Raw genomic sequence first — 56,925 nt, forward strand, 5'->3', positions numbered from 1 at the left:
TCATCTACTGGGCCGCGATCCTCCAGATGACCCGCCGCCACGCTCGTACCCGTACCACGAGCCCAGCCACATAGATCAGAAACAGGCTCTATAGCCGCAACCGGCGTGCCCTTGCTGCTCCTTCGTGCCGTGGTTCGAGCTGAGCCTCCGCGACCACTGGTGAAGATCAGCGTAGGATCTCTGTGTGCTGGGAGTGCTCTTCGCGATCACGCCGGGGCAGGAGCGGTCGTTGCTCGCGGCCGGCGATGGCGGCGCCAGCGACGCGGTTGACGGACTCATCGAGGAGATCGAGGAGTCGTGGGCCGAGGACGGCCTGACCGTCGACACCGACAAGGCATGGGACGCCATCCACCGGTGCCTGACCGACGGCACCCTCGAACCCGACGGTGGCGAGTATCCGTTCAGCCATGCGGTACTCGGCGGACGCCGGCTGCACGAGGAGTACGTTGTGGTCTACCTCACGGTGGACGAGGCCCGGGACGTGGCCGCCGCTCTGCAGTCCGTCGACCGACGCGAGCTGCGCCAGCGGTTCGACGCAATCGACGACCCCGACTATCGCGGCGCCCTCGACGACGCCGACTTCGACTACACCTGGGACAACTTCGTCGAGGTTCGGGCGTTCTACCAGCGGGCTGCAGCCGCGGGGCGTTCCGTGGTCTTCACCGCTATCTGAACTGGGCACTGATCTGCCGCCAAGATGGGCGCCGAGGTGACCGATCCCTTGCGGGAGTCTTCCCGTAGCTGGTCGACGGCAGAGCCGAGTCTCAAGGACCGATCGTGACGATGGCGGTGAGCGACAGTAGGACGTCGATCGTGATCTGTGCGAGCAAGGCACCGAAGAAGAGCTTTGGGCGGTTGACGTACAGGCGAAGCACTCGGGATGGTCCCGGCAGCGTTCTGCCGGCTCGTAGTCGGCGCTTGGCCCACAGCCGCAGGACGACGTTTCCGAGGGCGAACGTCAGGAACAGAACCCCGAGGACCCCGAGCGGAGCCTGCGGTGATGCGTCTGCGGAGTTGCTAAGGCCAATGGGGAGCACAGACCGACGCTCGCATGTCAGCCAGGTCGGTCTTAAGACAATCATGCTGTCGGAAGCGTCAGCGCAACTTTCGTACTGGGTCCTGCCCGCTGCTTGCGGGAGAGGTGTTGCCGTACGCGCGGTCCACACGCTGACGCCCTCCGCGCTATCGGGGGAACCTCACTCCGTGCCCGGAACATGGTCCACGCCGCCTGCCACTCCCGGCCTGGCCACCGCCGCATTGTCGGCGCGGATTCGGGTCAGAGCTGGTCGCGCCTGCCCTGCCCCAGCACGTCGGCAAGTTCGGCCCGGCCGTGAACGCCGAGCTTGGCGAAGATCCGGTTAAGGTGGTTCTCCACCGTGCGTATCGACAGGGCAAGCTGCTCGGCGACCGCCTGGTTCGACAGCTCTCGCGCCACCAGCGCGGCGATCTCCCGCTCCCGTCTGGTCAGGTGCGAACGGTCGCCGACCGAGGCCAGGAGCGGGGTGCGCGCGTTATCGCACCGGCCGGCTGCCACCGCCGCCCGGGCCTTCGCGCGGGCGGCGTCATCCACCTCGCCATGGCGGACGCCGGTGCCCGTCCGGCCGGTCGCCCGGCGGCGAGCCCCCGCCACTGCGGCTGCGGCGGTCGCCTCAGCGGCATAAAGGTGGCATCCCAGCTCGGCCAGCATCGCCGCGACTCGCTCCAGCTCCGCCACGTCGGGCGCGGCCAATGCCCGGACCAGGTCCACCAACGCCACGCCCAGCCCCCAACGCGCCGGTATCGGATCCGCCGGCAGCAGCCGGGCCGCAGTCGTGGGCTCTCCCATCCGGGCCAGATCGCTGGCGAGCAGCACCGCTGGAAGCAGGCCGCCCCGGTGGTCCCAGCGCCGGGCGCTGGCGGCCAGCAGCGCGTGAGCGGCCCCGGGATCGCCCCGCTGCCACCACCGCCAGGCACGCGCCCGGTCCACCTCGAACCGGAACAGCTCGATCTGCGCGAGGGCCGGCCAGATCTCGGCGAGCCGGCCCTCGAACCGGTCGGCCGCCGCCTCATCCCCCTGGTAGGTGGCGGCGAGCAGCCCAGCCGCCAGGCACCGTCCCTCATGGTGGCGTACCCCGAAGTCACGCAGCACCGGAAGCGCCTCGGCCACATAGCGCCGGGCGGTACCGAGCGCGCCGGCAGTGATCTCGGCAAGGGCAAGGCTGGTCAACGCGGAGGCGTGGGCGATCCGGTCGCCCAGGCCGTAGGTGTGGGCCAGCACCTCGTGGCCGGTTTCCCGAGCCTGCGCGATCATCCCGTCGTACGCCCACACGTCGACCGGCAGCGCGCCGGAGGCGTACTCGGCCGGATACATGGCGCACCGGCTCACCGGCGGGGCGACCGCGCCGGCCAGTGCGGTTCGTAGCTGGTCAAGCTGGCCGGAGAGCAGGAGCGCCACCCCTTGGACGGCGGCGACCCGCACCGTCAACTCGGGAGAGTCGGCAACATCCACGTCGGCCACCAGCCTGGCGGCGTGGCGGGGCCGGCCGGCGCAGGCCAACAGGTTGGCCCGATCCACCCGCAGGGTCACCTGTGACACCGGGTCGGTCAGCGCCGCCGCGTCCCGACGCAGGCGCCACATCGCGTCCGCGACCGACCCGTGGCACCAGCCGAGGAACCACGACCGGGCGGTCGCCACGTCCCGGCGGGTGTGGTCGTCACCGGCGTGCGCCGCCAGGTCCTCCAGTACGGTCAGGGCTGCACCGGTGCGCCCCTGCTCGATCAGCACTCGACAGCGCAGCAGTCCGGCGTCGAGGTCGGCGGTCGACTCCCAGGCCGCCTGGGCCAGCCGCTCCCGCAGACGCGGGTCGGCGGGCTGGTCGGCGACCTCCCGGACGGCAGCGGCGATCAGCGCCGGGTCCGCCGGGCCGCCCCCGTCGACCCGCCACACGGCCCACGGCAGCAGGTCGCTCCACCGGCGCACCCCGTACGCTTCGAGGGCGTCGGCGAGTCGGCGGTACCATCGCAAACGGGTGGTGGTGGGGATCCGGCCGCGCAGGACCTCCCCATACAGTGGGTGGGCCAGCTGTGCTTCCCATCGGCGGCCGTCGGCTCGGACGGTGATCAGGCCGCGCTGCTCAAGGGTTTCCACCACGTCACCGCCGAGCACGTCGTGCAGCAGTCGGACGCCGACCGGCTCAGCCAGGGCCAGCACCTCGAGGGCGGTACGCCCGGCGGAGTCGAGCCCAGCCAGCCGGCACCGGACAAGATCGTCGAGTCGACCGGCCGCCGCAGGCAACTCGCGCAACTGCCACAGCTCGTTGTCGCGGGTCAACGCACCGCTGTCGTGGGCGGCCAGCACCAGCTCACGCAGGTAGAGGGGGTTACCGGCGGTGGCCCGCCGCACCTGGTCCAGGGTTCCGCGGGCCACCGGACCGCCTAGCCAGCCGACCAGGACCTGTTCGAGATCCGCCGCGTCCAGCGGGTCGACGTCCATCCGGGCTGCCCGGCCGGAGCGCCACAGGGCACCGATGGTCTCCGGCACCTCGGCCCCGGTGGGCAGCGTGGCCAGCAGCGCCAGCGATCCGGCCCGGACCGCCTGGTGCAGCGCCACCGCCGACACGTTGTCGAGCTGGTGCACGTCGTCGACGAACACGACGGTCCGACCCGACTCGGCGAGCGAGTTCAGCGCGGTGACGACGCCGGCTAGTAGGCCGGCCGGTCCGCCCGAATCCATCGGGGGCAGGGCCGGGACGATGCCGGAGAGGGCGGCCAGCGGGATGTCCCGCCCGGCTGCCACCCCGTACCCGCGCAGGCAACGCCAGCCACGGCCGGCCAACACCCGCAGTGCCTCCTCGGCCAGGCGCGTCTTGCCGACCCCCGGTGGCCCGGTCACGATCGCCGCGCCCGGACGCAAGGTGACCGTGTCGATCAGTCGGGCCAGCTGCGCCTCGCGACCGACGAACGGTGCCACCCTGTCGATCACCGCCGCTGCGTCCGTCACTCACGGTCCCTCCACCGACTCATCCCACAGTGGACTTTACCCACTCGGCTGGTGGTCCTGGGTTGCCGGTACGGCGCGGACATGAGTACCAGGTCCGGCCGAAGTTGAGTGCCCGCTACTCACGAATGTCGACGGTGCGCAGCCGTACGGTGTTGATCACCGACCTGAAGGTCACCGCGGACCTTCATCCATAGCGGCACATTCAAGGAGAGTCGCATGTCACGCACAGCCAGCCAGGGCCCCGTCCGCCGCAGGAGCACCTGGGCAAGCCGGATCGGCGCCGCCGTCGCCTTGGCGCTGGTGGGCGTGGTCGGGGTGGCCACGCCCGCCCAGGCCGCGAGCACCATTCACTACGTCAGCTGGGAGGCCGGCGAGCCGGCGTGGCAGTACCTCAACTGGGGACACTGGGTGGGCCGCACGAACCAGGCATCGGCGGTCCGCAGCGGAAGCTGGGGTGTGCTGATGCAGGAGAGCAGCATGAGCGCCAACTCCCCCGGTGAGGCGCGGCGTACCTTCACGTACAGCACGATGGCGACGACGTGCGCCGCAACGGCCTATGTCCGCAACCTGTCGCCGACCAGCCAGCGGGTGCGGGTCAGGGCCGAACGCGCCAGCAACGGCACCGGCCTCGGCTCGGTGACCCAGACCCTCCCCGCGAACAGCGGATGGACCAAGGTCTCCCTGGCTGCCTTCACCGCGAACACCACCGCAATCGAGATCAGCCTGTACGCCTACCCGTTCACCTCCACCGGGCTCCTCAACAACCCCTACTGGGCCCAGATCGCCTGGGACGACTTCACCATGGGCTGCGTCCGCCTCTGATCCCGCCCGGTACGGTCGCCGATTGAGCGTGATGTCGCAGAGTCATCGGGATGGCTCTGCGACATCACGCACACCACCGGCTACCGTCTCGGTCCAGGTCCAGCGTCGCCTTCGCCCGCTGCGCCAGCAGCGCAGTCCGGGTCCACCCGCTACGACCGACTGAACCCGCGACGATTCCCAGCTCAGGACCGGTACCGCGGCACACGATCCCTGACCAGCTTCCGCGACCTGATCCGCAGCCGACTCCCGGCCACGGCGGGACCGCGTGCTGACGGTCCTGGAGTTAGGAACCCGTGCCCGGTCCCTTCGGATCCACCGGCGGGGACGGGACAGCACTGACCGGGACAGGACTGGGGAGGTCCACCGGCGGGGACGGGACAGGACTGATCGGGACAGGACTGGGGAGGTCCACCGGTGGCCGGTCGGCGGGAGCTGACGGTGGCGGGGCGTCCCGGTTCACCGCCGCCAACGCCAGCGGCGTGCCGACCATGAGGGCGGCGACGACGCCTGCCACCCCGACGGAGACGGTGAGGGTACGACGCTTGCGTGCCCGGTCGATGGCGGAGCCTGCCAGATTCATCGGAACTGCCTCCTCGGCAAGATCGGTAAGGGTGGCCCGGATGAGGTCGTCGATCGGGGTGTTCCTCGCTTCAGCTCCAGCACGAGTTCGGCACCGGGCAGCACCTCACGCAGCCGACTGACCGCCCGGTGGGTCCGGCTGCGGACCGTCCCGACCGAGCAGCCGAGGACCTCGGCCACCTGTCGCTCGGGCAGGTCTTCGTAGTACCGCAGGACCAGCACCGCGCGCTGCGCCACGGAAGGGGCAACAGGGCTGCCCGCATGGCCAGCCGCAGGTCGGCATGGACGCTGCCGTCCGGGTGTTCCCGCTCGACCGGCGAGCCGACCAGCGTCTCCCGTAGCCGTCCCCGGCGCCGCCACCAGCTGACCCGCTCGCGGTACATCACCGCACGCACGTACCCCTCGAGGTCCTCGTGCCGGATCGTCGGCCACTTGACGTACGTCTTGGCCAACGCCGACTGCGCCAGATCCTCGGCGGCATGCTGGCCGCCGGTGAGCAGGTAGGCCGCCCTGATCAGGGCGGCGGTCCGGCTCTGCGCGAACTCACCGAACCTGGCTCTCGCCTTGTCGTCCAACCGCTCAGCTCCGTCCGGTACGCCTCATTCACCACCACAGACGCGCGGAACCGCGCTCCACTATCCATCAGATGCTTTTCATCCTGAGCGGCGGTTGGTTTCGACGTGATGCAGGACGAGGATCACCGTGACCGGACAGTCCGTCTGGGCAATTCGACGGATTGCGGCAAGGATGGGTGCGGTGACCGTCGTCCGTGGCCTTACCTGCGATACGTCCCGAGTCCTCGGGGCCATCGCAGCGCTCCTGACCGGACCGATACCGTCCGCAGGCAGCCCCGCCTTGCTCGAATCCGACCCGCACACCGGCGAATGGCTGGCCACCCGTGCAGCCGGTTTCGTCCTCGTTCCGCTGTGGGAAGGACCGGACCTAATACTCCAGCCCACCTGGTGGAGTTGGAATCTTCGCTGGTAGTGGTCTGTTCTGGCGCGCCCACACCGAATCCTTAGAGACACCCTTCGGAGGTCCGGATGGCGACCTTGCTGGGCAGCATCGACGCCACGCCCACCCCCGACCACTGCATGATCACCATCATCGGCGGCGACTTCGACTCGTTCGGCCACCCCGACACCAACGCCGCGGTGCTCTGCTGGGCCGGCACCGAACAGATCCAGCTGTTCAGCGAAATCAGCGACGGCCACCGCCCACACGTCACCGTCGAGGCGTGGGACGGTCCCGCACCGACGGACACCGGCGAATGGGAAGCCCACGGACACGCTGAATTGCACTCGACCAGCGGCACGCTGGGTATCAGCATCTTCGACGAGAAGATGCTGACCCCGTTCATGCCCATCGGAGCGCCGGGAACCTACAACGTCGACGTGCATGCCACCGGCCGGCGTCGGCTACGCGCCCTGTGCGGACAGGACGCCTGGTACGCCGACGAGCTACCCACCAGCGTCGAACGGTTCCGGGTCCGTGTCTGGCCCCAGGCCTAGCCGCCGCGCGCGGGCCGTGTGACCGGTGCGACCACGTCCCGTCGCAGGGCTCGCATCACCGCCGCATGCTGGACGGTGCCCGCCGGTGGCATGAGCCGCCGGGAGTGCAGGACGATCAACCCCACCCACAGGACGACCACCCCCGTGAACACCGTCGCGAACGTCATCACGAACGGGACGTACACAAGCGGCGGCTTCAGCGACCAGACGGCTGTCACGCCGATGGCCACCACCACCATGACCGGCCCCACGAGCAGGCAGCGGTACCCGACGACCAGCAACCGGTAGGCCCTCATCGCCCGGATTCGCTGCACCACCTGATCGACCTCAGCCACGTCGGCGACCTCCCCGGAACCGACCGTGACTGTACCGACGAGCCAACCTCCAACGATGCCGGCAGGACCAGGGCGCCGCTGCTCACCCACCGGGGGTGCGGTGAGCTGGCAGAAGGCGGCTCGTACGTGCCTTGTAGTGAAGGTGTCTGGGGCCGTGATCAAGGTCGTGGCAGATGACTTAGGGCGGAGGGTCCCCATCCGGTCGGGTCCTTGTCGGGTGGCACCATCGTGAGGGCCTGCCAGAGCAGCAGGATGTCCAACCATCCTGCCTCGGCCGGTGTCAGTGGTCGCACGGCCTGGTAGCCGGCGAGGAACTGGGTGCGGACCTCAGCCGGTACCGGCCCCCAGTTGTGGTAGCGGGTGCCGAGCAAAACCGTCGCGCGGGCCAGTTCGACGAGCCGGTGGTCGTGTCGAGCCTCTTCGAAGTCGAGGACTGCGGTGATTTCGCCGTGGGCGTACAGGATGTTGGCGGAGCGGAAGTCGAAGTGGACGAGTTGTCGCGGCAGCCGGTCGGGTGGCGCGCTGGCGATCTGTCTGCGTAGCGTGTCGCGCGCGGCCGCGGGTAGGTGTTCGGCGTGAGTGTCGAGCCAGTCGGTGACGCGCTGGGTCAAGGGTTGCGATGCGGCGGTGGGCTCGTGGATTCGTTCGGCGCGCGGGTATGCCGCGAGCGCATCCTGCAAGCGGGCCAGGACCGCTCCGGCTGCCCGCACCTGAGCGGGGTCGGCGGTGTCGAGAAGATCGCCTTCGATCACCTGTTGCAGGCTCATCGAGACGCCGTCGACCTCCATCTGAAGGCGGCCGTCGCGCGCGGGAATCGGCGCCGAAACCGGCATGTCCCTGCCGTCCAGCCATCTCGTGAGTCGTGCCATCTCCGCCAGGTGCGAGAAACGCTCGGGCAGCACTGACCACTTCGCGAGCAGCCGACCGGACGGCGTGCCGATCCACGCCAGCGCGTTGCCGGCGCTCATCACGATCCGCTCGCAGGATTTGACGCGTACGCCCCAATACTCGTCCAGCACATCAGCAACCCAGTGACCGGCCGCCCGCGCATCGCTGAAGCCGAACCTCGCCTTCAGCGTGTGGTGCGGATCGTGCGCCTCCCACAGCATCTCCAACACCGGCACCCTCGAGTCGACCATGGGGCGCATCCCATCACAGGACCAGCCGGCCGCGCTCAGCGGGCCTGGTCCGGATCGAGGTCCGGCATGGTGTGGTCAGGCTGCCGCGGGTAACTGACGGTCGGAGCTTGCGTCTTGTCGCGCACGCCGAGGACCTCGTTGACGAAGTCGTCCTTGTTTCGCGCGTAGGCCATGAGGTCGCCGCCGTGAGCTTCCGCGAGGTCGCGCTTGAGTTGCTCGTACCGGGACCGGTAGTCCGCCCGGCATCGGAGCGCATCGCGGAAGGCGACTCGTCGCCGCCAGAGCAGGGAGGCCGGCTCGGTGAGATGAAGCTGGTGGGTACGTTCCCACCAGTTGTCCGTCTCCGGCTTGAAGAAGTAGTGCGCTTCCTCGGGACGGTGCACGCCGTTGCGGTAGCCAAGAGCGGTCACGACCTCGATGGCGGCTGCCGCCGCTGACAGACTGCGCACTGGTGCCATCATGTCGATGATCGGCTTCGCTGCCAGGCCGGGAACCGATGTGGAGCCGATGTGCTCGACCGGCCCGACCAGCCACTGTCCCAGAGCGATTTCGAGGCTGACCCGCTCCTGCTCGAACAGCGCAGCCCACTGCGGGTCGTACGGGCTGAGGGTAACCGGTGCGTGCTTCACGACAACTGCCTCTCGGTGCGAGTACGGACCGTGCGGTGCCTCTCATCGTCGACGCGCTGAACCACCTGGTGTGAACCTGGCCGTCCTTCCTCGGCAGGAGCCCGCCCGGCGAGTACCGTCCGGACTCACCCGTCCGTTGGCGAGGGCTGGACGGGATCGAGCGGTTCCGGGTGCACCTCTGGCCCGAATGACGGCGGCGAGGCGAGACCGGATTCTCGTGATGAAGGCGGGCCGTATCCGGGCTCTCCCAGAACTTCGGCGTCATGCTGATGGTTTCCCCTCGCGACCGTCCAGGAAGCGAATCCCCTGGTAGGCGGGTTGTCGCACGTCAGCGCGGGGAGGGCGGGTCAATGGGTGTCTGCCGTCGCGGGCGGCGCTTTCTCGGCCAACTGAGCGTGGCAGACGGACAGCAGTTGCCGCAGTCGGGTCAGCCGTGTGATGTGCTCGTCGATGACCTCCAACCGGCGGCGGAACATGTCACTCGCCTGTGGCAGCCGGATGCGGTCGGGCACGGTGTGTTCGGGCAGAGTGTCGCCGTCGAGCAGATGAAGGTGGGCGCTGAGCGTGGCGATGTCGTCAACGGTCAGGCCGAGCGACAGCAACTCACGGATGATCTTCACTCGGGCCACGTCGGCGTCGCGGTAGGTCCGTTGCCCGGTGCGGGTGCGTACCGGTGGCGGCAGCAGTCCTCGCTGTTCGTAGAAGCGTAGCGCCCGCGGTGTGGTTCCCGCTGCCGCCGCCGCGTCACCGATACGCATCGTGCCTCCCGACTGTCAGAGCTCTACGAGGACGGCGCCGACATGCCGTCCCTCGACGACATCCTGGAACGCTTGGGCGGCCCGGTCGATTCCATGGATGCGGGTATGCGGAAATCGGATGCCGCCGGTGTGTAGCCAGGCGCCGAACCGCTGCGTCCATTCGGCGAGCGCGTCGGGGTGGTCGGCGGCGTTGAACCCGCGCATGCTGATTCGCTTGAGCACGATGGGCACGAGGTCCAGTTCCAGCGTCGCGGTCGTGCCGGCGCCCTCGGCGGCGAGTTGCGCCGACAGCGCGCCGATCAGCACGATGCGGGCGTGGGGCCGGGCGGCGTGCACCGCCGCCTGAAGTTGTTCGCCGCCGACGGTGTCGAGCGCCACGTCGATGCCGTCCGGAGCGGCGTTGGCGAGCTGCGTGGCGATCGGTTCCGCTCCGCGTACGACGACCGCGTCGTAGCCGAGTTCGGTGGTCAGGACGCGGGCCTTCGCCGGTGAGCCGGTGGTACCGATGACTCTGGCTGCGCCGAGACGACGGGCGATCTGGCCGGCGAGGGAACCGACGGCGCCGGCGGCGCCGGTGATGAGCACCGTGTCGCCGGTACGAACGGCGGCGGTGCGGGTCAGCGCCGCGTACGCGGTCCAGCCCTGCGACAGGTGAGCCAGCGGATCCGGTAGCGAGTCTCCGAGCCGACGGCACCGGTCGACCGGGACGACCGCGTACTCGCGCCAGCCGAGGTCGTGCCCGACCAACTCGCCCGGACGCAGGCCGCTGGAGTCGGGGGCGGCGACGACCTCGCCGATGGCGGCGCCGGGCAGCGGATCGCCGGGTCGCGGACCGGGCAGTCCCGCCGCGGCCGCGCCGATGAGGGTCCGGAGCAGGGCCGCGGAGACCAGGAAGGCACGGTTGCGGACCAGGACCTCGTCGGACGCGCGGGGTGGCACCGGGACCTCAACGATGGTGAAGTCTTCCGGGCGCGGCAGGCCGTCCGGAGTCGTGAGCAACTGAACCTGACGATGGACGGAAGGAAGTGCAAGCACGTAACGCTCCTTGCTCGGTCGGTGGAGCGCGACCGTAAACCCTGACCCATGCGTCAACTGCAAGACTCAACGTCACGCGAATTCCGGCACCACCGGACTGGTACAGCAGGCTGTACTTTCCGGGCCGCGGCACGTCGGAGCCGACCTTGCGTCGCTATCGTCTCTGCCGGGAGGTACGGGATGCCGCGCAGGGACGCCGCTGGCGCTTCGGCCGCTGCGGGACAACTGGGCCCGCAGCTTTGGCGGGTGGCGCGGCGATACCTGCGTCGCCGCCTACGAATGTCTGTCGATGCCATCGAACACCTTCTCGGCGGCCTCGGCACGTCGATCCTGGCGCTGGCGGCCGTACTGCTCCTGGTCCTGGTGGCGCTCGCCAGCGTGGTCGGCATCGGCCTGGCGATGGTCCCGTCGGCGGCGAAGGCGGTCCGGCTCGCCGCCAACCGGGAGCGGGCCCGACTGTCGCGCTGGGACCGCGACCTGCCCCTGCCGCCGGCGGTCCCCACCAGCCTGCGCGACGTCCTGCGCGACCCTTGGGCTCGGCGCGAGTGCGCGTTCGTGGGCATCCACGGCACCGTCGGGTTCGGCCTGGGTGTGCTCGGGCTGTCGCTGCCGATCTCCGCCGTGCAGAACCTGCTGTTCCCGCTCTACTACTGGGTGCTGCCGCCGGAGGCGGGCGGCCCGGGGTTCATCGACTGGCGGATCGACGGGCTCCCCGACGCGCTGCTGGTGGGGCTGATCGGGGTCGGCTGGCTCGCCGCGACCGTGGCGCTCAACCCGCCGTTGGCCGGGCTGCAGGCGCTGCCGGGGCGACGGTTGCTGGCGCCCCCGCGCGACGTCGACATGTCGCTGCGGATCGCCGAGCTGACCGCCACCCGGGCGGCCGCGCTGGACGCGCACGCCGTCGAGCTGCGGCGCATCGAGCGGTCCCTGCACGACGGGGCGCAGAACCGGCTGGTCGCGGTCACCGTGCTGCTGGGTGCCGCGCGGCGGGCGATGCTCCGGGACCCGGCGCGGGCGGTGGAGATCCTGGACCGCGCGCACGACTCGGCCGAACTGGCCCTCGCGGAGCTGCGCAGCGTCGTACGCGGGATTCTGCCGCCGGTGCTCGACGACCGTGGGCTCGCCGCCGCGCTCGACGGTCTGGCCGCCGGCTGCGGGGTACCGTGCACGGTGGAGGTCGACGTTCCGGGCCGATGCGCCGCGTCGGTCGAGGCGACGGCGTATTTCGTGGTCGCGGAGGCGCTGACCAACGTCGCCCGGCACAGTGGTGCCGCCTCGGCGGCAGTCACCGTGCGGCGCAGTGTCGACCGGCTGTACGTGTCGATCGTCGACGACGGCTGGGGCGGTGCCGACGAGGGCCAGGGCTCGGGCATCGGCGGCATCCGGCGGCGGGTGCAGGGCCACGACGGCCGGTTCACTCTGACCAGCCCACCAGGTGGGCCGACGACCCTACTCGTGGAGCTGCCGTGCGGATCGTGATCGCCGAGGACGACGCCCTGCTGCGGGAAGGTCTGTCGCTGCTGCTGCGGGCCGAGGGGCTCGACGTGGTCGCCACCACCGACTCACCGACGACCTTCCTGGCCGCCGTGGACGAGTTCCGGCCGGACGTCGCGATCGTCGACGTCCGGATGCCGCCCACCCACACCGACGAGGGCATCGTGGCCGCCGTCGAGGCGCGGCGTCGTAGACCCGACCTCGCGGTGCTGGTCCTGTCGGCGTACGTCGAGCAGGCGTTCGCCACCGACCTGCTGGCTGGCGGCGCGGGCCGGCTCGGCTACCTGCTGAAGGAGCGGGTCGGCCGGGTCGAGGAGTTCCTCACCGCGCTGCACCGGGTCGCCGACGGCGGTACGGCGATCGACCCCGAGGTGGTCGGCCAGTTGTTCGCCCGCAGCCGTCCCGACAGCACTCTGGGCCGGCTCAGCGCCCGGGAACGTGACGTGCTCGCCCTGATGGCTGAAGGGCTTGGCAACGGGGCGATCGCGCAGCGGCTGTTCGTCACCGACGGGGCCGTGCACAAGCACATCCGCAGCATCTTCGCCAAGCTCGGCCTCGCCCCGGACGACCGCGCCGACCGGCGGGTGACCGCGGTGCTGCGCTACCTCGAGGACGCCCAGCGTCGCAGTCGGTGATGCCAGCGCCGCGCGATCGGTACAGCCTGCTGTACCCCGGTTGGCCAGTACGCTGGATCGTCCGGCAACCCGTCTGACCATAGCGTTCTCCATGTCATCGTCCTCTGACGACATGGAGAGGTTGGTCCAGATGTCCGTCCGCGTTGGACACACCGCCGACCCGGCGGTCCGCGTGATACAGCTCGCCCGTACGTATGGTTCCGGACCGCAGGCCGTCACCGCGCTCGCCGGCGTCGACGCGGAGTTCCACCGCGGCACGTTCACGGCGGTGATGGGGCCGTCCGGTTCCGGCAAGAGCACCCTGCTGCAGACCGCGGCTGGTCTGGACCGGCCCTCCTCCGGGCAGGTGTGGATCGGCGGCCAGGATCTGTCGCGACTGTCGGAGACGAAGCTGACCAAGCTCCGGCGCAGCCGGATCGGCTTCGTCTTCCAGGCCTTCAATCTGATCGGCGCGCTTACCGTCGAGGAGAACATCCACCTGCCGCTGCGGCTGTCCGGGGTACGCCCCGACGCCCACTGGCTGCGTCAGGTGGTCGAGCGGGTCGGGCTCGGCGACCGGTTGCACCACCGCCCGGCCGAGTTGTCCGGCGGGCAGCAGCAGCGGGTGGCGATCGCCCGGGCGCTGGCGATGCGTCCCGAGGTGATCTTCTGTGACGAGCCGACCGGCGCGCTTGACACCCAGACCGCCGCCGACGTGCTGGCCCTGCTGCGGTCGGTGGTCGACGACGCGCAGCAGACGGTGATCATGGTGACCCACGATCCGGTGGCGGCCTCGTACGCCGACCGGGTGATGGTCCTGGCCGACGGTCGGATCGTGCGGGACATGCCCCAGCCGGGCGCGGAGCAGATCGCCGAGCAGTTGGCGTGGCTCGGCCGCCGTCAGCTCGCCACCCAGGAGAGCTGAGCCATGCTGATGCTCGCCCTCCGGATGCTGCGCCACCGCATCGGCAGCGCGGTCGCCACCCTCGTCGCGCTCACCTGCGGCGTCATGATCCTCATGGCGATGGGCGTGATGGTCGAGTCCGGGATGCGGTTCACCCCCGCACCGCAGCGGTACGGCGCCGCCGACATCCTGGTCGCGGATCGCGACATGGCCATCGAGACCACCGAGTTCGGTGAGACGTCCACGGTCACCGTGGACCTGCCCACCGGCGGAAGCCTGCCGGTCACCCTGGCCGAACGCATCGGGCAGCTGCCCGGCGTGGCGGTCGCCGCCGCCGACCGCTCGATCCAGGCGGTCGTGCCGATCCAGGACGCCGCGCGAGGGGCGGTCGCGCACGGCTGGAGCAGCGCCGCGCTCACCCCGTACCGGATCGTCGACGGCAACCAGCCGGTCACCACCGACGAGGTCGCCATCGACGGCCGACTCGCCTCGGCGGCCGGCACCCAACTGCGGCCCGGCGACCAGATTCCGGTCCTCGCCGCCGGCTCGGTGCAGCAGTACCGGATCAGCGGCATCGTGGACCGTACCGCCGCCGGTGATCAGCCGCCCGCGCTCTTCTTCACCGACGACCACGCCGCGGCGCTCAGTGGCAGCCCGGACCGGGCCAGACTGATCGGGATCGTCCTGGCCCAAGGTGCGGACTCGGCGGCGGTGAGGGCAGAGGTCGGCCGGCTGGCCGCCGAATCCGGCGCGACGGTCCACACCGGCACCGAACGGGCAGGAGTCGAACAGTCCGAGGCGCTCGCGGCGGCCGACATGCTGATCCAACTCGGTTCCGTACTCGGTGGCTACATCGCCGGGCTCGTCATGTTCGTCGTCGCCGGAACGATCGGCCTGGCGGTCCGCCACCGCCGCCGCGACCTGGCCCTGTTGCGCGCCGTCGCGGCGACCCCGGGACAGGTACGGCTGCTGGTCGTCGCCGAGGTCGCGCAGCTGGCCATCGTCGCGGTGCTGCTCGGCATCCCGGCCGGGCTGTGGGCGACCGACTGGGTGCACCGGCAGCTCATGGACCGAGGCTTCATCCCGCACGGCTTCCCGTTCGACGGCGGGGTGCTCACCGCCGTGGCGGTAAGCGTGGCGACCGTGCTGGTGGCGGTGTCGGCGGCGCTGATCGCGGCCCGTCGTACGGTGCGGATCCGGCCGACCGAGGCGCTCGGTGAGATCGCCGTGGAGCCGGCCCGCAGCAGCCTCGTTCGGCTCGTCGCCGGTCTGATCGCGCTCGGCGGCGGGGTCACGTTGACCATGTTCACCACCGCCCTGCGTGGCCAGGCCGGACTCGGCGCGGCGCTGGGCATGCTGTTCGTCTTCGTGCTCGCCGCCGCACTGCTCGCGCCGTGGATCAACAGGTACGCCGCACAGGCACTCGGCCCGGTGCTGCGCGCCGTGTGGGGCGACAGTGGATACCTGGCGGCGGCCAACCTGCGGGCGAACGCGCGGGGTATGGCGACCGTGCTTACCGCGTTGGTGCTGTCGGTAGGCTTCGGCGGCTCGATCTGGTTCCTGCAGGACAACCTGCATCGGGAGACGCTCGCCCAGACCCGCAACGGCACGCTGGCCCAGCACTCGCTGGTGTCGGCGGTCGGGTTGCCGGCGGGTGCCGCAGCGGATGCCCGCGAGGTGCCCGGCGTCGTCGCCGCCACACCGATCCGGCGTACCTCGGTGATCGTGCCGGTGCTGGGGGGTGCCGAACCCGTCGGCGCCCAGGCGATCGACCCCGACGGGGCCGACCGAACGATGGACCTGTCGGTCACCGAGGGCAGCCTCGCCGATCTGCGTGGCGGCACCGTGGCGCTGTCCAACCTGCAGGCCTCCACCCAGAGGGCGGATCTCGGCGACCAGGTCGAGATCTGGCTCGGCGACGGCACCCCGGTGACGTTGCGGCTGGTCGCCATCTACGAACGCGGGCTGGCCTTCGGGGATGTGACCCTCAACCGGGAGACGGTCGACGGCCACACCCCGACCAACCTCGACGACGAGGTCCTGATCCGCACCGAACCGGGCAACGTCGAGGCCGTCGCCGGGCTCGCCGGCCTGGTCGAGCGGTACCCGGGCAGCGGCCTGATCGACACTGGGGCCGTGGGCGCCCAGCTCGCCACCGACCTGGCCCTCAGCGCCTGGATGAACAAGCTGGTCATCGGCGTCATGGTCGGCTACGCCGCCCTCGCTGCCGCCAACACCATGATCATGGCGGCGCTGACCCGGGGTCGTGAACTGGCCCTGCTGCGCCTGGTCGGTGTCACGGCCCGTCAGGTCAAGCGGATGGTGCACGCGGAACAGGTCGGCCTGCTCGGCACGTCGCTGCTCATCGGTGGTGCCATCGCCGCCGTCACGTTGGTCTCGGTGGTCCGGATGATGACCGGACAGCTGATCCCGTACGTCCCGCCGCTCGGCTGGGTTTCGATCATCGGCGGTACCACGCTGCTCGCGCTGGTCACCACCATCGCTCCCATCAGTGCACTCCTGCGGACGCCACCGGTCAACAGCATCGGCGTCAAGGAGTGACCGTCAGCCAGTCCACCGCAGGCGCCGACGAATCGTCGTCGGCTCCGTGGATCGGCGCACAGGGCGCCCGATCCGGACACTCACCAGGAGATTCCATGTCACCGCAACGCACCGACGGGTCCGGTTCCGACAAGGGCACCGACACCGCCACCGCCCCGAGCAGCGGCACCGCGACGCCGCGCAAGCGGTTCGGTTTCGGCCGCCGCACCGCCGCCGCACTGGCGCTTGTCGCACTTGTCGGGTTCGCCGGCATCGGCATCCAGTACGCCGACGCCGCGCAGGCGCACCGCCCGAAGAAGGACTCCATCCAGAGCAGCCTGGACGCGCTGGTCAAGGCCGGCGTCGCGCCCGGGGCGCTGGTCTCGGTAAGGGACAGCAGGGGACGCGTCACCAACTACACCGCCGGTGTCAACGACCCGCGTACCCGGGTGAAGGTGCCCACCGACGGGTACGTGCGGATGGCGAGCAGCACGAAGATGTTCACCGCGGTCGCCGTCCTGCAGCTCGTCGACGAGGGCAAGGTGCAGCTGGACGAGCCGATCGAGACGTACCTGCCGGGGCTGGTCCGGGGCAAGGGCTTCGACGGACACACCATCACGGTCCGCCACCTGCTGAGCATGACCAGCGGCCTGCCCGAGTACGACCTGCCGGACGTGTCCGTGTGGAGCAATAGGTACTACGAGCCGCATGACATGCTCGACTCGGCGTTCTCCCAGGAGGCGCACGCCCCGGCCCCCGGCGGGCAGGTGCAGTACCGCAACGCCAACTACATCGTTGCCGGCCTGCTGGTGCAGAAGGTCACCGGTCGCCCGATCAGCGAAGTGATCACCAACAAGATCGTGAAGCCGGCCAAGCTGCACGAGACGTATTGGCCGAGTGTCGGTGACAAGACCATCCGCCAGCCGCACGCGAAGGGCTACCTGCCGGACCCGGAGACGATGAAGTGGGTCGACACCACCCAGGTGGACCCCTCCATCGCCTGGGCGGCCGGCCAGATGATCTCCACGCCGAGTGACCTCAACAAGTTCCTGGTGGCGCTGCAGAACGGGAAGCTGATCTCGCCGGAGCGCCTGGCCGAGATGCGCGACAGCAAGGTCTGGCTCCCCGGCGGCGAGGCCTTCCCGGACCTGGTGTGGAACTACGGTCTCGGCACCACCGGGTATGACCTCTCCTGTGGCGGTCGCGCCTGGGGGCACGGCGGCGACATCGACGGATACTCCAGCCGTACTGCCATCACCGCCGACGGACGTGCCGTGACCATCGTGGTCACCGCCGAATCGAGCCCGGTCCCCGACGGCATCTTCCAGGTCCTGGACGCCTTCGACGCCGCTCTGTGCGCCGGCAGGTAGCCGTCGCCGGTCAACTGACCCGATCCCTTCGCCCGAACCGCCACTGACGGGACGACCCGCCGCCCGTGCCGGGTACGCCTGGCGCGGGCGGCGGCCCGGCCGCCATCCGTACCCAGTCAAGGAGCAGCCTGCCATGCCCACTCACCTCACTCGACTCCGCCGGCCCACCCGGTCGCGTCGCCGGGTCCTCGCCGTGGCGACGACCGCGGTGATCGCGGCGGGCGGTCTCACGGCCGCCGGCCCGGCCGGCACCGCCCGGGCCGAGACCCGTCCCGACGCCATCGGGCAACGCATCGAGAAGTTCGTCGGTACCGATCGGCACCCGGGGGCGCTGGCCGCCGTCCGGGACCGTCGCGGCCGGACCCGGCACTACACGGCCGGGGTCGGCGACCTGCGCACCGGCGCGAAGGTGCCGAAGAACGGCCGGGTACGCATCGGCAGCGCCAGCAAGATGTTCGCCTCCGTCGTCGTGCTGCAACTCGTCGGCGAAGGCACAGTGGATCTCGACGAGTCGGTCGAGACATACCTGCCGGGTCTGGTGCGCAGCCCCGGTGTGGACGCAGATGCGATCACGGTCCGCCAACTGCTGCAGCACACCAGCGGCCTGCCCGACTACACCGACACGATGTTCCCGGAAATGATCGACATCCCGCCGTACCAGCACATCTACCTCGAGCCCCGGGACCTGCTCGACATGGCCAACGCCAGGGAAGGCAGGCCGGCCGGCGACTGGGCCTACAGCAACACCAACTACCTGCTGGCCGGCCTGATCGCCCAACGGGTCACCGGCCGGCCCTTCAACGAGCTGGTCACCACCCGGGTCATCGAGCGGACAGGTCTGCGCGACACCTACGCGCCCGGGGTCGGTGAGGAAGGTATCCGCGGCAGGCATCCCAAGGGTTACCAGCTCGATGAAGCCACCGGCGAACTGCTCGACTTTACCCGGATGGACCCGAGCTGGGGCTGGGCCGCCGGCCAACTGGTCTCCACCCCGGCCGATCTCAACACGTTCCTGCGGGCCCTTCTGGCTGGCCAGCTGCTCAAACCTGCGCAGCTGGCCGAGATGCGGACCACCGTCGCGCTGCATCCGCGATCGGGCGTGGGGTATGGTCTCGGTCTCTTCCGCACCCCGTTGAGTTGCGGCGGGGTGGCGTGGGGCCACGGCGGTGACATCCCCGGTTACTCGACCGTCAACGGTGCCACCGACGACGGTCGCGCGGCGACCCTGGTGGTCACCTCGCTCAACGGGTCGGTCACGGACGGCTCTGTCGCCGCCGACCGGGCCGCCTTCGTCGACGCCGCGCTCTGCGCGAAGTGACCGGCATGGCAGGAGTAGGGCTCTCAGCATCGCCCGATCAGCAGTAGGCATCTGGGCAAGGCGATCAGCGAGGCCCTGAACAGACCGGGGTCCTACGAGGCAGAGGATGATGCGGGTGTCGACCGCGCGGGTAGGAGGGGTAGGACATGGATCAAGGCACCCGCGACGAGATGCTCGCCTGCCTGGCTGAGGAACTCGGATCCGTTACGGCCACACACCCGACGCGGGTTGCCATCGACGGAGCACCCGCCGCCGGCAAGACCACACTCGCCGACGAGTTGGCCGCCATCCTGCGCACACAGGGCCGGGACGTCGTCCGCGCGACAATCGACGACTTCCTCTTCCCTCGCGCACGCCGCTATCCGCGCGGCGAGTACTCGGCCGAAGGCTGCTACTTCGACACCCACGACTACGAGGCGCTGAACCGGGTTCTGCTCGATCCGTTCGGCCCGGGCGGGGATCGACGCTTCCAACACGCCGTCTACGACCACACCTCGGATGCCGTCCTGTCCCCACCGGTCACGACTGCCCCCGCCGACGCCGTGCTGATCTTCGACGGCGTCTTCCTCATGCGCCCGGAACTGATTGATCGGTGGGATCTGCGCATCTTCGTGTCGACCGACCTCGATGCAACGGTGGATCGTGCCGTGATCCGAGAGAGCCGGGTATCATCCCGGGCCGACGTCGAACGCCGCTGGCGCGAACGGTACATCCCCTCCCAACAGTTCTACTTCGCTACGGTCCGCCCGACCGATCACGCCGACATCATCGTGCACAACGACGAGCCCCAGCAGCCGGCCTGGGCGACCCGGACACGCTGACCGCACTCCGGCACGACCAAGTGTTCGACCCACCCCGACCTGTCACGCAACGTAACGCCCGGTCGACGGATGCCAGATCAGTACGTCATTTGCCGATGATCCGCGGAGCGCTGACATCGCGGTTGTCGATGAGGATATCGGCTCGCCGTTGCGGGGAGCATGTTCTGAAGTAGATGCGCTGGGCCTCCACGTAGCGCCGCATGCTCGGGTGCTCTGGATCGGGATTCGTGCCGTCGCGAGCGGCCATACGCCTGGCCGTTTCTTCGAAGGGGACATCCAGGAACACCGACAGGTCCCAGGCCGTGACGATCTCGTCCCGATGCAGAAAGAGCCCGTCGACGACGAGCACCGTCCCAGGAAGGGCAGTAAGGGGTTCCGGGTCGAGGATGATGTCGGTCGTGAGGTCATGCGCGGCTGGCCGGTATCGCCGGGAGCCGGCCGGGCCGAACGGATCCAGGACGTCGCTCTGGAATCGCAGGTAGTTGTATGAGTCCTGCCAGAAGCCTTCCGGCGACTCGCGTCCCTGTCGGTACCGGACCGCTCGGACGTTGTGGAAGTCGTCGAGTGATATCCGCACGACACGGCGGCCGAGAGCGCGCACGGCCGCGGCTAGTTCGTCGGCGAACGTGCTCTTGCCGGATCCGTCCGGGCCGTCGACAGCAACGCGGAGACATCCAGGGCCGTCGGGTGCGGGAATGCGCTGTGCGACCTCCCCAATGACGTCACGCCGCTGCACAGAGGCAATCATCCGGCAAGTCCCGCAACCAGCAAACCGAACAGCCGGCCGGGCAACGACAAGCATGGTCTTCCCGGCACGACCGCGCGCCGGGTTCTCCCGTCCTCGGTCACGTACTGTGATGCCCGGCCGGCGGCAGATGTGGGCGCCGATCTTGACGCACTCGGATCAAGCTCTGGGCGTGTGGTGACCTTGTGCGACGGCGCCCCCAAGGAATTGGGTGGTCCGGTGATGGCGCTACCCGAAGAATCGGCAACCGTGGAAGCTGCGACGCCGACGTGGCCACAGGACAAGCTCGCCGCACTTCGGCTCGGGCGTCGGCTCGTGGCAGAGGTGCCGGCAGCGCCGGGGCGCCGTGCGTTCGTCGACATCACTCCGATCGTGGACCAGCGCGACGACCTCGCCGAACGCGAAGGATGGCAACGCCCGGACGCGCATCGATCCTTCCAGCTCGCACATTGGGACTACAACGAGCGGCAACTCGACGGCTGGGACTACGACGTCGACGCCCGTCGGATCCGCATCGACACCGCCACCGACGAGTCCAGCCTGCTCAGGCTCGTCGCCGAGTGGGGGCTGACGCCGGCCCAGTTCGGCTACCCGTGGGACACCGACGACCCCCGGTAGGCTCCCGCTCGAACGGCAGGTTTCGCCTCCCCGATGCCGAACGGCGCTTCGCGAGAGCGTCCCGGCAGGTGGCGAGCTGACGTCGCCCGGGCACCGTGGTTTCGTACCGCAGCCGGCGTTGACCTGGTGGACCAGGGCCGGTGCCGGCGTCACCTTGGCGGTGGCGCCGGCATCGGCCGCGCTCGTTACGGGGTGACCACTCGTCCGCCGAAGGTCACGACCAGCCGACCGTCGGAGGCGAAGGACCAGCCCAGAGCACCGGTGTACGAGGAACACCGGGATCCGTTGGCGCCGGACCAGAACTGGTTCGAGCTGTCGGAGTTGCCGATGATCCGGTCGTTCGAGCCGCCGTTGCACGAGGTGTTGTTTCGGAACACCGAGGAGCCGCCGTCGAAGTTGAAGTTGCGCTCGGCGTTGCCGATGTTGGCGTTGTTCGACACCGTCATCGTGCCGGGGTTGCGGTTGTAGGTGAACCCGTGCTTGCCGTTGGCGTAGGCGATATTGCCGCGGATGGTGTGGTTCACCGCGATGTCCTCGCCGCCGAGCTTGAATCCGTTGCGGTCGCCGTTGCCGGCCTGACCACCGTTGCTCAAGGTGCCGTTGGTGTAGGCGAGGGAGGACTCGATGGTCACCGCGCCGATGGCCCCGGTGTCGCTCTTGGTGTAGAGGTCGTAGCCGTCGTCGATGTTGTTGTGGGCCACCGTGTAACGGAAGACGTTGCCGGGGCCGACGGTCAGCTTCGGGGCGAAACCGTCGGCGTCCTCGCCGTCGGAGTCGACGTTGTCGTGTGACACCGTGCTCACCACGAGGTTGTTGGCGGGCCACTGGTCGCGGGGTGCGTTCGCGATCAGCCGCGAGAGTTGCAGCCCCGAGTCCCGGTTGTGGCGGGTGATCGTACGCTCGATGATGTTGTTGTTGCCGGCCAGCAGGATGCCGTTGTCGCCGGCCCGCTCGACGATGATGCCGCGGATGTGCCAGTACGATCCGCCCACCGCCAGGCCCCGGTTGGCCGGGTCCTCGCTCTGCGCCGAGAAGTTCAGGATCGGGGTCTCACCCGCGTACGCGAAGATGTTCTTGCGTGCGCTCGACGCGCCGTTGTTGCCCTGAGCGATGGTGATTGTCTGCGAGTAGCGGTAGGTGCCGCCGCGCAGGAAGATCGTCCCGCCTGCGGGAATCCGGGTGATCGCGGAACTGAGCGTCGTCGGGTTCGCAAGCGTGCCGGCCGCGCTGTCGGTGCCGGTAGGTGCCACGTAAAGCGTGCCGCTCGACGGCGGGGGCGGGCTGGCCGGTGGGGGTGTGCTCGGTGGCGGGGTGGTCGGCCCGGTCGTCGGCGGCGGGGTCGTCGGCCCGGGCGTCGCACCTGAGGCGTACGTCTCGAACTCGGCGATCCTCGGCGTGCCGCTCGCACCGGTGATCTCGAAGTTGATCTTTCTCAGCGAGGTGGCGGGGAAGTTGATGACCCCGGCCCCGGCACCACTGGCCAGGGTGGCGCCGGTGTCGTTGTTGACGAGTCGCCAGGAGCCGACGACACCTACCGCGCCGGCTGCCTCCCGGATGTTCACCGACGCCACAGTGGTGGCGGCGCCCCACTTGACGGAGATGCGACCGGTCGTGCCGGTCGGCGACCAGTAGCTGCCCATGTCGCCGTCGATCACATTGCCGTAGCTGGTGCCGCTGGCCTTGCTGGAGCCGTCGGCGCCGGCCCCGAGACTGAGGTTCGTCGCGTTGGCGCTTACCGACGCGGCGGCGAAACCGTCAGCCGAGCCGGACGCTTGGGACGCCGGCAGCGCCGGGGCAACGGCGGCTGCGGCGGCCACGGCGGTGCCGACGGCGAGCAGCCTTTGTCGCACTGTAGTTCTCACTGTTCGTCTCCTCGGGGGAGTGAGCACGGTGCGAGGCGTCTCCTGCACAGCTCGACACCGCAGAGTGGCTACATGTTCGTGTCATCAGCCTGGCTATAGAGCGAAACATCGATGTAATGCCAGGCTAGGAAAGCGCTTGCCCATGAGGCAAGCGTAGCGATGTGCAGGTTTGTTGCAGGATTTCGGGCAGCTGCTCGTCGAGCCGAGCAGACGCGGGCAGCACGGCAGTGCGAAGGACCGGGATCGTGCCCCACGCCTCACGGCGACTGCGGCGGCTTTGCCTTCTGCGGGTGAATCGTCTCGTGCCGGACCAGCATGGCGACGAACTCGCGGATCTTCCGCTCCCGGGTCTCCGCCCGTTTCACCGCGTTGAGCCGGTGGATGAGGGCGAATCGGTTGGTCTTGGTGAGCACGTCGAACATGGCTTGGGCGGCGGGATCGGCGGAGACGGCGGCGAGCAGATCGGCCGGCACCTCGGCTTCCGAGGGCGGGGCGTAGGCGGCCGCCCATCGCCCGTCCGCCTTCGCCGCCTCCACCGCGACGCGGCCCGCAGGCAGCATCCGCCCCTGCGACTCCAGCCGGGCCACGTGCGCGACATTCCGTTGCGACCAGGCACTGCGCGGCCGGCGCGGAGTGAACCGGATCCAGGAGGACTCCTGATCCCGTTTTCGGGCCTGCCCGTCGATCCAGCCGAAGCACAGCGCCTCGTCGACCGCCTGTTGCCAGGTCAGCGTGGTGACGGTGCCGCCCTTCCTGGTCAGGGCGAGCCAGACGCCCGGCGATGTGGCGTGGTGGTCCGACAACCACGCGCGCAGCGCCTCGGCGTCCGCGACGATCAACTCATCTAGTTCAGCGCTGCCCATGACGGCAGGCTAACCGCCACCTGTGACCGATTACCGGTGCCGTGACCCCGGCAGGCTCGGCCAGCGGGGACCGATCATCGGCCACGCCGTTCCCGCAGCGCCTCGACCAAGCCACGAAGACCGACCGTCACCACGCACAACGATGTGAGCTGCCCGTTGCATCAACAACCGGTGCCGTACGGACCAATCCCGAATCCAGTACGCACTTTCACCGCCGGTGCTGACGCGGGTGCCCGGATCGCAGGGCCGCGTCAAGGCCGTTAAGTCGCAGCACGCACCCGCCGCGCAGGTGCGCCAGGTCCGCACTGCCGTCCTCCGTGTACCTGACAAACGCCACCTGCTCGGTCCAGTGCAGACGGGTTCCGTCCGCCTCGGGGTCGAGTTGGACGGTGACCAGCGAGGTCCATCGCAGGTCGTCGTCGACGACGGCCTCGTAGCCGTAGACGATCCGGTGGGTACCCGCGATGTCGATGTACCGTGACCGGTACTCCAACCGCTCGGGCGCCGTGTCCAGCCCGGTGAAGGTGCTGCGCGCCGTCTCGCCACCGCCCACCCGGAAGTCGTGCTCGTACGACGCTCCGCTGCCGGGAAGTCGGAACCACCGCTGCCTGATCGTGGAGTCGGCGAAGGCCGTGAAGACCTCGCCCGGCAACACGTCGAGGTGCCGCGAGATCGTGAACGTGTCGTGTCGGACCATGCCGTTCCTTCCGCTGTCACGGCCACACAGGGGGTGGCCGCACGCCAGTTACGATCAGTAAGAAACGTACGTCCACCGGATTTAGTCCGGCTTTCCGATACGCACTTCGAAGTCAGCTACTGACGGTGGAGGAACAAAGAGCCTTGACACGTTTCCGTGGTGCCGAACTCGCACAGCGCGGGATCACGCCGGACTGCGTACAGACGATCGAGCTCGTCCGTGACGTACTGGCGCGGGTAGGCGACAAGTGGACGCTGCTGACCATCACGGCCCTGGCGTCCGGCGGGCTGCGCTTCACCGCGCTGCACGAGCAGGTCGCCGGCATCTCCCAACGGATGCTCAGCCAGACGCTGCGCGCCCTCACCCGCGATGGGTTGGTGACCAGGACCGCGTACCCGGAAGTACCCCCGAGGGTCGAATATGCCCTGACGCCACTCGGTCGTTCACTGAGCGAGGCCGTGGACGGACTTGTTCTCTGGGTTCGCGACCACCAGCGCGACATCGCCCGCAACCGCGACGAGTTCGACCAAGCGCCCGCCGCGAACCCAGCCGTCCCACCCTACCCGTAGCCGAGCAGGGGACCAGGGACGAAACCACTGGCTGCCGGCGGACGGCTACCTGGTGATCGTGGACAACGCACTCCAGCTGGTGCCGGACAGGGCCCAGGACCGGCACATGCTCTTGCGTATCCTCGCCCGGGCAGTTAGCCACTGGGCCAGCCCGCTCGGCCGACCGCAGGGGCAGGTCACCCCGTTCAAGGTTCTGCTGCTGTGCGACCGCGACGAAGAGGCAGTGCAACTGCGGCAGGACATCACACAGGCACTCCACAACGGGCATGTGGTCTCGCAGCGTCTGACGCGCCGCGTGCACGGCCTTAGCCGTTCTCAGATGGCCTCGCGGTAGCCCATTCGCCAGCCGATGTCGTACCTCTCGATATTCGAGGTGCTCGTCCGGCGGTAGAGCTTGGCGGTCGGCCCCCACATTCATGGCGTCCCGGCCAGTTGGCCCTGGTCGCGGATCATGCCGAGTCGCGTAGCACCAACTTCGTGGGCAGGATGAGGGACGGAGGTTCGTGTCCCGCGATGAGTTCGACGAGCATGCGGGTCATTTCTTGGCCCAGGGCTTGGACCGACTGGTGGACGGTGGTCAACGGCGGATCGGTTCGTTCGGCTATGCCGAGGTCGTCGAAGCCGACCACGGCCACGTCGGCTGGGACGGACCGGCCGGCATCGAGGAGGACGCGTAGGGCGCCCGCTGCCATGTTGTCGCTGGCGGCGAATATGGCGTCGAGGTCGGGGTGACTGTCAAGCAGTGACTTCATCGCTGCGGCACCGCCGGTCTCGGTGAAGTCGCCCTCTGCCGTCGCGTACGGGGTCAGTCCAGTCATGATCATCGCTTCGCGGTAGCCGCGGTGCCGAGCGCGGCCGACGTCGGTGGACATGGGGCCGGTGATGGTGACGATCCGGGTTCGGCCGAGGCTGATGAGATGGTCGGTGGCGAGTCGCGCGCCGCCGACGTTGTCGGATTCGACGTACCACTGTGGCTCGAAATCCAATGGCCGGCCGCCGTATACGGTGGGTAGGCCGGCCCGACGCACGATGTGAGTCAGCGGATCGTCGCCGTGCAGCGCCATCAGCATGATGCCGTCGACGCCGCGCGTGTGCAGAAGGTTGGTCAGCCGGGACCGGCCCCGGCCGGAGCTGGCAAGGCACAGCAGCAGGTGAAGGTCGGTCTCCTCGAGCGCCGCGGACACTCCGACGATGACCTGGGCAAAGAACGGGTCGGCGAAAAGCTCGGGATCGTCATGGGAGACGGCGAGCGCGACGATCCCCGTCCGCTGGGTGGCCAGGGCACGTGCGGTGCGGTTGGGTAGATAGCCCATCTCCTTGATGGCGCGCTCCACGGCATCGCGCGTGGCGCGGCTGACATGCGGCGCCTTGTTGATGACCCGGGACGCGGCGGAACGGGACACGCCGGCGCGCTCGGCCACCTCGTCGAGGGTCGGTTGCCGCCGAGGCCGCTGGGCTGCCATCGCCATGCCGAGTCCTTCCCGTCTGACGTCGGGCAGCCGCTACCACCGGCCGGTGCCGTTGTCGCTGAACGATCGTATCGGCCGGTATCGACGCCGTCGAGGTGGCTTACCGCCGCCGCTCGTCAGGCTGGAAGCGGTCCCAGATATGCCTGGACATCGATCTTGTGGGGAGGGTGACTCCCCTTGACATCTGCCTGATATTTCCCGACCATCAGCTCGAAACATATGGATGTACATCGCTGGAAGCGCTTCCAGCTTTCCCCCGGAGGAGACTGTTCATGAAACGATGGACCCGCCCCTGGAGACTTGCCGCCGCCCTGGCGTTGGCGGTTCCCACGGTTCTGCTCGGGGCGCCCGCTGCGTACGCGGATCCGATCAGCCAGACCAGCGGTTTCTACGTCGACCCCAACTCAAGTCCGGCGACGTGGGCGGCCGCGAACCCGGGCGACGGACGCGCCGCCGCCATCCGCACCGAGATCGCGCAGAAGCCGATGGCCAGATGGTTCGGCAACTGGAGCGGCGACATCGGGAGCGCGGTCAGGGGCTATGTGGGAGCCGCAGACGCTGTCGACAAGCTTCCGCTGCTGGTGGCCTACAACCTTCCCGGCCGGGACGCGTGCGGCGGCCACTCCGGTGGTGGCGCCGGCAGCGTCGCCGCCTACGACTCATGGATCGCCGCTTTCGCCTCCGCCATCGGCAGCCGTCCTGCCGTAGTGGTCCTCGAACCGGACTCCCTTGGCGACTTCAACTGCATGAGCCAGGCGCAGATCAACGACCGAGTGGGCATGCTCTCCCGCGCCGTCGGCCAGTTCCGGTCCAAGGCGCCCAACACCTGGGCCTACATCGACGCCGGAAATCCCCGCTGGGTCGACGCCCAGACGATGGCGCAACGGCTCAACATGGCCGGCGTGGCCAACGCACGTGGCTTCGCGCTGAACGTCTCGAATTACTTCACCACCGGTGAGAACACCAACTACGGCAATCAGGTCGCTTCCGCGCTACAGAGGTTCGGATACAGCAAGCCGTACGTGATCGACACCAGTCGCAACGGCAACGGCTCCAACGGTCAGTGGTGCAACCCCGGTGGCCGCAGGATCGGCACACCCAGCCGGATGGGCGGCGGCGGGGAAATGCTGCTGTGGCTCAAGACACCTGGTGAGTCCGACGGCAACTGCGGAGTCGGTGGCGGATCCAGCGCCGGGCAGTTCCTGCCCGAGGTGGCCTACAAGATGATCTACGGCTATTAGCACAGGTCACTGAGACAGCGGCGCCGTACGCGGCCGATGCCGCACCCGGCCCTGCCAACCAGCGACGCCCCTCTGTGTCATCAGGGTATCGAGACCAGAGGGGCGTCGAGTTGCACCGTTCGCCTTACGGTCCCCGTCACCACCGAACGGGTCCAGAGGAACGAACCTTGCTACCGGCGGGGGCGGGGTCATCGGATCGGTTTGTACGCGGTGACAAGCTCCCAGGTGCCCGGAAGCACTGCCACGTCGTGGAAGCCGGTCTCCGTGAGCAGGGTGGTGTAGAAGTCCACCTCGCGTAGGCGGCTGACGCTGCTGTCGACGCCGATCAGAAAGTAGCTCCAGAAGAACTGCATGGCGAGCCGGTCCGGGGTGCGGAACTCCTCGCAGACCAGGATCAACCCGCCGGGCTCCAGCGCCGCGTACGCCTGTTGCACCAGGTCGCGGGCCACGGCGTTGGGCCAGTCGTGCAGGACTCGGACGAATGACAGCGCGTCGTAGCCGCGCGGTAGGGCTTCGGCGAAGAAGTCGCCGCCGACGAAGCCGAGCCGATCCGAGTGACCGCGGCTGTCCCGGGTGGCCGTCACCAGTGGTGCCACTGCCGGCAGGTTGTACACGTCGGCCCGCAGGTTCGGCGCGGAGTCGAGGATGTGTGCGGCGAGCGTCCCATCGCCGCCGCCGACGTCCAGCAGGCGGCGCCGGTCAGACCAGAGTCGATGTGAATGCCGGCGTACCGTCTCGATGGCCGGTCCCAGCCCGAGGGCCATGCTGCGTTCGAACTCGGCGGTCTGTGCGGCGGTCTTCGGCGGCCAGGCGAACCCGTCGTCGATGCTGACCTCGCCGCGCAGGCTCTCGGCCAGCCGGCCGTGCAACTGCCGCCACGGGTAGCGGTCCCTGTCCCGCTCGGTGGCGCCCGGCCCGACGACCGCGTTGACCGCGTCGCGTAGCCCTGGCACCGCTCGGTAGCTGGTCGCGCCGATGTCGTCGCCGTGCTCGTCGCGGATGACGAAGCCGAGGCTCTCGATGCAGTCGAGGAACTTGTACAGCCGCAGCGGGAGCACCCCGAACTGGGTGGCCAGCGCGTCGAGGCGGACCGGTCCGGGCTCCAGCGTGTCGAGCAGTCCCAGGTCGAGCGCCGTGTGTAGAACGTCCATGGCCTTGGGCCCGTTCACGAGCAAACTCATCAATGCTCGTGGTGAGAGGGTGACGGTCACCGGTGCAACTCCTCCTCCAGCGCATCCATGAACAGGTCGATTTCGTCGAGGGTGTTGTAGACGTGCGGGCCGACCCGCAGATAGCTGCGCCAGCTACAGATCACGTCACGGGCGGCCAGTCGCCGCTTGACGGCCTCACCGTCAGGGATGTCCAGGCACACCACCCCGCCTCGCTGGGCGATGCTGGTGGGGCTGACCACGACGATCCCGGCGGCCTCGGTCCGGTCCAGCAGCCGTTGGGTGAGCGCCAGGGAATGCCGCCGGATCGCGTCGATACCGACACCGAGCAGCAGGTCCAGACCGATCTGTGAGATCAGGGAGGTGAGCGGGTACGGGGTGCCGCCGGCGAAGCGACGGATACCGGCAGCCCAGCCGAATGACGGTCGGAAGGTCAGCGCGCGGTCGCCGGCCTGCCAGCCGGTAGCGGCCGGAGTCAGCAGTGGCACCAGGTCCGGCCGGACGTAGAGGAATCCGGTGCCGACACCGCACAGCCACTTGTGGGAACCGCCGATGACCACGTCGACGCCGAGCGCGGTGACATCCAATGGCATCACCCCGACGGTCTGGAAGGCGTCCACCACCACCAGCGCTCCGACCTGGTGGGCTCGGGCCACCAGGTGGGACAAGTCGACGGTGGCGCCGGAGGTGAAGCTGGCGTGGGGTACGCACACCAGCAGCGTCCGCTCGTCGAGCCGGGCCTCGACAGCCTCCTGGTCGAGGTGGGGGCCGCCGGTGCCGACCACGTCGACCTCGGCCCCATATCGGCCGTACGCGCGGAAGATGAACGGCACCGTCGGATAGTCGAGATCCGTGATGACGACGCGGTTGCGCGGCTTGCGGTAGTCGAAGCAGGACGCCACCCGGGCCAGGAAGGTGCTCAGATTCGCATCGGTGAGCACGCTGCCCGGTGGTGCGCCGATCAGCGCGGCCACCGAGTCGGCGTACCGGTCCAGGCCGATGTGCCAGTCCTGCCAGACGTCGTCGCGCCAGGTGCGCAGCGTCTCCCAGTAGTCGTGCAACACCTGCTCGCCGCCCCTGGGCACCGCGCCGGTGGAGTTGCTGTTCAGGTAGACGCAGGTGTGCACCAGCGGGAACTCGGCGCGCAGGGCGGCGTGCGGGCCGGCGTCGAGGCATCGGGGGCTGTGTTCGGGCTGGCTCATGCGCAGCGCTTTCCAGTCGGGTCGGTCGCTGGCGGATCGGTGGTCGTGGCGGTGAAGACCGGTGCGGTGCTTATCGCCGCGAGGTACGGCGTGCCCTCGGTGTAGCCGGTGCCGGTCTGGGCACCGAGCATCGACACCGCCACCCGGAGATGGGTACGGCGCCACTGCGACAGGGCACCGGCGAATGCGGCCATCCGTCGCGCCACCAGGATGCCGTCGGCGCCGGTGAGCCGGCCCTCGGCGACCGCCGACCGGTAGGTCTGGTCAACCGTCGGCTGGCCGCCGCGTACCCGGGCCTGTATCTCCGGCACCGACTGGTAGGCCACCGAGTCGAGCCGATCCGCCTGCGGGGTGCGACACAGCGACTCGATCAGCTTGTACGAGCGGGACTGGATCGCGCTGGCACCCTCGGTGTACTGCCGGAATGTACGGAACGACTCGGGCTGCATGGTGGCCAGGAGGGAGAAGAGCGGACCGGCGGTGCGCAGCAGGTCGCCCGCATACCCGAGCCGGTCGACGGCGGCGCCCGGTGTGTGCCCGGCCAATGCGGCGACCGTCGCGCGAAGTTCGTCGGCGACCCCGGCGAAAAGGCACTCGTAGCCCTGGAGCACCCGGATGAACAGGTACTCGTCGTGCGTCACGTGGACCGGCAACATGGTCAGCCGCAGCGACGGATCCCCGGGCAGGGCCAGGTCACGGGCGATGGTGTGCAGGTTGGCCGCGGTTGTGGTCGGGGCGTGCGCTCCGACCACCTCGGCCATGCCGAGACGGGCCAGCGCGGACGCGACGGCTCGGACACCGAGTCGGCAGCGTTTGACGACCACCGCTGGCCCCGGTCTCTGCTGCGGAAGTAGTTCGGTGGTGCGCGCGGCGGCAGCCAACTCGAACGCCAGCGTGTCGGCGACCAGGCGGACGAGGAGGCGATCCCGGGTCTGCCGGCGGGCAGCGGTCTGCGCGCCCGGGGTCGGATCGTCTGGTCCACAGGGCAGTCGGAGCAGCCGCAGGGCGAGGTAGCTGCGGTAGTCGTAACGGCCGTCCCACTTGTCGAGTGCGACGTCCAGGAAGGCGGCCAGCTGACGGGTCGCGGCGTCGCCGCTGCCGGGGCCCTGGCGGGTCATCGCCTGCCGGGCGCTGTCGAGCAGGGCGAGGAAGCTCTTTTCCGCGAAATGTTTGCCGACACGGTGGAACTCTTTCAGCACCGGTGAGTAGGGAAAGCTGCGCGGTTCGGTCGGGCGCGACAACCAGTGAATCAATGGACGCACGTGCCACCCCTCGAAGTCGACGAGACGAACCTCACTGACGGTCGCCGGATATGCCGCGTACCGCAGACGCTGAAGGCTCGGCAGGGTTATTCGTCAGTGGTGGGGCGCAGCCGCGCCTGCCACAACTGGGGAAAGAATCGGTGTCCGGCGAGTTTTGCCAGCATGTTCGCCGGGCTGCCGGGGTTACCAGCCGGGGGATGACCGCCAATTCGCAGTGCCACCTGGTAGTGGCGCACCCGCCACACTGACACCCGTTCATCCCACTCCACCATCGCCTCGGCGAGCCGGTGCAGCGGATCCGACGGGTCCGCCGGGCACAGGTCGGCCGCCGGGACACCGTGGGCGGCAAGCTGTTCGTCGAAGGCATGGCCGAGCTGTCGGCTGGCTGCCTGGACCTGCCGCCAGCCTGGCGACTCCGCACCAGAACCATTGCCCAGCGCGGGCTGCATCGCATGGAAGTCCACAGGGGACAGATAGCGCAGCATCTCCAGCTGTTCGGTGATCAGGCGGACCGCGAGCGTCGCGCGGATCAGCAGCGCCTCCGCGGCCGGTAGCCGGCCGGCAGTCACCTGGGCGGTCGCCTCCACCAACTCAGCCGCAGCCAGTTTCAGCCACAACTCCGTCGACTGATGCACCACCTGAAATAGCAGCTCGTCGCGATGTATGACCTCGTCTGGCGCTCGTTGTAGACCGAGCAAAGTATCCGTCCGCATGTAGCGCGCATAGTCCGTAGCGCCGTGACCTGGCAGAACAGGTGAATGGTCGTGCTTCACGGAAATAGGCCCTCCGTTTGGCGCTGACACCGGAATCAGCAATGCGCTGGCGGTCATCATTCCAACGACGGACAGCGATGCGCTACCCCTTGGTCGCGGTAAGTCTCAGAAAATGTCGTACGCCGTGCCGGACCATCGAAGACGCACTGCTCACGTCGATCCCGGACGCCGTGGCGCGTCTGGCGGTCGCTGGTCCCACCGCCTGCGTCGCGTTGAGCTACGACCGATCGGACGCCCTCTTCTGCTCGTCACCCGCTCGTGTCGCCCGCCCCGGGTGATGCGGACGAGCTGTTCGCGGACGCAATCCGCGTCGGGATGACCGAGGCCGTCAAGGATGCGCAGGGCCCGCTGCCAGGTGTGCACGGCACCCGCCCGGTCGCCCGACGAGCGTCGGCTGGCACCGAGCCGGATCAGGCTCTCCGCCTCGTCGTACCGGTCACCGATCTGCACGAACAGGCGCAGCGCCCGGTGGTAACACCGGACGGCTCGACGGTGGCGACCGAGACGGTCGTAGATGTAGCCGAGACTGTCCCAGGTGTTCGCCTCGCCGTGCCGGTCGTCGGTTCGGCGCAGCAGTACCAATGCCCGTCGGCAGTGTTCGAGCGCCGGCCCGTACTGGCCGAGTTGCGCGTACGCCCAACCGATTGTCGCGATGGTGAACGCACCCCACGAGGTCGCGGGTCTGTAACCGGGCGTCCGCCACTGTTCGAAAGCTGGGCCCGTGGGCCGGGCGTGTGATCATGTTGGTGTGATCGTCGTGGAGTTCGACGCACCCGGTGACGCGCCAACACAGGTCACCGGGTTCGAGTTGGGACACGTCAGCCTGCGCTGGGAGGGTGGAGCCCACAGTTCCCGCCAGCTCGGGTCTCGCGGGTTGTTGATGGTGTATCTCGCTGCCGCGGACATGCTCAACGGCGTCGCGACCCTGGTGGCGGGCCGGGACGCCAGCTATGTGTTCACCGGCGCCGCCAGCGCGTGGAGTTTCGCCGTGCGCCGTACCCGCCGTCATGGACTCCAGCTGAGCACGCCCGCCGGCAGGCTGCTCTGCCATGCCTCCGAGGCCGACTACGCGATGGCGGTCTGGCGCGGCACCGAACAGTTGCTGGCGGCCCGCCCGCCGATCGACGGCGGACCCTTGACCGACCTGCAGACGGCCATCGCCGCTTTCCCGGATGTCCACCGGCGCTGACGGAGGCGTTCGGTTCGAGTTTCGGCGATCCAGCCGGCGACGACGTCCAATTACCCGGTTGGCGGGGTATCTCCGCTCGGAGTCAGGACGTGTCGGGTCCGATCCCCGGTCCAGGCCGCTTCGAGGATCGCGGTCAGGCTTGCGGTGTCGGTCGGGCCCGGATGGTTCTGGATCAGGCGGGTGACGCCACTGGCCATCTCCGCGAAGCGCGGGAGGTCGGCGCGGGCCACGCCGATGTCGGCCAAGGTGGGCGGGATGCCGATGTCGGCAAGGAGCCCGTCGAGCCAGGTGAGGAACGTGTCTGCGGCCTCGGCATCCGAGGCATCGGTCACGTCGAGCCCGCACACCCCGGCGAGGATCGCCAACCGGTCGCCGATGGCATCCCTGGCCGCGTCCAGCGCGTAGGGCAGCAGCAGCCCGACGCCCAGGCCGTGCGGCGTGTGCGTGGCTGCGCCGATGGGGTACTGGAGGGCGTGCGGGGCCGCGTTGCCCGCGTGGGAAAAGGCGAGCCCGGCGAGCATGGACCCGTAGGACATGTCCGCCCGCGCGTCCGTGTCGCCGCCGTCCCTGACCGCACGACGCAGGCTACGGGCGATCCGCTCCGCCGCCAGCAGCGCGTAGTGGTCGGTGATCGGGTTGCGGCCGAGGAACACCTGCTCCACCGGGTCGCGCGGTCCGTGGGCCCGAGGTCGCGCCGTGTAGCTCTCCACCGCGTGGCAGAACGCGTCGATGCCGGAGTGGGCGGTGACGGTCGGAGGGCAGGTGTAGGTGAGTTCGGGGTCGACGATGGCGAAGTCGGGCACGATGTGGACGCTGGAGACCCCCACCTTCAGCTCACGGTCCGGGTCGGTCAACACCGAGACGGGGGTGAGTTCGGAGCCGGTGCCCGACGTCGTCGGGACCGCGACGAGAGGAATTGTCGGCCCCGGCACCTTCGACTCGCCGTAGAAGTCGCGCGGCGTACCACCGTGACGCCGGATGACGCCGACGATCTTGGCGAGGTCGATCACCGTGCCACCCCCGATGGCGAGGATCACGTCGGCGTCCACCTCCGCAGCCACCGAGACGGCCAGGGCGACATCGGCGAGTGGCACGTCTGGAGTCGCGTCGGCGAACACCTCGACGACGGCGACCTTCTCCCGCACGGCGGCCACGATCTCGGCCACGCCCGGCTGCCCCAGGAGAACCTGGTCGGTCAGGATGAGGACTCGCGAGCCACTCTCGGCCACCACTCGTGGGATGTTCTGGGCGACCCCTTCGCCCACTATCAGCTGGCGTGGTCCGCGGACGGTCTCAAGCATGTCGGTGCCTCTCCGGAACGTCGGCGGCGATGTGCGTGGCGTACGTCCCGGCCACCTGCGAGACCGGGACGGCGTCGGCGAGGGTGGCCGCCCGGATGGCGTCGGCGCGCCCGCCCGGCGGCGGTGTGCAGGCCGGCGTAGTGGCCGGCGTCCCGGGTGCCCGCGGGCCGGTCATGGCCCGGCTCCGTCCGCCGGGTGGAGACCGGCCAGGTCGCGTCCGCACAGGGCGCGGTGCTTTCCGGCGTACGCCCGGAGCAGCAGGCCGGTCACGGTAGGTCGATCGCCGCGTAGGTGAGGTCGAGGTACTCGAGGATGCCCTCGTGTGACCCCTCCTTGCCGAACCCGGACTGCTTCACGCCTCCGAACGGAGCTGACGGGTCCGATATCAGACCACGGTTGATGCCGATCATCCCCGTGTCGAGCCCCTCGGCGAACCGCAGCGCCCGCTGGAGGTCACGGGTGAAGAAGTATCCGACCAGGCCGTGCTCGGTGTCGTTGGCCTTCGCCATCACCTCGTCGTCGGACGTGAACGAGATGATCGGCGCGACCGGGCCGAAGATCTCCGCCCTGAGCATCCGCGCGTCGTCGGGCACGTCGACGAGGACCGTGGGCGGGTAGAAGTGGCCCGATCCGTCCGGACGCTCGCCGCCCACCAGGACCCGGGCGCCGCGATCGACAGCGTCGGTGACCAGCTCGTCGATCGTGGTGACCGCCGTGTTGTCGATCAACGCTCCGACGTCCACGCCGTCGTCGAGACCATGGCCCACCGAGAGCGCGCCCATCCGTTCGACGAAGCGCGCCGTGAACTCCTCGCGCACCGGCTCCTCGACGTAGATCCGGTTGGCCGCGATGCAGGACTGCCCGATGTTGCGCATCTTGGCCACCATGGCGCCGTCGAGCGCGACGTCCAGGTCCGCGTCGGCACACACGATCAAGGCGGCGTTGCCGCCCAGTTCCATGGAGGTGCGCAGCACGTTGTCCGCGGCCTGTCGGAGCAGCACGCGCCCGACCTCGGTCGACCCGGTGAACGAAAGCTTGCGGGTCCGACTGTCGGCGAGCAGTGCTGAGACCACCTCGCCGGCACGCTTGGTGGTCACCACGTTGACGACGCCCGGGGGGACGCCGACCTCCTCCATGATGCGGGCCAGGAACAGCATGGTCAGTGGCGTCTGGGCTGCCGGCTTGGTGATCGTCGTGCAGCCCGCAGCCAGCGCAGGAGCGATCTTGCGGGCACCCATGGCCAACGGAAAGTTCCAGGGCGTCACGAAGACGCACGGTCCGACCGGCTTCGGCACGGTGAGGATGCGGTATCCACCTGCGGGAGCGGTGCTGTAGCGCCCCTCGACGCGCACCGCCTCCTCGGCGAACCAGCGGAAGAACTCGGCGCCGTAGCCCACCTCTGCCCGAGCCTCGGCGAGCGGCTTGCCCATCTCGAGCGTTATCAGTCGGGCGATCTCCTCGGATCGCTCGGTCAATGCCCGGTACGTCGCGGTCAACAACTCTGACCGTTTCCGTGGCGGGGTCGCCGCCCACTGCGCCATTGCCTTGCTCGCCACGTCCAGCGCGGCAAGCCCGTCGACGACGTCGGCGTCCGCCACCTCGGCGATGGTCTTGCCGGTGGCCGGGTCCTCGACGGCGAAGGTGGCTCCGCTTGCGGCGTCGCGCCAGGCGTCGCCGATCCGGAGCCGCCGGTGCTCGGGGGCCAGGACCTTCATCGGGTCACTCATTGCGTCGCCTCCTGTGATTTCCCTGGTGTGGCGTGCCTCAGCGATCGCGTTGTGTGCGTGGACGGACGGGTCACCCGCCCTCGTCGGAGGCGAGGGTGGCGAGCGGGTCGAATGTGGCAGTGGCCCGGTCTGCCGGCCGACAACCCGCGCCACCGATCGCCGTCTCGGGCCACGGCCGGCTCAGCGGTCGGTCGAGGTGCGATTGCCGCGTGCGGACGCATGGTGCCGTCGCCGCCCGGCGCGGTTACCGTCCAGCCTCGGACAGCGACAGTCCGGTGTCCGCATCGAACAAGTGCGCACGGTCCAGGTCGACCGTGACAACCAGCCGCTCGCCCGGCGTGCCGGTGACGGTGGGTCGTGCCTTGACCTTGAGGATCTCGGTCCCCACTCGGACGTCGACCACCGTTCGGTCACCGAGCGGCTCAAGCCCGTAGAGTTCCCCCGACAACGACGCGTGCCCACGCTGCTCGACGGACAGGTCCTCCGCGCGCAGGCCCAGCAGCAGCGCACGACCGTCCTCAGCCGTCGTCCAGCGGGGCCGCGGCAGCGTCCAGCCCTGTGCACCGATCAGACGATCTCCCTCGGCGTGGCAGGGGAGCAGGCTGATCGGTGGGCTCCCGACGAATCCTGCGACCCACTGGTTGGCGGGACGCTCGTACACCTCGGTCGGCGTGCCGACCTGTTGCACCTTCCCCTCCTTGAGGACCGCGACCTGGTCGGCCATGGACAAGGCCTCGACCTGGTCGTTGGTCACGTAGAGGAAGGTTGCTCCGAGGCTGCGGTGGATGCGGGTGAGCTCGGTGCGCATCTCGACGCGGAGCTTGAGGTCGAGGTTTGTCAGCGGCTCGTCCATGAGAAACGCGCGCGGCCGACGGACCAGCGCCCGGGCCAGGGCGACGCGCTGCATCTCACCGCCCGACAACTGCGCGGGACGACGCTGCAGCAGACGCTCGATGTGCAGCAGGTTCGACATCCGCTCGACGGCAGCGGTGATCTCGCTTGACGAACAACGGCGTGCCCGCAGCGGCGAGGCGATGTTCTCGTACGCCGTGTGTCGCGGGTAGAGGGCGTAGTTCTGGAAGACCATGGCCAGGTCGCGCGCGGCCGGGGCGTCACCGGTCGCGTCCCTGCCGTCGAGGTGCACCGACCCGGCGTCAAGCTTCTCCAGGCCGGCGATCGCTCGTAGGGTCGTCGTCTTGCCTGCCCCGGAGGGCCCGAGCACGACGAAGAACGAGCCGTCCGGCACGTCCAGCGTCACCCCGTCCAGGGCCTGAACCTTGCCGAAGGACTTGCACAGCCCCTGCACTGCCACGGTCCCCATCAGGCCACCAGTTCTTCCGTGCTCACGTCGTATACCGCCGGGGCTGCGCCGGTGTGCCGTAGCCCGACCGGTGCGTCGGCGGCGAAACGGACGGTCGGTGGCATCCGCACCCGGACGTCGTGCTGGTCGCCGTGGTCGACCACGTAGATGATCTCGTCGCCGAGCCACTCGGCCGAGACCACGCGGGCCGGGACCGAACGGTCCGCCCCTGGTTCGGTGACTTCCAGTGCCTCCGGCCGGACGCCGGCGACCAGGCGACGGTCGCGCGGCAGGCCCGGCGGTGGCGTGAGGGCCAGTCCGCCCTGACCGCGCAGCTTCCCGTCGGCCACCTCCACCTCGATCAGGTTCATCGGCGGGGAGCCGATGAACGCGGCACAGAAGAGACTCGCCGGACGGTCGTAGACTTCCAGCGGCGTGCCGATCTGCTCGACCCGGCCCTTGTTGAGGATGGCGATTCGGTGACCGAGCGACATCGCCTCGACCTGGTCGTGGGTGACGTAGACCATTGTCGTTCCCAGCTCACCCTGCAGGTGCTTGATCTCCGTGCGCATGTCCGCCCTCAGCTCCGCGTCCAGATTGGTGAGAGGTTCGTCCATGAGGAATGCGCGCGGTCGTCGCACCAGGGCGCGAGCAAGCGCGACGCGTTGCTGCTCCCCGCCGGACAGCTGGCGCGGTCGCCGGTCGAGCAGCGGACCGAGCCGCATCAGCCGGGCGGCCTCGTCGACCCGCTGGCGCACCTCCGGCTTGGGCAGTCCCTCGGCCCGCAGGGGGAACGCCAGGTTGTCGCGGGTTCTCAGATGCGGGTAGAGAGCGTAGAACTGGAACACCATGGCGATGTCGCGTTCGGCGGGCGGCAGGTCGTTGACAAGCGTGTCGCCGATGCGGATGTCGCCGGTCGTCTGCCTCTCCAGGCCGGCTATGGCCCGCAGCGTGGTCGTCTTGCCGCAACCCGACGGACCGAGCATCACGAACAGCTCACCGTCGCCGATGGACAGGTCCACGTGGTCGACTGCGACCGTCCCGTCCGGGTAGCGCTTGTGCAGGGCGGTCACCTCGATGCCCGCCATCAGCGTCGCACCGCCCCGAGCGTCACACCGGCGACGAGGTGCTTGCGCACCAGGTAGGCGAAGACGAGCACCGGTAGGGCGAACACCACGGAGGCGGCGGCCACCAGACCCCAGTCCGTCGTGGTGCCACCGATGAGGCCGGCGATGGCGGGTGGGGCGGTCCGCACGCTGTCGCTTGAGGTGAGGAAGATGGCGAACACGAACTCGTTCCAGGAGAAGATGAGAGCGAAGACCGCCGTCGCGGCGATGCCGGGCACGAGCAGGGGAAGGGTGAATCGCCGGAACGCCTGCAACCGGGTGTAGCCGTCGAGCATGGCGGCGTCCTCGTACTCCGCGGGCACCTCGTCGACGAACCCTTTCATCATCCAGATCGTGAACGGGACGTTGAACGCGGTGTAGATGAGGATCAGACCGAGCTTGCTGTCGATGAGTCCGACCTGGCGGTACATGAGGAAGATCGGGATCACCACCACCACGGGCGGCATGAAGCGGGTGGACAGGATGAAGAACAGTTGGTCCTTCTTGGCCTTGACGGCGAAGCGTGAGTAGGCCCAGGCCGCCGGGACACCCAGGACGGTGGCCAGCAGCGTGGAGACCCCGGCGACCACGGCGGAGTTGAGGAACGCCACGGACAAGGCCGAGCGACCGCCGTCGGGGGCGACGAACACGTCCTTGAAGTGATCCATGGTGACCGTGAAGCCGAAGAACTCGGCCGGGACGGCGTAGACGTCCCGGTTCTCCTTGATGGACGTCTCGATCATCCACAGCACCGGGAAGAGCATCACGACGGCCAGCACGGTCAGCAGCGCGACTTCCAGCACGGAGCGGCCCCGGCCGCCGAGGCGGCGCCTGGGGGGCGTGCGATCCGGGGCGGGACCTGTGGACACGGTCTCGTCGACGGAGACGGCCATCAGCCCTCCTTGAGCTTGTTCAGGTAGCGCAGGTAGAGCTGCGTGAGGACGATGACGACGAGGACCATGAGGATTCCGTACGCCGAGGCGGTTCCGGTGTTGAAGCCCAGGAACGCGACCTTGTAGACGTGGAACGACAGCGTCTCGGTGGAGACGCCCGGGCCTCCGTTGGTGAGGATGTAGACGAGGTCGAACAGCCGGAAGGCCTCGATGGCCCTGAACAGCACGGCAATGAGCAGTAGCGGCCACACCAGCGGAAGAGTGATGGTGCGGAACCGGAACCACTCGGACGCCCGGTCGATCGAGGCGGCCTCGTACAGGTACTTGGGAACTGCGGTAAGGCCGGCAAGTGCGATGAGCATGATGAACGGCGTCCATTGCCAGGTGTCGACCACGATCAGGGAAAGCAGTGCCGTTCGCTGCCGGGTGAGCCACTCCACCTGCCCCAGGCCGATCGAGCCGAGCATGCTGTTGATCACGCCGAATTGCGCGTCGAGCATGAATCGCCAGAACAGCCCGACCACGACCGGCGACAGCATCATCGGCACCAGGAACAGAGTGGTCAGCAGTCCCCGCCCGTGCGTGCGCCGGGAGATCAGGTAGGCGATGGCGAAACCGAGCACGGTCTGCAGGGTGACCGCGCCGACCACGTAGATCAACGTCGTCAGGGCCCGCTGGTGGACCTGCGCCGACGTCAGGATGGCGGTGTAGTTCCCGAACCCGACGAATCGGGCGGGCCCGCCGCGGGTGGCCGAGTAGTCGGTGAAAGACAGGTACAACGCCCACAACAACGGGAACACCGACATGGCGAGCAACAACAGCAGCGCGGGGGAGATGAAGGCCACGGCGAGCCCGCGGTCGCTCAGCCGACGGGACCGACCCGGTGCAGGTGGCGCCGCAGACGCCACCTGCCCGGGGTGTTCGGTCGTCAGAGGTACGGGGTCACTCACAGTCCGCCGCCGCCCCTGCGGTTGCTGGAGTCGAGCACGGCCTGCTGCTCCTTGGCGATGTCGTCGAGCGCATCCTTCGGGCTCTTCGCGCCGTTGAGAGCCGCGTTCACGTTGGTGTTCTCGATGTCGACGAGGCGTGCGTACTCGGGCACGTTCCACATGTCCCGCATCCGCGGCACCGAGTCGGCGTACACCTGGTTGAAGGGCCCGGCGTTGAGGAACTCGGGCGACTCCAGGGCGTCCGTCCGCGCTGGCACGCCACCAGCTGCGGCCCACTTCTTCTGGATGTCGGCCTGCTCGAACCACTTCATGAAGTTCAGGGCCTCAGCCTGGTTCGCCTCGGGGGAGTAGGCCGACACGTGCATCCCCATACCGCCGAGCGGGACCAGGTTGGTCTTCTGGCTCGGCAGGGTGGCAAAACCCAGCTTGTCGAGAATCTGCTCCCGAGTGGTGCCGAGCGTCGACTGCTTCGGATCGAGCAGGCCGCCGCTGGCGGCGATCCAGTTGAACGCGATGCATGCCTTGCCCTGGGCGACCGCCGCGTTCACCTCGTCGATGAACCAGTTGCCGGAGCCCTTGGCGGTCAGCGGCTTCATCTTGTTGACCAGGACGTCCATCGCCTCCTGGCCGGCGGCGTCGTTGAGGACGCCCTCGATCTTGCGCGTCTTGGCGTCCCAGAGGTTGCCGCCGTAGACGCCGTTGACCGTGTTGTAGGTTACGGCCGCGGCGTCGGAGCCGTTGGCCTGGTGGAAAGCCAGGCCGCTGACGCCAGGGTTATCCGCCTGGCACTTCTCGGCGACTGAGATCATCTCGTCCCAGGTCTGCGGTGGCGTGTCGCCGATCAGGTCCTTGCGGTAGATCATCGTCCAGGTGTCGCCGAGTAGCGGCAGTCCGTACAGGCTGGCGTTCTCGTCGCGCTTGCCGGTCTCCGCCTGGGGGAACTGGCCGTAGGCCGCGAGGAGGTACGGGTTGTAGGCATTGACGTCGATGTTGCTCTTGACGAAGTCGGTGATGTCGAGGATGTTGCCGTTCGTCACGGCCTCGCCGATGTGTTGCGAGTCCAGGATCGCGATGTCGAAGTCGGTCTTGCGCGCGGCGAACTGGGTGAACATCGCGTCGTGCCAGTTCGCGTTCGGCACGGTGTTGACCTTGATCGTCGCGTTCGGCCGTTCCTTCTTGTACTCCGCGTTCGCGAAGGCTTCCAGCGCCTGGGCGGGCGGCCAGTCGAACCAGATGAAGCTGAGGGTCAGCGGGTCCGTGGTGAGCTCCGGGATGGTCGCCGGCGCCTTGGGGGCGCTCGCCGTCCCGCCGTCGTCCTGGCCATCGCCGCAAGCCGCCATGGTCGTGGCCACCAGCAGCATGGCCGCCGTCGCCAGCTGCACCTTCCGGCCGGGAACGGACGATCGTCCTCTTCGCTGTGGGTACCGCATCTTATCGCCTGCTTTCTGGGTGGGGGCTTCTAGAACCTCGCTATGTGCTTTGCACGAGCAGTTGCTGGGTTGTTCAGGCGTGTTGCCGGGCTGTCGCGGGGGCCGACCCGCGGGCCGGCGTCACGCCGCGATGTACTGGATCTCCATCCCGGCGAGGAGTCCTTCGGCCTATCTGCGGCCCGGTGACGAAGCGAGCAGGACGTCGAGCATGCTCATGGGAGCTCCAGGTGATCGAGGTAGAGCGATCGCGGGCGGTTCCTCGACGGTGCAGGATGGCGGGCATCCGCCGCTTTTCCTATACGATCCTGCGGGGGCGTCAGCATGTCGCAGAGTTGTGACTGATGTCAACAGGTTCGCGAACACGTAAGAAGGGACCTCACGTCACGATGGACGACGATGCGATGATCGCGCGGGGCCGTAGGGCCGTGACGGGCGGAACGTCGCCGGGAAGATCTGGCGGTCGGCTTGCCGACGAGGTGTACGACACGCTGCTCGGACAGTTGATGTCGCTACGGATCGAGCCTGGCTCCCGCGTCACGATCGACGTCCTGGCGCGAGAGCTAGGGGTCTCGCAGACGCCGATCCGAGACGCCCTGAACCGCATGGAGGCCGAGGGCCTGGTCGTGCGGGTGCCCCATGCCGGCTACCGCATCCCCCCTCAAATCACCCGTCAGCGATTCGAGGACATGCTCGAGGTCCGCCTGCTCCTCGAGCCGGCGGCGGCGCGCAGATCCGCCGAACGCGCATCCCTGGAGCAGGTGGCCGGTCTGCGCGGAATGCTGGAGGAGATGGCGGAGCTGGAGGGGGGCGCGGGGCCGACGGCCTACGGCGCCTTCGGTCTGCGCGACGCCGCTTTTCACGATCTCGTCGCCCTGAGCGCGGAGAACCAGGTCATCCGTGAAGCGCTCGCGCGCCTGCACAGCCACGTGCACCTCTTCCGGCTGCACCACGACACGCAGGTCACCCACCTGGCCATGGCCGAGCACGAGGAGATCGTGGCCGCGATCGCCGCGCGTGACCCCGACGCCGCCGCGTACGCGATGCGTCGGCACATCCTGCGGTCCGGCGAGCGTTTCCGGCGATTGTTCGACGAGGCCAAGGGCGCGGACGCAGTGGCGGCGGAGGCTTGACGGGCGGGCTGGGCCCGGGAATGCTAACCAAATCGGATCGGATTGGATCTCCCTACCCGCCCCCAGATGCGAGGAGAAGCAGGTGCCCAGAGCGCTGCTCCTGACCGGCGACGCCGCCGAGGAACTCGACACCATGTATCCCTACTACCGCGTGCAGGAGGGCGGCTGGGACGTCGACGTCTCGTCACTGACGAAGCGTGACGTGCAACTGGTCATCCACGAGTTCGACCCCAACTCCGACGCCTACGTGGAGAAGAACGGCCGGAAGCTGCCGGTCGACGTGCCGTGGGCGGAGGTCGACGTCGAGCGCTATGACGCCCTCATCATCCCCGGGGGACGTGCCCCCGAGTGGATCCGGGTCAACGCCGACGTCAGGCGCATCACCGAGCACTTCTTCGCGCGCAACCTCCCCGTCGCACTGGTGTGCCACGGTGCGCAGGTACCAGCGGTGTACGGACTACTGAAGGGTCGAAAGACGGCCTGCTTCCCACCCATCACCGGTGACATGGAGAACGCGGGCGCGACGGTAATCGACGCTCCCGACGTCGTGGACGGCAACCTCGTCTCCTGCCGGGGGTGGCCCGACATGCCGCAGTTCGGCAGGGCGATGATGGAGCTCTTCTCGAAGTCCGTCGACCCCTCATCGGCATGAGCACACCTGGCCCGCCCCGGTGACGACACTTCGGACTGTCACAGTCGACGGCTCCCCCGTCCACGTCCTGGAGGGCGGCACCGGGCCGGCGGTGCTGATGCTGCACGGCTCCGGGCCCGGCACGACCGGGTCCGGCGCCTGGGCAACGACCGCGCAGGTGCTGGGCACGTCCTGGCACCTGGTGGCTCCTGACCAGGCGGGGTTCGGCCGTACACCGGTCCCGGAGGGCTCCGCCGGTGGGCTCCGGCTTTGGTCGGAGCAGGCCGCGGGCCTGATGGATGCTCTCGGTATCGACGACTACGCCGTGGTGGGTCACTCCATGGGCGGTGCCGTGGCGCTGGCGTTGGCGGCCGCGCGTCCCCGGCAGGTCACCCGGGTCGTGGCGGTCTCGACGATGGGTGCCCCCGGAGCGCCGCTGTCCGCCGATCTCGACGCGGTCTGGGCCGCCCCCGCCGGCCCTCTCGGAGCACGAGACATGCTGAGCCGCCTCTTCCTCGACCAAGCGCTCGTGACCGACTCGGCCGTCGACGCCCGTGCGACTGCGATGCGAGCGGGGGCGGCCGCCTACGCGTCGTTGTTCCCTCCACCGAGGGCACGATGGGTAGACGATCTCACCCTATCGGCGCAAACACTGGCCGCGGTCCGCGCGCCCGTGCTGCTCGTGCACGGCGCCGAGGACCGGGTCACCCCGATCGAGACGGCAACCCGGCCCTTACTCGAACACCTGGCCGATGTCCGTCTGCACGTGCTCGGCCGATGCGGGCACGTGCCGGCGATCGAGCACCCGCACGAGTTCAAGCAACTGCTGTCGAGCTTCCTCGGCGGGGACCGCTGTCACTGAATTGCGACGGCAGGTCTGACGTGAGGCGGATGGTGTCAAGTGGCGGAAGCTCAGTCAGGATCGGTAGATGGCGAACGTCTGGTCCGGTGTGACGATTGACTGCCTTGACCCCGAGCGGGTAGCCCGATTCTGGAGCGGCCTGCTCGGTCGCGAGCCCGGTCCGTCGCAGGAGGGTTGGGTTTACCTCGGTGAACGAGGTGACCCTCAGCCACGGCTGGTGTTCCAGCCGGTGTCGGAGGCCAGCACCGGCAAGGTGCGGATTCACCTCGACATCTCCGTCGACCAGATCGACGAGGCTATGGCCCTGGTCGTCGATCTCGGTGGCCGGTTCACCGGCGAACGGCACGACTACGACGAGGGCGTGGTTGTCGTGATGGCCGACCCGGAGGATCACGAGTTCTGCCTGGTCCAGTACTACGGCTGACGGTGGACCACTGGCATGCCTTCGCAGCCGTTGTATTGCCGTGTGTGGAGACTCTGTTGCGCGAACCCACGTTCCTGATTCTCACCGCGGGTCCGCACACTGCTGGGCTGACCGGGTCCGCGCACTCGGTGGCGTCCCGGCCCATTCTGCTCGGCCCGACACGCCTGTCACCGCCGTTCGGCGTGCTTCCTGGTCGCGGGGCCGATCCGCTGGGAGCGATACCAGCGGGGCGACAATGCACCCTGTCCGATCGCTACACTCCCTGAAAAAGTCCGGGACTGCCCGCAGAACCCGGTGAGGTGATCAGAGTCGGATGGAGATGCCATTGAGCCGCGACAAGGCCGCACCCCCCGGAATCGACCTCACCGTTCCCAGCGTGGCCCGGGTCTACGACTACTTCCTGGGCGGTAAGGACAACTTCGAGGTCGACCGGAAGGTCGCCGAGCACGCCCTGCGGATCACTCCGGACGGGCCGGCCGCCGGCCAGGCGAACCGCGCCTTCCTGCGCCGGGTGATCCGATACCTCGTGACCGAGGCCGGCATCGATCAGTTCCTCGACATCGGGTCGGGACTGCCTACCCAGGGCAATGTGCACGAGGTTGCCTCCGAGCACAACCCGAGCGCCCGGGTGGTGTATGTGGACAACGACCCGATCGTCCTGACGCACGGCCGGGCTCTGCTCTCCGCGGAGGGCACGGCGACGGTGATTCAGGCTGACGTCCGGCGTCCGCAGGAGATTCTCGATGATCCGGACGTCCGCCGGTTTCTCGACTTCGGCCGGCCGGTCGGGTTGTTGCTTTTCGCGATCCTGCACCACCTCGGTGACGACGAGGAGCCGCGAGCGGTGTCGGCAGAGTTGATCGACGCGCTGCCGGCGGGCAGTTACGTGGCGATCTCGCACTTCCGTGATCCGGGGGAGCGGGATCCGGAAGGCTCCCGTAAGGCCCGTGAGGTCGAGCGAGTCTTCAACGAGTCGCTGGGCACCGGCCGCTGGCGTACCGACGAGGAGATCCTCTCCTTCGCCGATGGGCTTACGGTGCTGGAGCCGGGGCTGGTGCCGCTGGCCGAGTGGCGCCCGGATCCGGGTACGTCCGCGCCGAAACAGACCGACACCTACCACACCTTCGTCGGACTACTTGCCCGCAAACCGTAGACCGTCGCGACGACGCTGACTGGTGTCCATCTCGAACAGTTGATGCGGCAAGGAAAAGTGCAGGTTCGATCGATGTCAGTACCCTGCGGGCATCGATCGGTTCGTCGGTAGTCGCGTCAGGAGGCATGCGGTGCGGGGTCTACCGCCCGCCGCCTACGGCGGCTTTGTACTGGTCTTCGGGGTGGTCCTCATGGTGATGGGGGCTGAGCGAGGCTACGCGTTCGTCGCTGGGGTGCCAGGGCACGTCACGGTCAGTGACTGCCACTTCGAGTCTGGCGGCAAGCGGAACGGCTGGGCCTGTTCGGGTCCCTTCACCGCAGACGACGGCAGCGTCCACATCGACCGGGTGGACATCCGCCCCTTGCTCTACGACCGGCCCGTCGGCACGATCGGGGTCAAGGTGGCGGGGCCAAGCGCCACCTCCGCCTGGGAGCCGGACCCCTGGTTGCTGCTGCCAGCCGGCGGAGGTCTGGTCCTCTTCATGCTCAGCGCATTCGGTCTATGGTCGACGCTGCGCTCCGATTGAGACGGCTCGGAGGCAGCGGCCGACGCCGAGCTTGCGGAGCTGCGCTTCCTGCGGGTTGGTGGCGGCTGCCACCAACCCGCAGGGCAGGGGGCATGACCAGCGACTACAGTCCGCAAACCCTCAGCGGACCGTGAAGCGGATCTCCTGCTGCAGCGCTAGGCGGCATCCCGCTGGTCCAGCCACTTGAGGATCGCCTGGTTCGTTTCGTGGGGCTTCTCCTGTTGGATCCAATGACCGCAGTCCAGACTGACCACTTCCACATTCGGCACGAATTCTGTCAGTCTTTCGGACCTCGCGACCGTATCGCGGTCGCCGTAGATCATGAGGGTGGGCTGTCGGATGATCGGGTTCACGTCCGCCAGCAGGCGCCAGTTGCGGTCCAGGTTTCTGTACCAATTCAAACTGCCCGTGAAGCCTGTTGATTCGAAGGCGGAGACGAAGACGGCCAGTTCGTTGTCGCTCATGATGGGCTCACCGGGTGGGGTTTCCATTCTGGCGAGGTTGATCAAGGCGCAGCCCGGCTGCGGCTCCGCGAGGGGCACGTCCTTGCGGTACATGTTCCGAAGGAACTGGAACGTGTTCTCCTCGAACACGGCGTCCGCGACGCCCGGCTGCCGGTTGAAGTGGACGAAGTAGAAGTCGCTACCGAGCACCTCCTCCATGAACTCGATCCATGGCTTGTCCCCGCGCTCGAGGTACGGCAGGCTCAGGTTGATCACCTTGCGGACACGGTTCGGGTGCAACAGGGTCAGGCCCCAGACGACGGCTGCGCCCCAGTCATGACCAACGAAGGTGGCATCGTCGTATCCGTAGTGATCGAGCAGTGCGACGAGGTCACCAGACAGGTGGGCGATGTCGTAGTCGGTCACTTCGGTCGGGCGGGACGAGTTGCCGTAACCCCGCTGGTTCGGGACGATGACGTGGTAGCCCGCTGCCGCGAGGGCGGGCATCTGATGGCGCCAGGAGAAGGCGTGCTCCGGCCAGCCGTGACAGAGCACGATGGGGTTCCTCGCGTTCTGCCGGCCGGCTTCGAAGACTTCGAGTTCCACACCGTTCACCGGAATGCGGGTGGGCTCGGGAAAATCTGTTGTCATGCCGGCATCCTGCCGACCCATACCGGTCACCTCCTGACCGGTTTTTGTGGAAGTGTTGTCGGAGTGCGAGCCGACCGGTTGATGGCCATCCTCCTGCTGCTGCAACATCGCGAGCAGGTGACAGCAGCGGAGGTCGCCCGGGAGTTGGAGATCTCCGAGCGCACCGCCCGCCGTGACCTCGACGCACTGGGTATGGCCGGGGTCCCGGTGTACTCCGTGCAGGGCCGAGGCGGCGGCTGGCGTCTCGTGGGCGGTGCCCGTACCGACCTGTCCGGGTTGACCGCGGGTGAGGCCCGCGCCCTTTTCCTGGTCGCCGGCCCGGTCTCGGCTGCGACGCCGGCCGTCAAAGCGGCGCTGCGCAAGCTCGTCCACGCCCTACCGGAACCCTTCCAGGCGCAAGCCGAGGCGGCAGCGTCGTCGCTCGTGATGGACCCGCAGCGATGGGGGGCGAGCCGGGTCGAGCCCCGACCGCCGCGCTTCCTCGACGCGCTCCAGGACGCGGTGATCCGCGGTGTCCAGGTCCGGCTCGGCTACGTCGACCGCGAGGGCACCGAAACCGAACGAATCGTGCACCCGCTGGGCATCGTCGCCAAAGGCCCGTCGTGGTACGTCGTCGCCAACACCGAGGCCGGTCGGCGGACCTTCCGGATCGACCGCGTGTCGTCCGCCGAACCGACCTGCGACCCCGTGCACCGGCCCGAGGACTTCGACCTTGCCGAGAGCTGGCGCGCGATCGCCGACGAGGTCGAGCGCAAACGAATGCCGCTCGAAGTCCGGGCGGTGTGCGCGACCCAGGGGATAGGCGTGCTCCGGATGGGGTTCGGCGATCGGCTCGAAGTGGGAGGCGCCACGACCGACGGCCGTATCGAGGTCGTGATCCGCGGCAACGACGAATACAAACTCGCTGGCGAGCTTGCCGGGCTGATCGACTGGATCGAGGTGACCGGCCCTGCGGGTGTGCGAGACCACCTAGCCTCGATCGGCGACGCGCTCGTCGAGCGGTACGGCCGAGACCGGCAGCACCGTCGAGCGGACGTCTCTGGTGCGTGCCTCAATTCGTTGCGCTAGCGCTGCGGACTGAATCAGCCATAGGGTCCCGGTTCATGGACATGCTGAGGGGTGAACAGATCGCCGAGGCCAACCTGACTGATTGGCGCAAGCTGGCCCAGGGACTGCATGCCCGCTACCTGGTTGACGACTTCGGCACCGGCGCACGGTTCGTCGCCGCGGTGGGCGAGGCGGGCGACGCGCTCGGCCACCACCCGCGCGTGTCGATCGGCAATGGGTACGTCGACCTCAAGTTGGTAAGCGACGACGCCATCTTCCGCGACGACGAGGGCACCGAGCATGTCGTCGAATGGGTGACTCAGCAGGACGTCGACCTCGCGCGCCGGATCACCGAGATCGCCGCCGACCACAAGGTCAACGCCGACCCGGCCTCGGTCAGCGACATCGAGCTCGGCCTCGACACGGCGCGCTCCGCGACCATCGCACCAGTGTGGGCCGCCCTCCTGACCGGGAGCGCCGAGTCCCAGGGTCGCGGGTCTCCCAGCGACGAGATCAGGGACGCAACGGGTCGGGTACCGAACCTCTGGTTCGGGGACGCCGACGAGCACGAGACCCCACGTCAGCGGTTCCACATCGAGGTCTATGTGGCGCCCGAGGTGGCCGAGCAGCGGATCGCCGCCGCCCTCGCCGCGGGCGGGACCGTCGTCGATGACAGCAACGCGCCCTCGCTCACCGTGATCGCCGACCAGGACGGCAACAAGGGAATCGTCTGCGTCGACGTGTCCGCTGCGAAGAAGGATTGAGTCGCGCGTGTCGCCCTCGCGATTCTGGCCGCTGATCAGTTTGCGGCTCTTCATGCCAGGTGCGCTGTGGCAGGCCCCGAGCCTGGTCAGCCGGTCAGCAGCAGGGCGTGTGGTGTGACGGTCACGGTGGCGGCCACGGCGCTTTGGACTCGTACCCGCGCTTGTGGCGTCTCGACGAGAGTCAGCGCCGAGCGTGCGGCACCCTTCGAGGCGGTCAGGGTCGGTTTGCCGCCAACCTTGACACTGCCCTCGGCGTCACCGGTGGCGGTGACGGTCAGCAGCGCCGCCGCGATGCGGTCCACCGGCACGTTCGCGAGCGTTTCCGTGGTGCCCAGGGTGATCTCGGCATCGGACCGTTCGGTGGCGCGTACCGGCTCGGGGGTGTGTGGCGGAACGGGGACCACCAGTCCTTCGCCGGATTCGGGCGCGCCGGTGCCGGTGACGTAGCCGACCAGGTCCGCTCGCATCTCCGTGCCCGCTTCGTACCGTAGGTGAACCGACCCGTTACTTATCGGAATGACCATGAGCCCGCTGCGGGTGCGGTCGCTGCCGCTGGTGGCCGACCAGTAGACGGTCTGGTTCAGATCACCGGCGCGCGTCCCGGCGGAGACAAGCCCGCCATTGGACCCGACGTCGGCGGTGACCCGCAGGATCACCGCCGAGATCGGGCCTGCGTCGGCGAGTTGCCGGACCTCGGCGAGCGCGACGCTGGCCTTCTTCCCGTCGGTCCTGGGCACGAGAGTCACCACCCGGGCGGGCGGCACCGCCACGATGCGGCCGGCGTCGGACCGGTCCGCCGGCTCGAAGACGCCGACCAGTCGGATCAGCAGATCGCCGCCGCCGGTGGCGCTGGCCCGCAGGTCGCCGTCGGGGGCCAGGTGAGCCACCACGGTGGCGGACGTCTGCACGCCGGCCTTCGGCACTCGCAACACGGTCGTCCGGTCGGTGCCCTGACCGACGGTGACCTCGCCGGGGCCCTTCGCGGCCAGGATCGAGACCTCGACCAGCACAGCACTGGTGCCGGCGGCCGTCTCGGGCACCGGCACCGTCACGTCCACGCCGGCGGGCAGCGCGCCGACCTTACGCGAGTCGAGCAGCACCTGTGGCTTAACCGGGGTCAGGCGGGTGGAGCCGGCAACGGCCCGGCCGGCGGGAGGTGCCGAGGCGTCGCCGAACGAGCGGGCGTCCAGTGCGGTCGCTGGGACGGCGCCAGGGTCGCCGACCCAGGCGTTCACCGCGTACCGCGAGCCGACCAGCACGGTCGCGGAGGCGAGGACCCAGGCCAGCCCGATGATGAGCCAGCGGGTCACCGGTGACATGGGTCGCGGCTCGCCGGTGGCGACGGTGACCTTCACGCCTTTCGTCGGGATACGCATGGCGTCTCCTCCGTTTGCTGCTCGCGCTCACCGGACGCGCGCACGCGCTGTACGGCCCATCCGGTCTCCGCTGTGCGGCTTTCCCATTGTCGGACATCACTGCCAGAATCGTCAGCACCCGCAGATCGATCCCCACCGCCGGCGATGCTGTGACGCGGGAACGCGCTGAGTGCCGCAGCCGCCGCCCATCCGGGTGCCTCGTCCGCCATCGCCTCGGTGAGCCGTGGATCGACGGCCACACCGACACCCAGATCGACGTTGTTTCGCAGGTGGGTGAGCTGCGCCGGCACCAGTAGCGCAGTCGGCAGGAATCCCGCGCGGGCGAGCAGGGCGGCGAACTCCGGCCGCGACGTCGTCGGCCCGTCCGAACCGTGCTGCCCGCGCCGACCGCCGTGGTCACCGGGCTCGCCCGGCCCGCCGAGGCGATCCACAATGGATACCGAGCACCAGCGGGGTAGGCCGAGTTGCCGCCGTGCGCGTGCCAGCCGCCGCGACAGGGGCTTCGCCCCTGCCAGATTGCCGGTGACTTCGGCGACCGCGGCCAGCCGTATCGGGTTGTCGCGGACCACCGCGACCACGACACCGTGTGTGCTCAGGCAGACCCCTACGCCGTACGCCGACTGACTGTTCATCGTGCCTCCCCTGCGAACACCCCGACCGGCATGGCCAGCCGTGCGCCCGGTGGTGGCTGGGCCAGGAACGCGACCTGGACCTGGGCCAACCCGCCGGCCTCCACCAGATAGCCGCGTCCCGGCAGCGGCCGGGGCGGGGCCTCGCGGGGCAGCCGGACCCGGAGCACCTCGCCGTCGTCCGGTGCCGGGCGCAGCAGCAGCCCGGTGCGCGACATGGTCACCGCCCGCTGCCACGGTTGCATGCCGCGGAAGGCGTCGGTCCGGCCGGCGACGACAACGTGGACGCCGGCCGGCAGGCCCGGCAGGAGCCGGTCCAGGGCCGGCCCGGCGTCGGGCAGCGACTCGATTCCGTCGACCAGCAGAAGTGCCCGTCCCGTGGTCGACTGACTGGTCAACCCACTGAAGGAGCCGGCCACCTCGGTGCCCTGGGTACCGGTCCAGGCGTCCGGGTCGGCGGCCACCACGAGCACGCGGGCGTCGGGTGCGCTGGCGCGGGCGGCGGCGGCGAGCAGGCGCAGCGCACCCGTGCGGCCGCTGCCGGCGGGGCCTGCCACCACCGCGTGCATGCCCGGACCGAGCGCGAGCGTGGCGACGCTGAGGTCGCGGTAGTGCCGACCGATTCCGAGCTTCCAGACCGGTCCGGTCGCTGCGGACGAGGACAGCACCTCACCAGCGGGCACCAGTTCGGGCAGCACCGTGACGGTGGGCGCGGGAACCGCATCCGGGTAGTCGGCGGCGACCCGGGCCACCGCGTCGGCGAGCGCTCCCGGCCGCGCGTCGCAGTGCCGCCCGATCTGGATCTCGCGCCGGGTCTGGAGGTCGATGGCCCGCAGGCCGGTCAGCTCGGGCACGTCCCGGGCCCGCAGACCCAGCCCCGTGTACGAGTTGGCGTCCGCCAGGCGCAGACACAGCTTCGTGGGCAGTTGGGCGAGTACCCGGCCGGGTACGCCGCGGTCGTGCGACGCCGAGATGAGCAGCCGGACCCCGACGGGTGCGCCGTCGCGCAGCAGACGTTCCAGTCGTGCGCCGACCTCACCGACGCCGGCCCGTTCGGCCCCTTCGATCAGCGCATCCCAGCCGGCCACGACGAGCAGGACGTCGGGCCCTGCGGTCCGGCTCACGCGCCGGTGGGCGATCTCGGCATCCACCTGGTCGAGTACCCGGGCGAGCCGCTCACTGTCGTCGACGCCGACCGCCGCGCTCACGTGCGGCAGACCGGCCAGCGCCCCCAGGCCGGTGCCGAGGCCCTCCAGCACGAAGATCCTCTGCCGGTCGGGGGCGCGGTGGCGGGCAAGTGCGAGGCAGGCGGTGGCGAGCGCCGCGCCGGTGGCGGCCGCGTCGGCGCCGAGCACCAACGTCCCGCCCGCCTCCGGTGCCCAGCACCACACGTCGGAGCGCTGCTCGTCGGGCAGGTCCACGAGGCCGAGCGGTACCGGGGGAGGACCATCGGTTGCGGCGTCGATGTCGGCCGCCAGGCTCCAGGCGTCGACCTCCTGCGGCAGCGGCGGCGGGCAGGGCACCCGCGGCCGGGGGTAACCATCCCGCTCGGCGGCCTCCGCCATCACGGTCACCAGCCTCTCAAGATCTGTCGGTACGCCTTCCGGCTGGTCCTCCCGCACGTCCGTCTCCTGATCGGCCAGCAGCGCGAACGGTGTCACCTCGATTCGTTCGCGCTGTCCTCGTCGGGTGGCCGCGGACACCAACGCGGTCTGCACCCCGACCACCTCGGCGGCGCCGAGCCGGACGTAGGCGCGGCCGGGCCTGCGCCGGTCGATGTCGGCCGCCTGCCGGGTGCCCAGCACGTCACGGGAGTCCGCCTCGTCCTGGACCCGCAACGCCACCCGCAGGTTCGTGTTCGCCCGGATCTTGCCGTCCACCACCCCTTGTGGTCGCTGCGTCGCGAGCAGCAGGTGGATGCCGAGACTGCGGCCCCGCTGCGCCACGTCGACAAGCGCGCCGAGAAAGCCGGGCAGTTCCACCGCGAGGGTGGCGAACTCGTCGATCACGATGAGCAGCCGGGGCAGCGGCGGGTCGGGGGCCACCAGGTCGTCGATGTCGCTGACACCGGCTTCCCGCAGGCGTCGTTCCCGGTGCCGCAACTCGGCCCGCAGGCAGCGCAGTGCCCGCGCTGCCAGGTGTTCGTCGAGATCGGTGACCAGCCCGACGGTGTGCGGCAGGGCGGCGCAGGCATCGAAGGCGCCGCCGCCCTTGAAGTCCACGAGCAGGAAGGTGAGCGCGTCCGGCGAGTGCGCGCACGCCAGCGACGCCACCACCGTGCGCAGGAACTCGCTCTTGCCCGCGCCGGTGGTGCCCACCACCAGACCATGCGGTCCGTCGCTGTGCAGGTCCACGGTCAACGGGCCGTGTTCGGTCATCCCGATGGTGGCCTGCATGCCGGAGATTCCGCGTCGCCACCATTCACCGATCGACAGCGGGTCGAGTTCCTCGACCGGCCGTCCCAGCCCGGTGGGGCTGGACAACACGGTCCGCAGCAGGTCCACCAGGCGGGCGTGGACCGGTAGCAGGGCCGCCGCGACGGCCTGCTCCGGGTCGGTCCAGCGGGCCAGTGCGCGCGAAGCCGGCCCGCACACCTGCTCGGCGGCCCGCACGGCGAGCAGGCCCGACGTCCGCTCGCCGGTGACGGCGTCGGTCAGGTCGGCGGTGCCGTCCGGCGCCAGTTCGAGGAAGCACTGGCACACCGAAGGCAGTCGTTCCGTACGCCCGCTCACCACAAGCGTTCGGCCGCTGCCGCGGGCGAGCCGGCCCAGCATCGATGCGACGCGCCCGGTCAACAGGTCATCGCCGTCCACCACGACGACGGTGTGCGTGGCGCCCGCTCCGCTCGTGCTGGCCCCGCCCTCCACCATGAGTGTGGTGCGAGACGGCGGTGCGGTGTCGGCGGCCAGCCGCGTGAGCAGCTGTTCGGTGGTGGCCGGGTCGGAGGCGACCCGCAGGGCCCCGTCGTCACCGCTGAGGTGCGGCAGCCACTTCAGCCAGTCCCACCCGGCCAGCCGGTCGGGCTGCACCACCAGGGCAAGCGCCAGGTCGGCCGGTCCGTGTCGGGTGACCAGATCCAGCACGACCGCGGCGACTACGTCGCGCGCGGCGGTGCCGGTGCCGACGACGCCCAGTCCTGAGCGGTCTCGCAGGTGGACGTGCACCGGTACGTCCGGCAACCGGGACCGTTCGGCGAGCGCTTCGCTCAGCTCCGGCCGTCCCGCCAGCTCCTCAATGCCGCGTCGGCCCAGCTCCGGAAGCCAGGGTCGGCTGCCCACGCCGACGACCACCCGCAGCTCGTCCGCGTCGCCCGGGCGCACCTCCCACAGACCTCGACCCGACACCGCCCGGCGGACCAGACCGGCCAGCCCCGGATAGGCGGCGCGGGCCGCTGCGGCGACCGCGGTGCGGGTGGCGTCCAGGTCGGCGCCGAACCGCTGTACGGCCGCCGCCGACTCCCGAGCCATCCGGATGGTGTCCTTCTTGGCGCGGTGCCGGGACTCGACCCAGCGGGCCAGCGCCATCAACGGCGTCATCGCGACCATGACCAGGAAGAACGGGCTGAACACGAAGGCCATCACCACGCCGATGGGCAGCGGCGCGATGAGCAGCAGCCAGGACAACGGCGCCGGTACGGACACGGGTGCCGGCGCGGCCGGCACAGGCACCTGCTCGGCCGGCGCGGTGGTGGCCACCCGCGGCGTACGGATCAGCGGCTCGCGGCCCCCCGTAGCCTCGCCGGTCGGCGGCGCGGGCCACGGTAGGGGTGTGGGCCGGTCGGCCGGGGGTGCCACCCGGAAGGCCGTGTCGCCGAGCCGTAGGTAGGTGCCGTCGTGCAGGTCGGCGTCGGATTCGTCGTCGGTGAGGTCCCGTCCGTCCACCCGTACGGTGCTGCTGTCGTCGGGGACCGTGGCGGTGACCCGCAGCTGGTCGGTGGTCTCGATGTGCACCAGCGGTCGGGTGACGGTACCGAACCCCAATCCGGCCCGTCGGCTGCGTCCGATCGCGAACGTGCCGTGGTCGAGTGCGATGGTCTGGCCACTGTCGGGCCCGGCCACCCGGCTCAGCTCGACGACGGGCCGCCCAGCGGGCCCGCCGACCGGCCGGTCGGCCGACGGAGCCGGTGCCGCCGGCCGTACGCTCAGCTCCGAACCGGCCCACAGCGGCAGGTCCGCGAGCGGGGTGTCGCCGGGAACTGCCACGCCGTCCGCCTCGATGGCCAGCTCACCGGCTGCGACCCGGGCGGTGAGCGGTCCGACCAGTTGGTCGAGCAGTTCACCGACGGTGACGTCCGGGGCGGCCGTGACCAGACAGACGTCACGGGTGCTGACCCGTGGGCCGGCCCGGTCGTGGACCGGCTGCTGCTCTTCGATGCGGACGCGGAGCCTCATGACCACGGTTCGCCGCCGGGCATGCCGGTGGTTCCCGCCGGCGCGAGATTCGGCAGATTCACGAGGCGCGATCAATTGCGTATCGTGGATCGGTGGCCGAAAGATCTGCGCCGGGTGCGACAGCCGTGTCCGGCTCGTCGGCGGAACCACTGGACACGGGGGACGGGCGGCGCGAGCTGCCGTCCGCCGTACTCGTGCGTTTCCAGGCGGGGGACGCCGATGCGCTCGGCGAGGTCTACGACCGCTATTCGCGTTCGGTGTGGGCCGTCGCCATGACGGTCACCCGCGCCGACCACCTCGCCCAGGAAGCGCTCCAGGAGACGTTCATCCGCGCGTGGAAATCCGCGTCGACGTACGACCCGGAGCGGGATCTCGGCCCGTGGCTGTTGACCATCGCGCGGTACACGGCGCTGGACCTGATCCGGCGCGAGTTGCGTCCCACCCGGGGTGGCCACGAGGCCGAGCAGGACGCGGTGGTGGAGGCTCCCGACCTGGACGTGGCATGGTTGTCCTGGAAGGTGCAGGAGGCGTTGCGTCAGCTCGCCGACCACGAGCGGGAGATCATCCGGCTGTCGTTCTTCGACGACCTGACCCACGCGCAGATCGCCCAACGGCTGGACCTACCACTGGGTACGGTCAAGTCGCGCTCGCACCGGGCGCACCGGCGGCTGGCCGACCTGTTG

At 69.4% G+C, this 56,925-nt stretch carries 52 protein-coding genes and 1 pseudogene (1 of these 53 only partly in view); 24 read left to right on the forward strand and 29 right to left on the reverse strand.

Annotated features, from left to right (window positions below):
* Positions 1-184 precede the first annotated feature (184 nt).
* A complete protein-coding gene (locus AB0J93_RS28080) occupies positions 185-673 on the forward strand; it encodes a YfbM family protein (protein WP_363925337.1) in 489 nt (162 codons plus the stop codon).
* Between the two features lie 603 nt (positions 674-1,276).
* On the opposite strand, the gene AB0J93_RS28085 is transcribed toward AB0J93_RS28080, so the two are convergent.
* On the reverse strand, positions 1,277-3,979 hold the full coding sequence (locus AB0J93_RS28085; protein ID WP_363925338.1) for a LuxR C-terminal-related transcriptional regulator: 2,703 nt from the start codon (positions 3,977-3,979) through the stop codon (positions 1,277-1,279).
* Positions 3,980-4,195: 216 nt separating this feature from the next.
* On the opposite strand from AB0J93_RS28085, the gene AB0J93_RS28090 reads away from it, so the two are divergent.
* The gene (locus AB0J93_RS28090) at positions 4,196-4,801 is read left to right on the forward strand and encodes a hypothetical protein (RefSeq protein ID WP_363925339.1); all 606 of its coding nucleotides are present in this window, start codon (positions 4,196-4,198) and stop codon (positions 4,799-4,801) included.
* A 576-nt stretch (positions 4,802-5,377) separates the two neighbouring features.
* Here AB0J93_RS28090 and AB0J93_RS28095 read toward each other — a convergent pair.
* Positions 5,378-5,955 (reverse strand): annotated as a pseudogene (locus AB0J93_RS28095) (SigE family RNA polymerase sigma factor).
* Between the two features lie 468 nt (positions 5,956-6,423).
* Between AB0J93_RS28095 and AB0J93_RS28100 the strand changes: the two are divergent.
* Positions 6,424-6,891, forward strand: a complete 468-nt coding sequence (locus AB0J93_RS28100; protein WP_363925341.1) for a hypothetical protein — start codon at positions 6,424-6,426, stop codon at positions 6,889-6,891.
* Here the strand turns inward: AB0J93_RS28100 and AB0J93_RS28105 are convergent.
* The 5 genes from AB0J93_RS28105 to AB0J93_RS28125 all read right to left on the reverse strand — a co-directional run bounded on the left by AB0J93_RS28105 (position 6,888) and on the right by AB0J93_RS28125 (position 10,787).
* A complete protein-coding gene (locus AB0J93_RS28105; protein WP_363925342.1) occupies positions 6,888-7,226 on the reverse strand; it encodes a hypothetical protein in 339 nt (112 codons plus the stop codon). The two genes, AB0J93_RS28100 and AB0J93_RS28105, sit on opposite strands and share 4 nt — an antisense overlap.
* Positions 7,227-7,384: 158 nt before the next feature.
* A complete protein-coding gene (locus tag AB0J93_RS28110) occupies positions 7,385-8,365 on the reverse strand; it encodes a phosphotransferase (protein ID WP_363925403.1) in 981 nt (326 codons plus the stop codon).
* A gap of 35 nt (positions 8,366-8,400) precedes the next feature.
* Positions 8,401-8,994, reverse strand: coding sequence for a GrpB family protein (locus AB0J93_RS28115; protein WP_363925343.1), 594 nt, complete (start codon positions 8,992-8,994; stop codon positions 8,401-8,403).
* A gap of 347 nt (positions 8,995-9,341) precedes the next feature.
* Positions 9,342-9,752 (reverse strand): MerR family transcriptional regulator, encoded by a 411-nt coding sequence (locus AB0J93_RS28120; protein ID WP_363925344.1) that lies wholly within the window; start codon positions 9,750-9,752, stop codon positions 9,342-9,344.
* A gap of 15 nt (positions 9,753-9,767) precedes the next feature.
* Entirely contained in the window at positions 9,768-10,787 is a 1,020-nt protein-coding gene (locus tag AB0J93_RS28125; protein ID WP_363925345.1) for an NADP-dependent oxidoreductase, read from the reverse strand.
* A gap of 279 nt (positions 10,788-11,066) precedes the next feature.
* On the opposite strand from AB0J93_RS28125, the gene AB0J93_RS28130 reads away from it, so the two are divergent.
* The 7 genes from AB0J93_RS28130 (at position 11,067) to AB0J93_RS28160 (ending at position 19,849) form a co-directional block, all read left to right on the forward strand.
* Positions 11,067-12,266 (forward strand): sensor domain-containing protein, encoded by a 1,200-nt coding sequence (locus AB0J93_RS28130; protein ID WP_363925347.1) that lies wholly within the window; start codon positions 11,067-11,069, stop codon positions 12,264-12,266.
* A complete protein-coding gene (locus tag AB0J93_RS28135) occupies positions 12,254-12,916 on the forward strand; it encodes a response regulator transcription factor (RefSeq protein WP_363925348.1) in 663 nt (220 codons plus the stop codon). Before AB0J93_RS28130 ends, AB0J93_RS28135 begins: the two co-directional genes overlap by 13 nt.
* Before the next feature lie 130 nt (positions 12,917-13,046).
* Entirely contained in the window at positions 13,047-13,820 is a 774-nt protein-coding gene (locus AB0J93_RS28140; protein ID WP_363925349.1) for an ABC transporter ATP-binding protein, read from the forward strand.
* A 3-nt stretch (positions 13,821-13,823) separates the two neighbouring features.
* Entirely contained in the window at positions 13,824-16,361 is a 2,538-nt protein-coding gene (locus AB0J93_RS28145; RefSeq protein WP_363925350.1) for an FtsX-like permease family protein, read from the forward strand.
* A gap of 95 nt (positions 16,362-16,456) precedes the next feature.
* Complete coding sequence (locus tag AB0J93_RS28150; RefSeq protein ID WP_363925351.1) at positions 16,457-17,710, forward strand: serine hydrolase domain-containing protein; 1,254 nt, start codon at positions 16,457-16,459, stop codon at positions 17,708-17,710.
* Positions 17,711-17,843: 133 nt separating this feature from the next.
* Positions 17,844-19,028, forward strand: coding sequence for a serine hydrolase domain-containing protein (locus AB0J93_RS28155; RefSeq protein WP_363925353.1), 1,185 nt, complete (start codon positions 17,844-17,846; stop codon positions 19,026-19,028).
* A gap of 146 nt (positions 19,029-19,174) precedes the next feature.
* On the forward strand, positions 19,175-19,849 hold the full coding sequence (locus AB0J93_RS28160; RefSeq protein WP_363925354.1) for a cytidylate kinase family protein: 675 nt from the start codon (positions 19,175-19,177) through the stop codon (positions 19,847-19,849).
* Between the two features lie 85 nt (positions 19,850-19,934).
* Here the strand turns inward: AB0J93_RS28160 and AB0J93_RS28165 are convergent, their stop codons facing one another.
* Positions 19,935-20,585: an AAA family ATPase gene (locus AB0J93_RS28165; RefSeq protein ID WP_363925356.1), complete on the reverse strand. Its 651-nt coding sequence runs from the start codon at positions 20,583-20,585 to the stop codon at positions 19,935-19,937.
* Positions 20,586-20,843: 258 nt separating this feature from the next.
* On the opposite strand from AB0J93_RS28165, the gene AB0J93_RS28170 reads away from it, so the two are divergent.
* Positions 20,844-21,212 (forward strand): hypothetical protein, encoded by a 369-nt coding sequence (locus AB0J93_RS28170; protein ID WP_363925358.1) that lies wholly within the window; start codon positions 20,844-20,846, stop codon positions 21,210-21,212.
* A 185-nt stretch (positions 21,213-21,397) separates the two neighbouring features.
* Here the strand turns inward: AB0J93_RS28170 and AB0J93_RS28175 are convergent, their stop codons facing one another.
* The 3 genes from AB0J93_RS28175 to AB0J93_RS28185 all read right to left on the reverse strand — a co-directional run bounded on the left by AB0J93_RS28175 (position 21,398) and on the right by AB0J93_RS28185 (position 24,634).
* Positions 21,398-23,074 (reverse strand): cellulose-binding protein, encoded by a 1,677-nt coding sequence (locus AB0J93_RS28175; protein ID WP_363925359.1) that lies wholly within the window; start codon positions 23,072-23,074, stop codon positions 21,398-21,400.
* Between the two features lie 257 nt (positions 23,075-23,331).
* Positions 23,332-23,937, reverse strand: coding sequence for a YdeI/OmpD-associated family protein (locus AB0J93_RS28180; protein WP_363925360.1), 606 nt, complete (start codon positions 23,935-23,937; stop codon positions 23,332-23,334).
* A gap of 208 nt (positions 23,938-24,145) precedes the next feature.
* Positions 24,146-24,634 carry an SRPBCC domain-containing protein gene (locus AB0J93_RS28185; protein WP_363925362.1) on the reverse strand — a complete coding sequence of 163 codons (489 nt, stop codon included), beginning with the start codon at positions 24,632-24,634 and terminating at the stop codon, positions 24,146-24,148.
* 143 nt (positions 24,635-24,777) lie between these two features.
* Here AB0J93_RS28185 and AB0J93_RS28190 point away from each other — a divergent pair, with 143 nt between their 5' ends.
* Together AB0J93_RS28190 and AB0J93_RS28195 are read left to right on the forward strand one after the other, a co-directional pair.
* The gene (locus AB0J93_RS28190; protein WP_363925363.1) at positions 24,778-25,203 is read left to right on the forward strand and encodes a helix-turn-helix domain-containing protein; all 426 of its coding nucleotides are present in this window, start codon (positions 24,778-24,780) and stop codon (positions 25,201-25,203) included.
* A 58-nt stretch (positions 25,204-25,261) separates the two neighbouring features.
* Complete coding sequence (locus AB0J93_RS28195) at positions 25,262-25,537, forward strand: hypothetical protein (RefSeq protein ID WP_363925365.1); 276 nt, start codon at positions 25,262-25,264, stop codon at positions 25,535-25,537.
* 115 nt (positions 25,538-25,652) lie between these two features.
* Here the strand turns inward: AB0J93_RS28195 and AB0J93_RS28200 are convergent, their stop codons facing one another.
* Positions 25,653-26,666, reverse strand: a complete 1,014-nt coding sequence (locus AB0J93_RS28200) for a LacI family DNA-binding transcriptional regulator (RefSeq protein ID WP_363925404.1) — start codon at positions 26,664-26,666, stop codon at positions 25,653-25,655.
* A gap of 278 nt (positions 26,667-26,944) precedes the next feature.
* Between AB0J93_RS28200 and AB0J93_RS28205 the strand changes: the two genes are divergently transcribed.
* On the forward strand, positions 26,945-27,913 hold the full coding sequence (locus tag AB0J93_RS28205; RefSeq protein ID WP_363925367.1) for a glycoside hydrolase family 6 protein: 969 nt from the start codon (positions 26,945-26,947) through the stop codon (positions 27,911-27,913).
* A gap of 188 nt (positions 27,914-28,101) precedes the next feature.
* Here AB0J93_RS28205 and AB0J93_RS28210 read toward each other — a convergent pair whose 3' ends face one another.
* The 5 genes from AB0J93_RS28210 to AB0J93_RS28230 form a co-directional block, all read right to left on the reverse strand.
* A complete protein-coding gene (locus tag AB0J93_RS28210; RefSeq protein ID WP_363925370.1) occupies positions 28,102-29,124 on the reverse strand; it encodes a methyltransferase in 1,023 nt (340 codons plus the stop codon).
* A complete protein-coding gene (locus AB0J93_RS28215; RefSeq protein ID WP_363925371.1) occupies positions 29,121-30,284 on the reverse strand; it encodes an aminotransferase class V-fold PLP-dependent enzyme in 1,164 nt (387 codons plus the stop codon). Before AB0J93_RS28215 ends, AB0J93_RS28210 begins: the two co-directional genes overlap by 4 nt.
* Positions 30,281-31,546, reverse strand: coding sequence for a hypothetical protein (locus AB0J93_RS28220; RefSeq protein ID WP_363925372.1), 1,266 nt, complete (start codon positions 31,544-31,546; stop codon positions 30,281-30,283). The genes AB0J93_RS28215 and AB0J93_RS28220 overlap by 4 nt, the downstream gene beginning before the upstream one ends.
* Before the next feature lie 86 nt (positions 31,547-31,632).
* Positions 31,633-32,319 (reverse strand): tryptophan 2,3-dioxygenase family protein, encoded by a 687-nt coding sequence (locus AB0J93_RS28225; protein WP_363925373.1) that lies wholly within the window; start codon positions 32,317-32,319, stop codon positions 31,633-31,635.
* A 150-nt stretch (positions 32,320-32,469) separates the two neighbouring features.
* Positions 32,470-32,973: a tetratricopeptide repeat protein gene (locus AB0J93_RS28230; protein ID WP_363925405.1), complete on the reverse strand. Its 504-nt coding sequence runs from the start codon at positions 32,971-32,973 to the stop codon at positions 32,470-32,472.
* Between the two features lie 94 nt (positions 32,974-33,067).
* Here AB0J93_RS28230 and AB0J93_RS28235 point away from each other — a divergent pair, with 94 nt between their 5' ends.
* Positions 33,068-33,508, forward strand: coding sequence for a hypothetical protein (locus tag AB0J93_RS28235; protein ID WP_363925374.1), 441 nt, complete (start codon positions 33,068-33,070; stop codon positions 33,506-33,508).
* A 50-nt stretch (positions 33,509-33,558) separates the two neighbouring features.
* On the opposite strand, the gene AB0J93_RS28240 is transcribed toward AB0J93_RS28235, so the two are convergent.
* The 8 genes from AB0J93_RS28240 to AB0J93_RS28275 all read right to left on the reverse strand — a co-directional run bounded on the left by AB0J93_RS28240 (position 33,559) and on the right by AB0J93_RS28275 (position 42,146).
* Entirely contained in the window at positions 33,559-34,809 is a 1,251-nt protein-coding gene (locus AB0J93_RS28240; protein WP_363925375.1) for an iron-containing alcohol dehydrogenase, read from the reverse strand.
* Complete coding sequence (locus AB0J93_RS28245) at positions 34,802-34,984, reverse strand: hypothetical protein (RefSeq protein ID WP_363925376.1); 183 nt, start codon at positions 34,982-34,984, stop codon at positions 34,802-34,804. Before AB0J93_RS28245 ends, AB0J93_RS28240 begins: the two co-directional genes overlap by 8 nt.
* A gap of 91 nt (positions 34,985-35,075) precedes the next feature.
* Positions 35,076-36,536, reverse strand: a complete 1,461-nt coding sequence (locus AB0J93_RS28250) for an NAD-dependent succinate-semialdehyde dehydrogenase (RefSeq protein WP_363925377.1) — start codon at positions 36,534-36,536, stop codon at positions 35,076-35,078.
* 244 nt (positions 36,537-36,780) lie between these two features.
* Positions 36,781-37,857 carry an ABC transporter ATP-binding protein gene (locus tag AB0J93_RS28255; RefSeq protein ID WP_363925378.1) on the reverse strand — a complete coding sequence of 359 codons (1,077 nt, stop codon included), beginning with the start codon at positions 37,855-37,857 and terminating at the stop codon, positions 36,781-36,783.
* The gene (locus tag AB0J93_RS28260; protein ID WP_363925379.1) at positions 37,857-38,924 is read right to left on the reverse strand and encodes an ATP-binding cassette domain-containing protein; all 1,068 of its coding nucleotides are present in this window, start codon (positions 38,922-38,924) and stop codon (positions 37,857-37,859) included. The genes AB0J93_RS28255 and AB0J93_RS28260 overlap by 1 nt, the downstream gene beginning before the upstream one ends.
* The gene (locus tag AB0J93_RS28265) at positions 38,924-39,835 is read right to left on the reverse strand and encodes a carbohydrate ABC transporter permease (RefSeq protein ID WP_363925380.1); all 912 of its coding nucleotides are present in this window, start codon (positions 39,833-39,835) and stop codon (positions 38,924-38,926) included. The genes AB0J93_RS28260 and AB0J93_RS28265 overlap by 1 nt, the downstream gene beginning before the upstream one ends.
* On the reverse strand, positions 39,835-40,680 hold the full coding sequence (locus AB0J93_RS28270) for a sugar ABC transporter permease (RefSeq protein WP_363925381.1): 846 nt from the start codon (positions 40,678-40,680) through the stop codon (positions 39,835-39,837). Before AB0J93_RS28270 ends, AB0J93_RS28265 begins: the two co-directional genes overlap by 1 nt.
* A 101-nt stretch (positions 40,681-40,781) precedes the next feature.
* Complete coding sequence (locus tag AB0J93_RS28275; RefSeq protein WP_363925382.1) at positions 40,782-42,146, reverse strand: extracellular solute-binding protein; 1,365 nt, start codon at positions 42,144-42,146, stop codon at positions 40,782-40,784.
* Between the two features lie 455 nt (positions 42,147-42,601).
* Between AB0J93_RS28275 and AB0J93_RS28280 the strand changes: the two genes are divergently transcribed.
* The 6 genes from AB0J93_RS28280 to AB0J93_RS28305 all read left to right on the forward strand — a co-directional run bounded on the left by AB0J93_RS28280 (position 42,602) and on the right by AB0J93_RS28305 (position 46,941).
* The gene (locus AB0J93_RS28280) at positions 42,602-43,345 is read left to right on the forward strand and encodes a GntR family transcriptional regulator (protein WP_363925383.1); all 744 of its coding nucleotides are present in this window, start codon (positions 42,602-42,604) and stop codon (positions 43,343-43,345) included.
* 82 nt (positions 43,346-43,427) lie between these two features.
* Complete coding sequence (locus AB0J93_RS28285) at positions 43,428-43,997, forward strand: DJ-1/PfpI family protein (protein ID WP_363925384.1); 570 nt, start codon at positions 43,428-43,430, stop codon at positions 43,995-43,997.
* Positions 43,998-44,016: 19 nt separating this feature from the next.
* The gene (locus AB0J93_RS28290) at positions 44,017-44,838 is read left to right on the forward strand and encodes an alpha/beta hydrolase (protein ID WP_363925385.1); all 822 of its coding nucleotides are present in this window, start codon (positions 44,017-44,019) and stop codon (positions 44,836-44,838) included.
* Between the two features lie 67 nt (positions 44,839-44,905).
* Positions 44,906-45,262 (forward strand): VOC family protein, encoded by a 357-nt coding sequence (locus AB0J93_RS28295; RefSeq protein ID WP_363925386.1) that lies wholly within the window; start codon positions 44,906-44,908, stop codon positions 45,260-45,262.
* Between the two features lie 313 nt (positions 45,263-45,575).
* Positions 45,576-46,415, forward strand: coding sequence for an SAM-dependent methyltransferase (locus tag AB0J93_RS28300; protein ID WP_363925387.1), 840 nt, complete (start codon positions 45,576-45,578; stop codon positions 46,413-46,415).
* A gap of 130 nt (positions 46,416-46,545) precedes the next feature.
* Entirely contained in the window at positions 46,546-46,941 is a 396-nt protein-coding gene (locus AB0J93_RS28305; RefSeq protein ID WP_363925388.1) for a hypothetical protein, read from the forward strand.
* A 155-nt stretch (positions 46,942-47,096) separates the two neighbouring features.
* On the opposite strand, the gene AB0J93_RS28310 is transcribed toward AB0J93_RS28305, so the two are convergent.
* Positions 47,097-48,143, reverse strand: coding sequence for an alpha/beta hydrolase (locus tag AB0J93_RS28310; protein ID WP_363925389.1), 1,047 nt, complete (start codon positions 48,141-48,143; stop codon positions 47,097-47,099).
* On the opposite strand from AB0J93_RS28310, the gene AB0J93_RS28315 reads away from it, so the two are divergent.
* Together AB0J93_RS28315 and AB0J93_RS28320 are read left to right on the forward strand one after the other, a co-directional pair.
* Positions 48,117-49,103 carry a WYL domain-containing protein gene (locus tag AB0J93_RS28315; protein WP_363925390.1) on the forward strand — a complete coding sequence of 329 codons (987 nt, stop codon included), beginning with the start codon at positions 48,117-48,119 and terminating at the stop codon, positions 49,101-49,103. The genes AB0J93_RS28310 and AB0J93_RS28315 overlap by 27 nt on opposite strands.
* Before the next feature lie 35 nt (positions 49,104-49,138).
* The gene (locus AB0J93_RS28320; RefSeq protein ID WP_363925391.1) at positions 49,139-49,846 is read left to right on the forward strand and encodes a VOC family protein; all 708 of its coding nucleotides are present in this window, start codon (positions 49,139-49,141) and stop codon (positions 49,844-49,846) included.
* An 86-nt stretch (positions 49,847-49,932) separates the two neighbouring features.
* Here the strand turns inward: AB0J93_RS28320 and AB0J93_RS28325 are convergent, their stop codons facing one another.
* The 3 genes from AB0J93_RS28325 to AB0J93_RS28335 are packed head-to-tail and all read right to left on the reverse strand — an operon-like array spanning position 49,933 to position 56,242.
* Positions 49,933-51,222, reverse strand: coding sequence for a hypothetical protein (locus AB0J93_RS28325; RefSeq protein WP_363925392.1), 1,290 nt, complete (start codon positions 51,220-51,222; stop codon positions 49,933-49,935).
* A complete protein-coding gene (locus AB0J93_RS28330; protein ID WP_363925393.1) occupies positions 51,198-51,854 on the reverse strand; it encodes a hypothetical protein in 657 nt (218 codons plus the stop codon). The genes AB0J93_RS28325 and AB0J93_RS28330 overlap by 25 nt, the downstream gene beginning before the upstream one ends.
* On the reverse strand, positions 51,851-56,242 hold the full coding sequence (locus AB0J93_RS28335; RefSeq protein ID WP_363925394.1) for an FtsK/SpoIIIE domain-containing protein: 4,392 nt from the start codon (positions 56,240-56,242) through the stop codon (positions 51,851-51,853). Before AB0J93_RS28335 ends, AB0J93_RS28330 begins: the two co-directional genes overlap by 4 nt.
* A 92-nt stretch (positions 56,243-56,334) precedes the next feature.
* Between AB0J93_RS28335 and AB0J93_RS28340 the strand changes: the two genes are divergently transcribed.
* Positions 56,335-56,925, forward strand: partial view of a sigma-70 family RNA polymerase sigma factor gene (locus AB0J93_RS28340; RefSeq protein ID WP_363925396.1) — the 5' portion only. Its footprint extends 108 nt past the window's final position; only the first 591 of its 699 coding nucleotides appear in the window; it begins with the start codon at positions 56,335-56,337; its stop codon lies off the right edge, out of view.

Origin of the sequence: Micromonospora sp. NPDC049374 (assembly GCF_040677165.1) — a bacterium.
Classification (GTDB): domain Bacteria; phylum Actinomycetota; class Actinomycetes; order Mycobacteriales; family Micromonosporaceae; genus Micromonospora.

Excerpts from the sequence above, each read along its gene's own strand:
- AB0J93_RS28090 (WP_363925339.1), top strand. The coding sequence starts at position 4,196 with ATGTCACGCACAGCCAGCCAGGGCCCCGTCCGCCGCAGGAGCACCTGG.
- AB0J93_RS28100 (WP_363925341.1), top strand. The coding sequence starts at position 6,424 with ATGGCGACCTTGCTGGGCAGCATCGACGCCACGCCCACCCCCGACCAC.
- AB0J93_RS28110 (WP_363925403.1), bottom strand. The coding sequence starts at position 8,365 with ATGGTCGACTCGAGGGTGCCGGTGTTGGAGATGCTGTGGGAGGCGCAC.
- AB0J93_RS28120 (WP_363925344.1), bottom strand. The coding sequence starts at position 9,752 with ATGCGTATCGGTGACGCGGCGGCGGCAGCGGGAACCACACCGCGGGCG.
- AB0J93_RS28130 (WP_363925347.1), top strand. The coding sequence starts at position 11,067 with ATGTCTGTCGATGCCATCGAACACCTTCTCGGCGGCCTCGGCACGTCG.
- AB0J93_RS28140 (WP_363925349.1), top strand. The coding sequence starts at position 13,047 with ATGTCCGTCCGCGTTGGACACACCGCCGACCCGGCGGTCCGCGTGATA.
- AB0J93_RS28145 (WP_363925350.1), top strand. The coding sequence starts at position 13,824 with ATGCTGATGCTCGCCCTCCGGATGCTGCGCCACCGCATCGGCAGCGCG.
- AB0J93_RS28150 (WP_363925351.1), top strand. The coding sequence starts at position 16,457 with ATGTCACCGCAACGCACCGACGGGTCCGGTTCCGACAAGGGCACCGAC.
- AB0J93_RS28155 (WP_363925353.1), top strand. The coding sequence starts at position 17,844 with ATGCCCACTCACCTCACTCGACTCCGCCGGCCCACCCGGTCGCGTCGC.
- AB0J93_RS28160 (WP_363925354.1), top strand. The coding sequence starts at position 19,175 with ATGGATCAAGGCACCCGCGACGAGATGCTCGCCTGCCTGGCTGAGGAA.
- AB0J93_RS28180 (WP_363925360.1), bottom strand. The coding sequence starts at position 23,937 with ATGGGCAGCGCTGAACTAGATGAGTTGATCGTCGCGGACGCCGAGGCG.
- AB0J93_RS28185 (WP_363925362.1), bottom strand. The coding sequence starts at position 24,634 with ATGGTCCGACACGACACGTTCACGATCTCGCGGCACCTCGACGTGTTG.
- AB0J93_RS28200 (WP_363925404.1), bottom strand. The coding sequence starts at position 26,666 with ATGGCAGCCCAGCGGCCTCGGCGGCAACCGACCCTCGACGAGGTGGCC.
- AB0J93_RS28205 (WP_363925367.1), top strand. The coding sequence starts at position 26,945 with ATGAAACGATGGACCCGCCCCTGGAGACTTGCCGCCGCCCTGGCGTTG.
- AB0J93_RS28215 (WP_363925371.1), bottom strand. The coding sequence starts at position 30,284 with ATGAGCCAGCCCGAACACAGCCCCCGATGCCTCGACGCCGGCCCGCAC.
- AB0J93_RS28240 (WP_363925375.1), bottom strand. The coding sequence starts at position 34,809 with ATGCTTGAGACCGTCCGCGGACCACGCCAGCTGATAGTGGGCGAAGGG.
- AB0J93_RS28245 (WP_363925376.1), bottom strand. The coding sequence starts at position 34,984 with ATGACCGGCCCGCGGGCACCCGGGACGCCGGCCACTACGCCGGCCTGC.
- AB0J93_RS28250 (WP_363925377.1), bottom strand. The coding sequence starts at position 36,536 with ATGAGTGACCCGATGAAGGTCCTGGCCCCCGAGCACCGGCGGCTCCGG.
- AB0J93_RS28255 (WP_363925378.1), bottom strand. The coding sequence starts at position 37,857 with ATGGGGACCGTGGCAGTGCAGGGGCTGTGCAAGTCCTTCGGCAAGGTT.
- AB0J93_RS28260 (WP_363925379.1), bottom strand. The coding sequence starts at position 38,924 with ATGGCGGGCATCGAGGTGACCGCCCTGCACAAGCGCTACCCGGACGGG.
- AB0J93_RS28265 (WP_363925380.1), bottom strand. The coding sequence starts at position 39,835 with ATGGCCGTCTCCGTCGACGAGACCGTGTCCACAGGTCCCGCCCCGGAT.
- AB0J93_RS28275 (WP_363925382.1), bottom strand. The coding sequence starts at position 42,146 with ATGCTGCTGGTGGCCACGACCATGGCGGCTTGCGGCGATGGCCAGGAC.
- AB0J93_RS28280 (WP_363925383.1), top strand. The coding sequence starts at position 42,602 with ATGGACGACGATGCGATGATCGCGCGGGGCCGTAGGGCCGTGACGGGC.
- AB0J93_RS28295 (WP_363925386.1), top strand. The coding sequence starts at position 44,906 with ATGGCGAACGTCTGGTCCGGTGTGACGATTGACTGCCTTGACCCCGAG.
- AB0J93_RS28300 (WP_363925387.1), top strand. The coding sequence starts at position 45,576 with ATGGAGATGCCATTGAGCCGCGACAAGGCCGCACCCCCCGGAATCGAC.
- AB0J93_RS28315 (WP_363925390.1), top strand. The coding sequence starts at position 48,117 with ATGGCCATCCTCCTGCTGCTGCAACATCGCGAGCAGGTGACAGCAGCG.
- AB0J93_RS28310 (WP_363925389.1), bottom strand. The coding sequence starts at position 48,143 with ATGTTGCAGCAGCAGGAGGATGGCCATCAACCGGTCGGCTCGCACTCC.
- AB0J93_RS28320 (WP_363925391.1), top strand. The coding sequence starts at position 49,139 with ATGGACATGCTGAGGGGTGAACAGATCGCCGAGGCCAACCTGACTGAT.
- AB0J93_RS28325 (WP_363925392.1), bottom strand. The coding sequence starts at position 51,222 with ATGCGTATCCCGACGAAAGGCGTGAAGGTCACCGTCGCCACCGGCGAG.
- AB0J93_RS28330 (WP_363925393.1), bottom strand. The coding sequence starts at position 51,854 with ATGAACAGTCAGTCGGCGTACGGCGTAGGGGTCTGCCTGAGCACACAC.
- AB0J93_RS28335 (WP_363925394.1), bottom strand. The coding sequence starts at position 56,242 with ATGAGGCTCCGCGTCCGCATCGAAGAGCAGCAGCCGGTCCACGACCGG.